This is a genomic window from Dietzia timorensis, assembly GCF_001659785.1.
GTDB lineage: Bacteria > Actinomycetota > Actinomycetes > Mycobacteriales > Mycobacteriaceae > Dietzia > Dietzia timorensis.
The window spans coordinates 461374-517974 of the sequence record NZ_CP015961.1 but is presented as its reverse complement, the minus strand read 5'-3'; the positions used below and the strand labels follow the sequence as shown (position 1 = coordinate 517974).

Sequence of the window (56601 nt, the reverse complement as noted above, 5' to 3'; positions counted from 1 at the left end):
CTCGGTGCCGCTATGTCCGGCACCGTCGGCGCCGGAGTGGCCAATGCCCAGGGCCTGCCGCTGGGCTCCTCTGGCGAGGTTCCGCTCCCCAATCCGGGCCTCGTCGGCGTTGAGGCTCCCGCCGGAAGTGTCGACGCCGCCACCCAGGTCCGCTTCGCACTTCCCGAAGGCTGGTCCGACTGGCTCCCCTTCCCCAAGCCCGATGGCGCCCGCGACGACCAGGGTGACGTACCCGCCTCCGGCGCGGTCCCGTCCCCCGACGGCGCGACGGCCTTCGAGGTGCGCGGCCCGCAGGGCACCAACCCGGTCTACGCCGGCTCCGCGGTCGGCCCGACCGGGTCCTCAGCTGTCGATGATTTCCTCCGTGAGACCGGCCAGCTCCGCACCGATGCCCTCGTCAACTACGCCGGAATGCCGACCATCGACGTGCTCGGCATCCCCGTCGTCCCGCGCTGGGCATGGGGCGCCGACGAGTCCATCACCTGGTGGGATCCGTACTACCGCGAGGCCCAGGTCCTCACCGTGCACCACTCGGTGACCCCTGCCGGTTGGGACACCGCCGCCACGATGCGCGCGTTCCACCGCTACCACACGCTCACCAACGGCTGGGGCGACATCGGCTACCAGCTCGTCATCGACCCCGCGGGCGTCGTGTACCAGGGTCGTCGTTCGGGACCGATCCCGGTCTTCCAGGGCATCCCGATCCCGGGCATCCGCCCGCAGGCCACCGTCGGCGCGCACGTCGGCGGCAATAACTCCGGCAACATCGGCGTCTGCCTCATGGGCGACTTCACCGGCGCGATGCCGTCGCCCGCCCAGTGGGGCTCGCTCATCAACGTGCTCGCCCGCCTCTCGGCCGCGCTCAACCTCAACCCGGCCGGCGGCGTCCGCTACGTCAACCCGGAGAACGGTGCCGCCTCGGATCGCTGGGCCATCAACGGCCACCGCGACTGGATGGGCACCGGCTGCCCCGGCGACATGATGTACAACGCTCTCGGCGCCGTGCGCGGCCAGACCGCCGCGGCCCGCGCAGGCCTCGGCATCTACCCGGGCTCGACTGGCATCCCGATGCCGGCCATGCCGGAGATCCCGAACCTCGGTTCCTAGGTTCCTGGCGGCTGCGCCGCAGCGCAGCCGCCCGCTTTGGCGGCACCAGTGCCCCGCGCCCTTCGGCGCGGGGCACTTCGGCATTTAGGAGGCCGTGTGCGGCCACATCCGGACACAGTCGTAGAGCAGCGGCGCGAGCTCCGGGTTTCGCTGCCCTTCTGCGGACAGGTGCCGTGGATCGATCCAGCGGAGCTCCTCGATCTCGGCCGCGGGCTGCGGGTCCACCGCGCAGGGCGCGAGGAAGACGTCGGCGAGGAGCGTGAAGCCTGGTTCGTTCGCCGCCGCCGTGCGCACGTGGCCCAGCGGCTCGAGCACTTCGGGGTCGAGACGGAGACCGATCTCCTCGCCCACCTCGCGCAGGGCGGCCTCGGCGGCGCTCTCGCCCGGCTCGGGCTTCCCGCCGGGATGCATGAAGCACGACGTGCCGCGCTTGCGCACCGTGAGCCAGCGGCCGGCGCGGTCGCGGAGAATCACCGCGGATACCGAGATGGTCTTGCCGGTGCCGGATAGGTTCGTAGGGGTGCTCACTGTGGGTCCTCCTGGTTAGCGGCGTCCGCCGTCATTCCTGGTGGGTATGAGTAGGCCGATGACCCAGTTGACCAGCGCGATGACTACGCCCGCCCACAGCGCCGGCCAGAAGCCGCCCACGTAGAGCCCCAAGGAGAGTTGGGTGGAGATCCAGCCGGTGAGCATGACCATGAGCGCGTTGACTACCAGCAGGAACAGCCCGAGGGTGAGGATGATCAGCGGCAGCGACAGGAGTTTGACGACGGGCCGCACGAGCATATTGACCAGGGTGAACACGAGGGCGACGACGGCGAGGCTGATCCAGAACTGCGTGTCGTGCGGGGGCGCGACGGTATCGAGGTTGTCGAAGCCGACAAAGTTGAAGTCCATGCGGCCGAGGCCGAAGCCGTCGACGAACGAGGCGGCGAGCCAGAGGGCCAGCGCGTTTGCGGCGATGCGGACGAGGAACGAGAACAGTCCCATGCGGGCGGCTACCTTTCTTCCCCACACTGTTGCGGCGCAGCTGCACTCACGCGCGGCCCGAGCGCATTAGACTCGATGCGCGGGTTCGCCGCGAATGGAAAGAGGGGGCAATCGTGGACCACGATACCGAGGATGCGCGGCGCTGGCTGCACCTGGAACTCGCCGGCGCGGACGAGATCGACTACGACCCCACGATGCTCCAGCCGGAGAACGACCCCGACGGCGCGCGCCGCTCCGCTAACGAACGCGCAGCCCTGGGTGGCGATATCGCCGCGATGTACCGCCTCGCCCTTGCCGCAGACGAACGACTCGAACTGATCGCCGCGGAGGAATGGTGGTCGCGCGCTGCCCGCCAGCATGACGTCGGCGCACTGTTCAATCTCGGCGTCTGCGCGTTCAACGTGCAGGATTTCGAGGCGGCCGGCCGGTGGTGGGGAGAGGCCGCGATGCGCGGCGATGAGCGGGCGGCGCACAACCTCACGGTGCTCGATCGCGCGACCGGCGTGCGCGGGCTGGAGCTACAGATAAAGAAGTACCCGCGGGGCGAAGGGCTCGGCTGAGCTCTCCGCCCCGCGGGCGCTGCGGTCGACCGTGTGCCGGGTGACCCGGGAAAGCGGGGTCAGTCCACGTAGCCGTCGGCGACGTCGAGGGCGCGGTCGAGCACGTCGAGCCCCTCGCGCACCTGCTCCTCGGTGATGACGAGCGGCGGCACAACGTGGAAGCGGTTGTAGTTCATGAACAACAACACGCCCTCGGCCTTGGCCGCACCCATCGCCTTCGCCATCGCCTCGCTCGATCCGCCGTACGGCGCGAGCGGCTCGCGGGTCTCCTGGTTCTTCACCAGTTCGAGCGCCCAGAAGCAACCGAGCCCGCGCACCTCGCCGACCGACGGGTGCTTCTCGGCGATCTCGCGCAGGCGCGGGCCGATGACCTCCTCGCCGAGCTTCTTCGCGTGCTCGACGATGCCCTCGTCGCGCATGAGGTTGATCGTGGCCACCGCCGAACCGCACGCGAGCGGATGCCCGGCATAGGTGAGGCCGCCGGTGTACGGGGTGTCCTTGAACGACTCGGCGATGCGGTCGTGGATGATGACGCCGCCGAGCGGGATGTACCCGGAGTTCGAACCCTTCGCGAAGGTGATGAGATCAGGGGTCCAGTCGTCCGGGCCGTTGCGGAAGTTGTCGAGCGCGAGCCACGTACCGGCGCGTCCGAACCCGGACATGACCTCGTCGCAGATCATGACGATGCCGTACTTGTCGCAGATCTCGCGTACACCGCGCAGGTAGTCGGCCGGCGGGACCATGATGCCGACGGTGCCCGGGATGGACTCGATGATCAGCGCCGCGAAGTGGTCGGGTCCCTCGAGCGCGATGAGATCGTCGAGGTGCTGCAGGGCGCGCTCGCACTCCTGTTCCTCGGTCTCGGCGTAGAACTGCGAGCGGTAGAGGAACGGCGCGTGGAAGTGCACGGCGCCGGTGTTGCCGTAGTCGTTGGCCCAGCGGCGGGTATCGCCCGTGAGGTTCATCGAGGTCGTCGTCGCACCGTGGTACGAACGGAATGCCGACAGGGTCTTCACGCGGCCGGTGTGGCGGCGCGCCATCCGGATCGCGTGCTCCACGGCCTCGGTGCCGGCCATGGTGAAGAACACCCGGTTCATCCCCTCCGGCGCGATGGACGAGATGAGGCGCGCGGCCTCGGCGCGGGCGGCGTTCGCGTGCGCCGGGTTGATGGTGCACATCTCGGCAGCCTGGTCCTGGATCGCCTTGACCACGACCGGATGCTGGTGCCCGATATTGGTGTTGACCAGCTGCGATGTGAAGTCGAGAAGCTTGTTGTCGTCGCCGTCCCACAGGTAGACGCCCTCGGACTTCGTCACGACCATCGGGTCGTGCTTGCCCCAGGCGGTCCACGGGGCGAGAACGTGGGCGCGCTCCTTCTCGTAGACTTCGCGCGCTTCGGCATTCTGTGGTGCGGGCACTTTTCCACTCTCCTTCAGGCAGGGTGCACGGACTCTCTGTGCTGCCAATGATGGCACTGCTCGCCGCCGCGCGCCCTGCACTATTTCCGCTTCGCGGAATACGGGCGTCCTCGCGTGTCGTGCGATACAGCCATTGGCGCACCCTCTTGGTATTTTTGGATCTTCGCCGACTCCACGTACGAGGGGGATTCTGACGTGTCGCGATCTGCCCACACGCCTGCCATGGGGACCTTGCGCCCCTATGGCCGCATCGTCGCAGCAAGTGTGACGGCGGCGCTTCTCATCGGCTCGGCCGCCGCATGCGCCCCGGCCGAGGAAGAGCCCGCCGCGCCCGTCGCCGAGGCGACGGGAGAGACCTCGAACCCGGTCCCGGCCGAGGAGACTCAGGTCAAGGCCTCCTCGCGCGATGCGAAGATCCCGCGCGTGTGGAACGACGACGCCGAGAAGTTCGACGCGCCCTCGTCGGCCGATCTCAAGGAGATCGACGAGCTGCTCTCCGATTCGGTAAACGATGCCGCCGCGCAGGGCGTCACCCTCACCTGGTGCCTGCGGTCGCTCGACACGAAGAAGCCTGTCGACGAGTGCGTGGGCGACGACGAGACCACCTTCGCCGCGTCGATCCCGAAGCTCGCCGCGGCCGTCGCGGCGATCGAGGCCTACGAGGGCAACCTCGATGAGCTCGTCATCGACGAATACACCCCGTGGAGCGCCGGCAACGCCGGGCTGCGCGCGTCCTACGACGAGTCCATGGGGGAAGAGGCCGACGACGCCGTCACCTCGGCCGCCGAAGCCGCGCAGGAGGACGACGAACCCACGACCCTCGGCGATCTCGTCGCCGCGTCCATCGCCTATTCCGACAACGACGCGGTGAACGAGCTCATCGACGTCATCCCCGACGGCCCCGCGTTCGGCGACGTCGAGGCCGACGCATCCTCCGCCTCGGCCGCCTCGGACATGACGGCGTTCGAGTACATCGACGCGATCACCGCGCGACTGGGCATCGAGGAGGATTTCCACGTCGGCGCCTACTTCAACCAACCCGAGTCCGGCGACTGGAACCACATCACGTCGTCCTCGGCCGCCGAATACCTGTCCGCTCTCGTTGCGGCGGCAGATGGCGAGGTGACCGACGAGAATCTCAACGAGGTGGCGCCGGACGCGCTCACCACCCCGAAGACCGCGCGCGCGGTGCTCTCGGCGATGGCTCAACAGTTCCGGTCGACGAAGATTCCCGGTGAACTGCCCACGGGCACCTTCGCGAACAAGACCGGCGAGACAGACACCGAGTCCCACGACCTGGCGGTCGTCGGGACGAAATCCGGTCGCTTCGTTCTGTCCGCCGTGTCGAGTTTCTTCGCCGGCGCCAATCCGCCGGACGAGCAGCTCGCCGAGACCGCGAAAGAGGTTGTCGGCGTGCTCGGCGGCTCGGAGCGCCTGTGATTCGCGACTAGGGACCGGGAGCACGCAGGCGGGCCGGAGGGTGCCGCCTCCGACGTCATACGACATGAAGGGCATAAAATCGCGCACATGAATTCTTCGGCCCCCGATTCGACAGCATCTTCCGGAGCCTCCGGCGCCAGGCGCCCGGCTCGCCCCGGGTTGACGCCGCGCGGGCGCGTTGCCGCGGCGGCCGGTTCGCTGGCCACGTGGGCCTCGCGGGTGAGCGGGCGCGGCTCGGGCGGCATGATCGGCGGGCTCGTCTCGCTCAAGCTCGACCCGGATCTCATGGCGCAGCTGGCGGTGGGGCGGCGCAGCGCGCTCGTCACCGGCACCAACGGCAAGTCGACGACCACTCGGATGCTCGCCGCCGCGATGCGGACGCTCGGGCCGGTCGCCTCGAACGCGAACGGCGACAATATGGACGCCGGAATCGTCTCGGCGCTCGCCGCCGACCGCGAGGCGCCGCTCGCCGCGATCGAGGTGGACGAGCTGCACACACCCCAGGTCGCCGAGAACACCCGGCCCGAGGTCATCGTCATGCTCAACCTCACCCGCGACCAGCTCGACCGAGTGGGCGAGATCAACAGCATCGAGCGGCGCCTACGGGCCGGGGTCGAGGCGAATCCGCAGGCGACGATCGTCGCGAACTGCGATGACGTGATGGTCACCTCCGCCGCATTCGACCACCCGAACGTCGTGTGGGTCGCCGCGGGCAACGCGTGGACCGGCGATTCGGTGAGCTGCCCGCGCACCGGTTCCGCGGTGGTCCGCTCCACCGCGCCCGGTGTCTCCGGCGCCTCCGAGATGCACTGGCACGCGACCGCGCCGATGCCAGACGGGACGCGCTTCGAGCGCCCGGCGCCCGCGTGGTGGGTCGACGACACCCACATCTACGGGCCGGGTGGATTCTCCGCACCGATGGAACTGGCGTTGCCCGGCCGAGCGAATCGCGGGAACGCGGCGCAGGCCGTCGCGGGCGCCGTGGCGATGGGGGCCGACCCGCGGCGCGCGGTCGAGGCGGTCGGGAAGGTGTCTGACGTCGCCGGCCGCTACTCCACGGTCACGCTCGGCGCGCAGGAGGCGCATCTCCTGCTCGCGAAGAATCCCGCGGGCTGGCAGGAGGCGCTGTCGATGATCGATAAGTCCGCCGAGGGCCTCGTCATCGCGGTCAACGGCCAGGTTGCCGACGGCGTGGACCTGTCGTGGCTGTGGGATGTGCAGTTCGAGTCGTTCTCCGAGCTCGAGGTCTTCGCCGCCGGCGAGCGCGGCGCGGACCTGTCGGTGCGGCTCACCTACGCGGGCGTCACGCACACGCTGATCGACGCGCCGCTCGACGCGATCGCCGCGTGCCCGCCGGGCCGGGTCGAGGTTCTCGCCAACTACACGGCGTTCCGCGATCTCGGTCGCGCGATCGCCGAGCGCAAGGGAGGCAAGTAATGAGCACGAACGATTCGACGGTTCGGATCGGGTTGATCCTCCCCGATGTGATGGGCACCTATGGCGATGATGGCAACGCGCTGATCCTGCGGCAGCGACTGCGCTGGCGCGGCTACGACGCGGAGATCGTGCGCATCACCCTCGACGATCCGGTCCCGGATTCCTGCGATATCTACGCCGTCGGCGGCGGCGAGGATGCCGCGCAGGTTCTCGCGACGAAGCATCTGAGCGATTCTCGCGGCGTGCAGGCGGCCGTCGCGAAGGGCACGCCGGTGCTCGCGATCTGCGCGGGCATGCAGATCTTCGGTGAGTGGTTCGCGATCGCCGATGGTTCGCGCGTTCCCGGCCTCGGCCTGCTCGATGTCACGACGCTGCCGCAGAAGACCCGCTCGATCGGCGAGGTCGCGTCCGCTCCCCTGCTGGACGGCCTCACCGAACCGCTCCTCGGCTTCGAGAACCACATGGGCGCCACGGAGCTCGGCCCCGACGCGGCCCCGCTCGGCCGTGTCACCGCCGGGACCGGCAATGGCGTCGCCGGAGGGGAAGGCCCCGCCGATGACGGCGGAGAGGGCGTTGTTCAGGGCAGCATCATCGCGACGTACATGCACGGGCCTGCGCTCTCGCGCAATCCCCAGCTCGCAGACCTGCTGCTTTCCCGGGCTCTCGGTGTCGACACGCTGGACCCGGTCGACGTGCCGGCGCAGGAGCGCCTGCGGTCCGAGCGTCTCGCGGCCGGCCGCCGCTAGCCCGCGCCGCTTCCCGCCGCCGACTTCGACAACACCCGCCGCCCGGACAGGGCGTGCCCGAGGGTGATCTCGTCGGCGAATTCGAGGTCCCCGCCCATGGGCAGGCCCGAGGCGAGCCGGCTGATCGTCAGTCCCGGGAAATCGCGGAGCAGACGCACGAGGTACGAGGCCGTCGCCTCTCCGGTCGTATTCGGGTCGGTGGCGATGATGACCTCGCCGACCTCGATGGGTTCCGGCGCTTCGCCGTCATCCCCCGAGGTGCTTTGCGTTTCCGGGGTGGATCCGGCGACCCGGCGCAGCAACTGCGAGATGCGCAGCTGGTCCGGGCCGATGCCGTTGATCGGATCGAGGCTGCCGCCGAGGACGTGGTAGACGCCGCTGTACTCCTTGGTGCGCTCGATCGCCTGGATGTCGCGCGGTTCTTCGACGACGCACACGAGCGAGAGGTCGCGCCGCGGATCGGAGCAGATCTGGCAGCGCTTCTCGGCGGACACGGTGCCGCAGACCTCGCAGTAGTTGACGCCGCCGAGGATCTCGCCGAGCGAGTTCTGCAGCCGTTCGATGTCTTCCGGCTCGGCCTGCAGTAGGTAGAACGCGATGCGCTGGGCGCTCTTCGGGCCGATGCCCGGAAGCTTGCCTAGCTCATCGATCAGATTCTGGACTGGACCTTCGTACACAGTATTCGCTCGTTATTCGTTCGCCGGGCGCGGCGATGCCAGGTCCGCAAGAACCCGCCGATCGCCGCGCTGAGTGGATGTCGATGCACTCGGCAATTACATGCCGAGGCCACCCATCATGTCCCCGAGGCCGCCCATGCCACCGGCCAGCGGGCCGAGCTTGGTCTCGGCGAGCTGGGCGACATTCTCGTGGGCGTTGTTGTAAGCGCCGACGACGAGGTCCTGCAGCGTTTCGACGTCCTCGGGGTCGACGATCTTCGGGTCGATCGCAACGTTGGAAACCTTGCCCGTGCCCGTCATGGTTACCTTGACCAGGCCGCCACCGGCCTCCCCGGTGACCTCCGAGGCCGCGATCTCCTGCTGTGCGGCGGCGAGCTGCGACTGCATTTGCTGCGCCTGCGCGAGAAGCTGATTCATATCTCCGTTGGGCATTCCACCGGGCTGCATTGGCACTCCTAATTCGAGGTCGTTTCACCCCAGCGTAACGGTGTCTGCCGACATTTCGCCCGCGCCCCACCCGGGGCCGCGCCCACGTACGCGCTCACTCGAGCGGCGTGGCGCCGAGGTGCTCCTTGAGCAGCGCCAGGGCGATCTCCTCCGGCGTGCGGTGGTCGATGTTCTGCGGGCCGCTGCGCGCCTCGTCGACCATGTCCTGCTCGCTGACTTCCGGCCCGCTCGGCTCGCCGGTCGCCGCCTGCCCTGCCGGCGCTTCCGGTTCGGCACGCGCCTGTGCGGCGGCGGCGCGTTCGGCCCAGGTCAGCCTCCTGCCCTGGCGCTCCTCTGCTGCATCACCAGCCGGCTCCGCGGGCGTTGCCTGGGGCGAGCCGGCGGGGCCGTCCCCGCGCTCGTCCGCCACTCGCGGCGCGGATGACGTCGGAGGTGCCTGCTCCCCCGGCCCTTCAGGGCGCGCGGCCTCGCCGGACCAGTCCTCCGGCGGTTCCCAGTCGGCCGGCGGCTCGGGTTCCTCGGGCGGCGGCGGAACATCCTCGACCGGCTGCGGTCGCCGGCGCGGCTGCTCGGCCCTGCCCCGTGGCGCGCTGCTTTGCGGCGCCTGCGGCTCCGGCGGCGCTTGTTCCGGTTGCCGCGGAGCGAAGGCCCGCTGCGGTTCCTGTCGCCCGCCCGCCGGTGCGCCATCGCGTTCGGCGCGCGCGTGCCAGGTCCCGCCGAACACCGCGGACATAGCCTCGGAGATAGTGCTCGCATGGTGCGGTTCATTGATGCGGTTAGCGAGCGCCGCGGTCTTGTGCGAGAGCACGACCTCGTTGCCCTCGACCCGGGTGATCACGGCGTCGGCGAGCATCACCTCGAGCGTGCGGGAGCGCTCGCGGACAGCGCGGCGAACCTCCGGCCACGCGCGACGCAGTTCCTCGGTATCGAGCGAACGCGCCGGCGCCGGAGCTTCGCGAGCTTCCCTGTCGCCGGAGTTCTCGTTCGCGGGCCGGGCCGGCTCCGGCCATCCCTGTGCGCCCGCGCTCTGCGCCTCGGCCGGAGCGACGGGAGCCGTTTCCACCGACTGCGCTGGCTTCGGCTGCGCTGGTCCCGGCTGCGGGGCGCCCGGTTCCGCTTCGCGGGGCGGCGCGGCCTGCTCGTCGCGCGTCCCCGCCGCAGTGCCTGCGGCCACCGCGCCGGCAGCCGCGGCTCCGGAGGCAGCTGCGCCGGTAGCCATCGCTGCCGAGCTGTCTCCGGAGGCATCGTCGTTCTGGTTCCCGGCGGGTGTAGCTTCCGGTGTTTCGGCCGGCTCTTCGGCCGTGTGCTCGGTGGCGGCGCTTTCCGCTGCGGGCTCCGCCGGACCCTCCTGCGCAGTGTCCGCTGCGGTTTGCGGCACTTGCCGCGGAACCGCTTGAGGCGCCTGCTGTTCGGGCTCCGGCTGTGCGGACGCCTGCTGCTCGGGTGTCGACTGTTCGGCGGCGGCCGGGGCGCCGCCTGCTTGCTCGGCCTTCCGGCGCTGCGAGGGGCGCACGTAGCGGGGCGCGGACTCGGAGCCGGTCGCGGCGCCGGCGCCCGCGGGAACGCCGCCGTCCGCTGCCGGGGCAGGCGCCGACGCGTTCTCCGCACCGCCTGCGGAGCCGGCCGACACCGACCCGACTCCGCGCTCGAGCTGCTCGACACGCTGGGAGAGCGCGGCGACTCCGCCGTCAGCCTCGGGGAGGAGAAGACGAGCACACAGAATCTCCAGCAGGAGCCGCGGCGACGTGGCGCCGCGCATCGAGTCGAGGCCACTGTGCACCTCGTCCGCGAGGCGCGCCAACGTCGCCGGACCCATGGAGTCCGCCTGCCGAGCCAGCGATTCGGCCTCCTCTCCCGGGGCATCGACGAGGCCGCGTTCGATGGCCTGCGGCACGGACTGAACCATGATCAGATCCCGCATGCGCTGCAGCAGATCCGACACGAAGCGGCGCGGGTCGTGCCCGGCCTCGATCACCCGGTCGACCGTGCGGAAAAGCGCCGCGCCATCAGCCGCGGCAAGTGACTCCACAGTGGCATCGAGCAGCGAGTTCTCGGTAACCCCCAACAGTGCGGCGGCACCGGAATACTCGACGTGATCGTCCTCCGAACCGGCGACGAGCTGGTCGAGCACCGACAACGTATCTCGCGGCGAACCCCCGCCCTGCCGAATGACGAGGGGGAATACCGGCGGGTCCACCCGCACGTTCTCGGACTCGCAGATGCGCTCGAGGAGCGCGCGCATCGCGGTGGGAGTGAGCAGACGGAACGGATAATGATGCGTGCGCGATTTGATCGTCGGCAGCACCTTCTCCGGCTCGGTCGTCGCGAAAATGAAGATGAGGTGCACCGGCGGCTCCTCGACGATCTTGAGCAGCGCGTTGAAGCCCGCATTGGACACCATGTGTGCCTCGTCGATGATGAACACGCGATAGCGCGAGGACGCCGGCGCGTAGAACGCCTTCTCGCGCAGCTCCCTCGTGTCGTCGACGTTGCCGTGGCTCGCCGCGTCCAGCTCGATGACGTCGAGGTTGCCGGGTCCGCCCGGCGCGAGGGATACGCAGGAATCGCATACCCCGCAGGGCTCCGGGGTCGGCCCCTCCACACAATTGAGCGAACGCGCCATGATCCGCGCCGACGAGGTCTTACCGCAGCCCCGCGGGCCCGAGAACAGAAAGGCGTGGTTGATCCGCCCGGACCGCAGGGCCGCGGACAGCGGATCTGTCACATGCTCTTGCCCGACGACCTCCGCAAACGTGGCCGGGCGATACTTTCGATACAACGCCACGGGCTCTAGGGTACTTGCCCACTCCGACAACGCGGGAGCGCTTCCGGACGCAGACGACGGAGCGACGCGATTGCGTCGCGCGGACGATACGAGCCTGGGGCCGCGGGCACCGAAAACGACGCCACGCGACCCCAGGACATCCCCCTTATGTTGAAGCTCTCGGCCCCCTCAGGCCGAGAGCATGCACTCTCACCATTTCGCGGCCGAGAGCCCTCACTCTCTGCCAGCGCCCCTCGGTGCGAGCCACCATTGAGACAACCAGAACATTTTTGTTTCTACAAGCACCCCAAAGCCCGGAAATCGGGCTAACTGGACAAACGTTCAATACTTTTGCCTGCTAGATCAGCCAAACCTCGCCAATGAAGAATGTAACCGTCGGCACCCCCGGGCGGAGGGAATCAGAACCCATCTGGACTGCATCTTTTCCAGAAGGACACCCCAATGCACGACTCGATGTCCGCGACGCGAAGGGCGCATCGGCCACCCCGTGCAACCGACCAGAAGTTCTCGATCCGGTAAAGCAACTCGCATAAACACGAAGGTGCGGCTCCCGCCAGAGCCGCACCTTCGAATGCGTGATTTTTAATTAGCTAAGCAAAGGTCAACACCCGCTCGCGTCACACCGCCTGCGCCTTGCGCACCGCGCACAGCAACGTGCACAGGCCGACCACGTCGATCGCCTTCTCCACCTCGTCGAGGGGCGGCATGGTCGGCGCCAGGCGAATATGGCGGTCGTTGGGATCCTTGCCGTAGGGATAGGCGGCACCGGCCGGAGTCAAGGCGACGCCTGCCTTCGCGGCCATCTCGACGATCTGCGTCGCCGTACCGTCCCCCACCGACAGGTCGATAAAGTACCCGCCCTCGGGATCGGTCCAGCTCGCCACCTCGTAGCCGCCGAGTCGCGCCTCGAGCGCGGAGCGTGAGGCCTCGAATTTCGGCACGAGAATCTCCCTGTGCAGCTGCATGTGCTGGCGCAGCCCTTCGGCGGTCTCGAAGAAGCGCACGTGTGCGAGCTGGTTGACCTTGTTCGGGCCGATCGTCCGCACCCCGGCATGCTTTCCGTACCAGGCGAGCTCGCTCTCGGTCGCGGACAGAAAGCTCACGCCGGCGCCGGCGAAGGTGATCTTCGACGTCGAGCACACCTGCCAGAAGCGGTTGGGGTGACCCGCGTTGGCGGCAGCCTCGAGGACGTTCGCGGCCTTCGGGAAGTCCGCTGCCAGCGTGTGCACGACGTAGGCGTTGTCCCAGATCACTCGGAAATCGGGTGCGCCGGTCTCCATCTTCGCCAGCCGCTCGATGACATGATCGGAGAGCGTCAATCCGGTCGGGTTCGAATAGATCGGCACCGCCCACAAGCCCTTCACGGCCGGGTCCGCTGCGAGCCGTTCGACCTCGTCCATATCGGGGCCCTCGGGACCCATCTCGACGGGAATCATCTCGAAGCCGAACTTCTCGGTCACGGCGAAGTGCCGGTCGTAGCCGGGCACGAGGCAGAGCCATTTCCGGTCCGTGTCCTCGATCCACGGCCTGGGCGAATCCTCGGTACCGAAGAGCAGCGCGAACGAGATCAAGTCGTACATCACCGACAGGCTCGCGTTATCGCAGGCGTACACCTCGTCCGGGCGCACGCCGAGGATCTCCGCCATCAGCGCGCGTAGCTCCGCGATGCCCGTGATCCCGCCGTAGTTGCGCACGTCGGTCTTCCCCGCGAGATGATCTCCCGGCTCCGGCAGCCCGAGGAGCCGCTCGGACAGGTCGAGCTGCGCGGCCGAAGGCTTGCCACGGGTCAGGTCGAGCCCCAGGCCGATCTGAGAGATCTCCTCGAATTCGGCGGCGAGGTCGCTCTCGAGGCGCGCGAGATCCTCGCCGGACAGCTCGGTCAGCGGCTTACGTTCCGTGGATTCAGGCATCAGTGTCTGCTCCGCTCGTGGGTACGGTTACCCGACCAGATTAGCGCCTTCACCGTCCCCCGCGAGCCGTCTCTTCACCTATGACGCCGGACCTGCTCTTCCTCTCGGAGCACGCCTCCGCGACGGGAGTAAAGGAGGGAGATACAGCGGCGGGAGATACTCGACCGCCGGAGAAAATTAAGGGACCCCGCGCACCCGCCAGAGCCCGTTGACCCTTGCTACCTTCCGGTCCTGGGGGAATTCACAGGGTGGACGCCACGCGAGGTCCGGACCCCACAATAGCGCACAACGCGACCGTGGAGCGAGCCGGCCGGTGGCCGCCGGATTCCTCGCCGCTTAAGGCGCCCGTTGCCCGCAGTTTGAAATCTCGGGCGCCGATTCAGTAGTGTTCTTTCCGGAGGATTCGCCTAGTGGCCTATGGCGCTCGCCTGGAACGCGGGTTGGGTTAACGCCCTCAGGGGTTCAAATCCCCTATCCTCCGCCAACGGGACGAGGTCCCCGGTTTTCACCGGGGACCTCGTCTTTTTCTGTCTCTGCGTCTCCGAGCCTCAGGTCCGGAGATTCCCGCGCATCAGAACGCGGGCAGAACCTCGCCCTCCGGCCAGTTCTCCTCGATGAAGTCGCGTACCTCGTCGGAGTGGAGCAGCTCGTCGAGCTTCTTGAGGTGCTCGTTGTTCTCGTCCCCTGCACGCACGGCGAGGAAGTTGGCGTATGGGTTGTTCTCGCCGTCCTCGATGATCAGCGAGTCATCGACCGGGGACAGCCCGGCCTCGAGGGCATTGTTGCCGTTGATGACGGAGGCATCGACATCCTGCAGGGTACGTGCCAGCGACGCGGCATCCGCCTCGATGAATTCGATGTTCTTGTCGTTCTCCTCGACATCGCTGAGCGTGGCGCTCGAGCCATCGACTCCATCGGCGAGCGTGATGAGCCCCGCCTCCTGCAGCAGCTCCAGGCCGCGGCCCTGGTTCGACGGATCGTTGTTGATGCCGATCTTCGCGCCGTCCGGGATATCGGCGACGTCGTCATACTTGTCCGAGTACAGCGCGAACGGCTCGATGTGGATGCCTGCGAAGTGGGCGAGGTCGTAGCCCTGACCCTCGACCTCCTCGTCGAACCACGGCTCGTGCTGGAAGTAGTTCGCGTCCAGGCCGCCCTCGCCCAGCTCCTGGTTGGGGATGTTGTAGTCGTTGTACTCGATGATCTCGAGGTTGAGTCCCGCGTCCTCGGCGAGCTCGTCATTGACGAAGCGGACGATATCTCCGTGGGGCACCGGCGAGACACCGATCTTGAGCGTCGTGACGCCGTTCGCCTCGGTGCCGACCTCCTTGTCGTTACCCCCGACGAGCCCGCAGCCTGCGAGCGCGAGAGCTGCGGCGGTTGCGGCCGCTGCGATTTTTACGGGACGGAACCCGCTGAAACGTGACATGGTGAGTCCTTTTCTTCTGTCTCTATTTTTGTGGATTCTGAACGATCAACGATGGTCGATCGCGTGGGCGATCTTGTCGCCGGTGTATTGCACGAGCGCCACGATGATCACGAGGAGCACGACACAGGCGAGCATCGTGTCCGCCTGGTAGCGCTGGTAGCCGTAGTTGAAGGCGAGGGTGCCGAGGCCCCCGCCGCCGATCACGCCGGCCATCGCCGAGTAGCTGATGAGCGTGACGACGGTGACGGTGAATCCGCCGACGATGCCAGGCATGCCCTCGCGGACGAGGACGTGGCGGGTTATGTGTCCGTTGGAGGCGCCCATCATCTTCACCGCCTCGACCTTGCCGGCGGACACCTCGCGCAGCGAGTTCTCGACGAGCCGAGCGAAGAAGGGGATCGCGCCCACGGACAGCGGCACCACGGCCGCGCCCCAGCCGAGCGCCGTGCCGACGATGATGCGGGTGAACGGGATGAGCGCGATGAGCAGCACGATGAACGGCACCGAGCGGCCGAGGTCGACAAGCAGGCTGAGCACCCGGTAGACGCCCCTGTTCGGGTACAGACCGCGCGGGCCGAGGTTGTGCAGGAACACCCCGAGCGGCAGGCCGAAGATCGCGACGATGAGCGACGTCGCGATCGTCATGTAAATCGTCTCGAGGGTCGCGGGCAACAGCTGATTCTGGAACACCGGGTTACCGAAGAATTTCTCGTCGGCAGCGAGAACCGAGAGGGTCATGCGGTTTCTCCTTCCGCGTCACCGAGGGGCTGCGCGTAAATGCCCTTGGAACGGAGCAGCTGGAGCGCCGCGGCGATATCGTCCTGCGGGCGCTTCGGCCGGAGGTGCAACCGCCCGATCTGCCGCCCGGAGATCGTTTCGATGGTCCCCGCCTCGATCGTCGCCTCGATGCCCTCCTGGCGCAGGAGCGCGAAGATCTCGGTGACGTCGGGGCGCGATGCGCCTTCCGCCGTCATGATTTCCAGCAGCGTCTCCCCGTCGCGCGAGGTGCCGGAAGAGGGCATGGGGATGAGTTCCTTCGCAAGCGGGGAACCGGCATCGCCGATGACATCGAGGATCGGGCCCGTCCGCTCGACGCGGCCCTCGGCGAGAAGGGTGACCGAGTCGCAGACCTCCCGAACCACGGACATCTCGTGGGTGATGATGAGGACGGTGACGCCGAGCCGGTCGCGGACGCGGCGGATGAGCTCGAGGATCTGGCGCGTGGTGGCCGTGTCGAGCGCGGAGGTCGGCTCGTCGCACAGCAGGACCGGGGCATTCGTCGCCAGAGCGCGGGCGATGCCGACGCGCTGCTGCTGTCCGCCGGAGAGCTGCGCGGGGTAATTTTTGCGGCGCTCGGTGAGTCCGACGAGCTCGAGCAATTCGTCGACGCGCGCAGCGATGTCCGCGGGCTTGGCGCCGGCGATCTTCAGCGGGTGCGCGATGTTCTTCTCGGCGGTGCGCGAATCGAGCAGGTTGACGTTCTGCGAGACCATGCCGATCTGACGCCTTGCCCCCGCGAGCGCGGAGCCTTTGGCGCTGCCCATGTCGACACCGCCCACCTCGATCGAGCCGGACGTGGCGCGGTCGAGCCCCGTGAGACAACGGATGAGCGTCGACTTGCCGGCACCCGAGCGGCCGACGATCCCGTGGATCTGCCCCGCCGGGATCGACAGGTCCACCTCGTCGAGAGCCGTCACCGGGCCGGGGAAAACTTTGCTGACTTTCGTCAGTTCGATCATGTGAACTCCAGAAGTGGTGGCGTGCCTTCCTTAACAGGAGGCATCCCTTGCGCGGTGTAAATCCTAAACCTCTCGTTCAGGAAAGCGCGCATCGTCCGGAGTTCGATCCGGGCTTCGATCCAACGGTAGCCCGGCGTTTGACTATCCGGCGGTCAGTCCTGGCCGTCGTACACCTGCGCGCCGGCCGCCTCGGCGAGTCCGCTGATGGTCTTCGCCAGGCGGGTGTCACGCTGGGTGACCCCGCCGACATCGTGGCTCGACAGGTCCACGGTGATCTCGTTGTACGACCACAGCACGTCGGGGTGATGGTTCGCGTTCTCGGCCGCGGCCGCGATCTTGTCGAACAGGCCGATCGCTGCCTCTGCGGACTCGCACTTCGCCGTGAACGTCAGCGCGCCCTCGGTGTGCGCCCAGCCGGGGAGCTCGGCGAGTGCCTCGGTGATCTGCTCGTCGTCCAGTACGTTCTTGTCTGCTGCATCGCTCATGTCTACTAGTGTCCCACTTTGTGAGTACCCATGCCGCCCGAGAATCCTCGCCCGCCGGCGCCGGCCGCTACGCCCCCTCCCCGAGCGGCGCGCTGCACCTGGGGAATCTGCGCACGGCCGTGCTCGCCTTCGCCTTCGCCAGGCGCTCGGGCCGCGAATTCTTATTGCGCATCGACGACCTCGACCCGCAGCGCTCGCGCGCGGAAGTGGCGCGCGAGCAGATCGCGGACCTCGCGCGTCTCGGCCTGGAGTGGGACCGCGAGCCCGAATGGCAATCCCGCAGCCACGGGCGCTACGCGGAGGCCCTCGAACGACTAAGCGCCGCCGGCCGCACCTTCGAATGCTTCTGTTCGCGCAAGGACGTTCTCGACGCACCCCGCGCGCCCCATGCCCCGCCCGGCGCGTACCCGGGCACCTGCCGCGACCTGACCGCCGCCGAACGCGAACGCCGCCGCGCCGCGATGCCGCCGAACAAGGTGCCTGCCATTCGCGTACGGGCGGACCCGGAAACGCGCGGGGAGAACGGCGACTCCGGCGTCATATGCCATATTCATGACGCCGTGCAGGGCGAATTCACCGGGGTGGTCGACGATTTCGTGCTGCGCCGCGGCGATGGCGCGTGGGCCTACAACCTCGCGGTGGTGGTGGACGATGCGGCGGCCGGGGTCGACCAAGTGGTGCGCGGGCTCGACCTCCTCGATTCGGCGCCGCGGCAGGCGTGGCTTGCGCGGCTGCTCGGGCTTCCGGCCGTGGAATACGCGCACGTCCCGCTCGCCGTGGCGCCCGGTGGTGAGCGGCTGGCCAAGCGCGATGGCGGGCATACGCTCGCCGAACTCGTCGCCGCCGGCGTCGACCCGGGGCAGGTGGTGACGGCGATCGGCGAGTCCCTCGGCGTGCCCGGTGCGCGGTCTGTACGGGACATTTCCGCGCGGTTCTCGCCGGCGCTGCTGGCGCCCAGGGCGGAATTCGGCGGGCCGTGGGTTGCGCCCGGCCAGTGGTAGAGGTGTCATAATCACTGCTCGTGACTAGAAAAACTTCCGCCCCCGGCGGCCACCCAGAGTCTGGGCAGCCGGCTCGCGGCAAAGGTCAGGGCCCCTCGGCCGACTTTCGCCCCGAACCGGCGTTCGCCTCAGTAACGTCCTACACCCTCCTCACCGTCGTCGCGCTGTTCATCGGCGTGATGCTCATCTCCAACGTCGCGGCCACGAAGGCCGTGCTCCTCTTCCCCGACCTGCACCTCGACCTCGGAATCTTCCAGCTCGACGGTCTCGTCACCGACGGCGCCTTCTTCCTCTTCCCCCTCGCCTACGTCCTCGGCGACGTGATCAGCGAGATCTGGGGCTTCCGCACTATGCGCCGCGTCGTGGCGATGGGTTTCGCCGTGCAGCTGCTCGCGTCCGCGTGTTTCACGTTGGCCATGCACATGCCGGCCCCCGACTTCTACGAGAACCAGGACGCCTTCGGCGCCGTGGTCGGAGTCGTGCCGCAATTCCTCGCCGCCGGGCTCGCCGGCTACGTGGTCGGCGAGCTGATCAACTCGTACGTGATGGTGCGCATGAAGCGGCTGACCGGCGAGCGGACTTTGTGGGCGCGCATGCTGACCTCGACTGTTGTCGGACAGCTCTTCGACACGCTGGTGTTCTGCACGATCGCGGCGAGCGCGCTCGGGATGACGATCGGATCTGCGGACTACTGGAACTACACGGTCATCGGGTTCGTGTGGAAGGTCGCCGTCGAGGCGATCATCATGCCGTTCTCGTACGCGATCATCCAGCGGATCAAGAAGGCCGAGCCGACCTACCAGGAATCGCTGCGCCGGTACGAGGCGGAGCGGGCCGCCGGGGCGCCGCAGGAGTAGCCGCGCCAGCCGGGCGCCGCGCCAGCAGGCCCCCGCGCCAGCAGGCCCCCGCGCCAGCAGGCCCCCGCGCCAGCAGGCCCCCGCGCCGTCACCATCTCGAGTACCGCAGACCCCGTCAATTCACGAGGTGCGCGGTACTCGAGATGGTGACGGCGCCCAAACTCCGCACAACCCCCTGGCAGGCGCCCGCCCCGCGCCGAACAACAACCGCTCCGGCCGAATTTACTTCGCCCGTCCCGCGTAATAGCGGCCGAGGAAGTCCTCCTTGAACGCGAGGTACTCGTCGGTCCCACCGGCAATGGCCGAGCGAATATCGGCAACCATCCGGATGATGAACCGCACGTTGTGCAGGGTGCAGATCTGCGCGCCGAGATACTCCTTGGCCTTGAACATGTGGTGCAGGTACGCCCGCGTGTACTGCGCGTCCACGGGGTGGTCGCCCTCCGGGTCGAGCGGGGTGAAGTCCCGCCGGTACATCGCCTTGGTGATGTTGACCTTCCCCGAGCGCGTGTAAATCCCGCCGTGCCGAGCGAGCCGGGTCGGCGCGACGCAGTCGAACGTGTCCGCCCCGTTCTCTACCGCCGTAAAGACATCGTCGGGCTCCGAGATCCCGAGCAGGTGGCGCGGCATGTCCTCCGGCATCTCGGAGGTGCACCAACCGACGATCGTGCCGAGGTTCTCTTTCTCCAGCGCGCCGCCGATGCCGAACCCGCCGAATCCGCGCTGCCCGGACTCGGTGAACCGGTCGCTCATCTCGAGTAGGCCGCGCACTGCCTGCCGCCGCAGGTCCTCGTACTGCGCGCCCTGGATCACGCCCCACAGAGACTGCGGTGGTTTATCCGCACGCTCCGCCGTCAAACGGTTGTGCTCGACGAGGCAGCGCTCGGCCCAGCGCCGCGTGCGTTCCACGGACTGCTCCTGATAACCGCGAGTGTTCATCAACGTGGTGAGCTCATCGAAGGCGAACATGATGTCCGCGCCGAGTCCGTGCTGGATCTGCATGGACACCTCCGGGGTAAACCGGTGCGAGGAGCCATCGAGGTGCGAGCGGAAGGTCACGCCCTCCTCATCGACGCGCGCGAGGCGCTCCTTATTCGCCCTCGTCGCCGAATCGTCCGGGGTTCCGGTCGCGGACATCTCGATGACCTTCTTGAACCCCACACCCAGACTCATTACCTGGAAGCCGCCTGAGTCGGTGTAGGTCGGCCCCGGCCAGTTCATGAACGCACCGACCCCGCCGGCGGCGTCGACGATGTCGTGGCCCGGCTGCAGGTACAGGTGATACGCATTCGCAAGCACCGCCTGCGCACCGGTCGACGCGATCTGCTCCGGCAGCAGGGTCTTCACGGTGGCTTTCGTGCCCACGGGGATAAAGGCCGGCGTCTCGATCGCGCCGTGCGGCGTCATGATGACACCACTGCGGCCTCCGGCGGTTCCCGGTACCGCAAGGCGTGCGGTGGTCTCGAAGTATTCGCTTTTCGCGGATCCGTGCGGTTCCGGTGCGGGATTCGGCATGAAATCCATAGTTCCACAGGCGGGTATCGGTGCAGCCCGGAGCATTCGCACAGCCCTCGCCCAGACACCATTCCAGCGCTTCCGACCGCAAGCTATACAGTAGTTCCTGCCGCAAACTTAGGTAGCGCTACCAAACGGTTATTCGGCGAATATAGTTTTACGCGCGCAATGTGCGCGGAAGTTTTCGGGGGGAAGACATGTCAGGACGATTGAGCCAGAGCGAACGACGCTCGCAGCTGGTGGCGATCGGGGCGAAGTTACTCCACGAGACCTCGTTCTCGGAGTTCTCGATCGACACGGTCGCGCGCGAGGCCGGAATCTCGCGCAGCCTGCTTTTCCACTATTTCAGCTCCAAACACGAATACCTCTCGGCTGTCATCGACCGCTCAGCAGACTTTCTCATCAAGCAGATCGAACTTCCGGACCCGGAGAGCTCGACGGACCCCCTGTACGACATCATCGTCGCCTTCACACGGTTCGTGCGGCGCCGTCGTGACAACTACCTCGCCGTCTTTCGCGCGCCCAGCCAAGATCCCGCCCTCCATGTCGCGGTCGACAACATGTACAGCCAGATCGCCGAACGACTGCTTGCGGCGGCGGGGCTCGATTCGTCGACGCCGGGGCGGCTAATGCTGGGACGCTGCAGCGTCGCCGCGATCGAGATGTCGGCGCTCCAGTCCGAGTCACTCGAACTCGAGGAGGAAGAGATCGCGGACATAAACGCCCGCGTCACCGCCATGCTGTTCGCCCAGGCCGACCAGTTCGAGCCTCGCGGCCGCGCGAACGGCTCGCACACCATCTAGCGAGCCTGGCCCGACCGCGCTGATACTTTCGGGATCATGACCGCTTCGCACCTCTTCATCTACGGTTCGCTGGCGCCCGGCGCCCCCAATGAGCACATCCTCGCGCCGCTCGGCGGCACGTGGCAACGCGGGTCGATCACCGGCAGCCTCGACGAACACGGCTGGGGCGCTGGGATGGGCTTTCCCGGCTTTCGCCCGACCGGCGACGACACCATCGACGGCTGGCTGCTCAGGTCGGAGGCGCTCGACGGTGCGTGGGGCGAACTCGACGAATTTGAGGGCGCCGAATATCGTCGCGTCGAGGTCGATTGCCAGCTCGACGACGGCTCGCGCGTGCGCACCTGGGTCTACTCGCTCGCCTGAACCGCGCCGCGCCCATCCCCCGCCACTCGGCTACCCGGTGACAACGAAAAAGCCCCCCGCGTGCGCTTACGCAGGCGGGGGACTGTGGCGGTGGCGAAGGGATTTGAACCCTTGGTTGGGGGTTACCCAACACTCGCTTTCGAGGCGAGCTCCTTAGGCCGCTCGGACACGCCACCGCCGAATAGGCTACCTGCACGGCGCCGCCGGAAACAAATCAGACCGCGACGAGCGCCCGATCCGCAGCGCACGGCGCCACGGCGCCACGGCGCCTAGCGTCGCTCGGCGAAAAATTCCCGCAACCCCTCGGACGCGCGCTCGGCCAGCACCCCGCCGCGCACCTGCGGCCGCCACAACAAGCGCCTGTCCCGAACCACGTCGAACAGCGATCCGCACGCGCCCGTACGCGGCTCCCACGCCCCGAACACGATCGTCCCGATCCGCGCCGCCACGGCTGCACCCGCGCACATGGTGCACGGCTCGAGGTTCACTACCAGCGTGCACTCGGTGAGCCGCCAACCGTCCCCGAGGCGGCCGGCCGCCTCGCGCAGCGCGAGGATCTCGGCGTGAGCCAACGGATCCGCGTCCGCCTCACGCCGGTTCGTGGCTGCGGCCAGCTCGGTTCCGTCGGGCCCATATATGACGGCGGACACCGGAACATCCCCGGCGGGAGTCTCGCGCGCGAGCGCGATGCAGCGCTCCATGCGGGCCGCGTCCAGGCGTTCGATCTCGGGTTCGGGAAGCGAAGGGCTCATGACGGGGCGTTCACCACCGCGCTCGCGGCGCGCTCAGCGCTCGTCGAGCAGCTGCTCGAAACGCTCGGCGAAACCCATCCGCTCGGCGATCGACTCGAGGTGCTCGTCTGCGAACAGATCCGTCTCGGACACGATGATCTCGAGTACACCCGACGGCAGCCCGAGGTCTTCGAGCAGCGCCCAATCGCCTTCGCCCCACGGATCGGTCTGCTCGAGTTCGTCATCATCGAGGTCCGGGACCTCGATGTTGAGCTCGTCGAGCACATCTGCCGCGAGGTCATAATCGATCGCCGCGGTCGCATCGGAGAGCAGCAGCCGGTGCCCGGCGGGGCCCGGCCGCAGGATCACGAAGAATTCGTCGTCGACGTCGAGGAGCGCGAAAGCCGCTCCGCCGGAGCGCAGCTCCCGGATCCCCTTCGCCGCTGCGTCGAGGCTTCCCAGCGCGTCGTCGTCGAGCCGGCCGAGCTGCCAGCCGGACTCGTCGCGAACCACCCACACGCCGATGCCGCCCAGGTCGTCATCGCTGGAATCGTCCTCGCCGGTGCGCGCACTGTTCATGGCAGCAACCGTAGTCGGCTGTGAGAACCTTGTCAGGTGGATACTTTCCGAAGCGATGCGGACCAGCACGAACACGGCCGAACTCTCGCGGATGCGCGGCGGGCGGCGGGCCCGGTGTGCGTCCTCGGTCTTGGCCTGATCGGCGGTTCGCTGTTGCGCTGCCTCGATGCCCACCCGGCCGCGAACGGCTCCGCCGCAGCAGCCGCGGGCACGCCGCGAGCGTTCGGCTGGAACCGCTCTCCTGCGACCGTCGACGCCGCTCGCGCCGCCGGGCACGACGCGAGCGCGGACCTCTCGGCGACCCTGGAGCGCGCACGCGACGAGGACGCGCTCGTCGTCGTGGGAGTGCCCATGCCCGCCGTCGCGCCCGTTCTCGCCGAGATCGCACGGATCCACCCAGGGGCGCAGCTCACCGACGTCGTCAGCGTGAAGGGCCCGGTGCGCGACGCGGTGCGCGCCGCCGGACTGGACGCGGGCTACGTCGGTTCCCACCCCATGGCCGGCACGAATTCCACCGGCTGGTCCGCGACGGACCCCGAGCTTTTCGCGGGGTCCCGTTGGGTCATCACCTCTGACGGCGGAGGCGCCGAGTCCACCTGGCGGCGCGTCGCCGCGCTCGGTTCTTCGACCGGATCGCGCCTCGTGGCGCTGCCTTCGGACGAGCACGATCGCGCCGTCGCGAGGATCTCCCACCTGCCGCACGTTCTCGCCGAGGCACTTGCGGTCGCCGGCCGGGAGGGCGGGGACGCCGCACTGGCGCTGGGTGCCGGATCGTTTCGCGATGGGACGCGGGTCGCGGGGACTCCGCCGGACCTCGTGCGCGCGATCTGCGAACCGAACGCCGCGGCGCTCGAGGTGGTACTCGCCGAGGCCGTCGAGGAACTGGGCGCCTCTCTAGAACAGCTGCGGCGGACGGGCTCCCTCGGCGACCTGGTCGACCGCGGATCGGCCGGCCGCGCGGCCTTCGAGGCCCGGCAGGGCGAGGCCGGCGGGGCGCCGCTGGATATCACCATCGGCGCGCAGGGGTGGCTCGATGCGGCAGTGGCCGCGGGGCGCCGCGGGCAGGAGATCTCGGTCGCGTTCTAGCGGTGCCGGACCGCCCGGCGCTTCGACTAGCGGCGCTCGATGGAACCGGGCACGTCGAGGACGAAGCCCTCGGCGTCGACGTGGGCGGAGGTCGCCGCCTCGCCGGTGATCCCGTGCACCATCGAATCGTCGCTGCGGAAGGACATCGGGGTGTCGGAGACGGCGAGGTCGTACGCTTCGACGGACAGCGCGGTGCGCGAGACCTCGTCCGGGGCCCGGTGCAGGCCGTTCGCCCGAACGGCCAGGGAGAAGAAGGCCATCGAGCCGGCGATGAGAACCTCGGTGACGCCGGACGTACCGATTCGCTCCGACTCGCCTGCGCCGGTCGTTGCGAGCCAGGCATCTCCGCCGTCATACCGCAGGGTGAGCGAGCGGGAATCCTCCGCACGCTCGGATTCGAGGGCGATCTCGCGCGCCTGGCCTTCGTCGTCGACCACGACGTCGTAGGTGAGGGTGAACGCCGGGCGCTCGGGGGTGCCGGCCTCGACGAGGCGGCCGCGCACGCGGAGCTCGGAACCCGTGGGCGCGATGCGCGCCTGCTCCACGCGCGCCCCATCCGACGAGAACCAGGTGAAGACCTGTGGTCCGGCGGAAGCGGCGTCGTCTACGTCTCCGGTGGTGTCAGCTGGGGAAGTCACGATGCCCACGATAGGTGCTAGCGCAGCGCAGGCGGTAACCGTTTCGGTTAGTTAGGTCGGCAAACGAGACAAATCCCACTTTTTGCCCACATGGCGCCGGAAGTTCACGCGCCCGTAACCAGCCACGTAACCCCTGCTTCCTAACGTGAGCGCCATGACGTTGGAACACGTATCGCTGGCAGATTCTCCACGCACGATCCTGGACTACCTGGCAGTGGTGGTCGCGGTGCGCGCCGCCGTGGGCCTCGGCGCCCCGAGCGCGGACTCGGCGGTGTCCGGGAGCTCGGAGGGGTCCGAGTCGGGCGGCAGCGCGGCGACCTCACATCCGACGTGGTCCGACGAGAACGGCAGCTGGCTAACCCTCGTCCTGCCGGGCGACGGGCGCGCGTTGCTCGCCGGCTGGCATGCCGACGAGTCCGAGACCGAGGCGAGCGGCACGAGCCTCGACGGCGGCACCGACCTGATCGACACGGCGCCCGGGTGGTGGCGACGCGGCATCGACCACGCGCGCGCCCGCCGCGACGTTCTCGGGTTCCTCTACGGCTGGGACGGGGCTGCGTGGTGGCGCGCGCCGTACGATACCGCCGACGGGTTCGACCCCGACTTCTTCCCGGTCACGCGGGATTCGGTCGCCGAACAGATCGGGGAGCTCGCCGCGGACACACTGCTCGACGATCCGGCAGCGGAGGCCGTCGACGCGCTGCTCGCCGCGGGCACCTCGCTCTCGGCCGAGCAACTCGAAGCGGCCTTGCACACCGAGGACGGATGGCCGGAGGTTGACGTCGCCGCCGGCCTCCGCGCGGCCCAAGCATTCGACGGGTACGCCGAACGGCTCCAGCCCGCCCCGCAGAACGTCTCCTAGCGGGCGCCAGAGCTCGGGGGCCCGGGCCCGGGAAGCCCCGGCGAGCGAACACGCCCGAGGGAATACCGCCTGCCGCGCTCACGTTGCACCGGCCGTAAGCCGCGCTCCCGACAGGAGTTCGAGCGGCTGCGCCCCTCCCCTTTCGTGCGGGGCGCGAACCGGTGCCACTTTGTTGATTGGTTGTAGATAGCGATGCGCATTTCCGCCCTCGACCTCGCCCCCGCAGACAAGCAGACGAGCTACGAGTCCGCCCTGTCCGATATCGTCCGGCTCGCCCAGCGCGCGGAGGCCAGGGGGCTCGAACGGGTCTGGTACGCCGAGCACCACAACATGGCGGCCATCGCGTCCTCGGCGACGTCGGTGCTCATCGCCCATGTCGCCGCGAACACGTCGACCATTCGGCTCGGTTCCGGCGGCGTCATGCTTCCCAACCATTCCCCCTTGGTGATCGCGGAACAGTTCGGCACGTTGGCGGCGCTCCACCCGGACCGCATCGATGTCGGGCTCGGGCGCGCGCCCGGAACCGACCAGAAGACGTTCCTCGCGCTGCGGCGCGATCCGCAGGCCTCCGAGCGTTTCCCCTCCGACGTCGTCGAGCTGCAGACGTTCCTTTCGGGCGGGGAACCGATTCCCGGGGTCAAGGCCGCACCGCTCGCGCAGACCCCGCCGCCGCTGTACATTCTGGGCTCCTCGCTGTTCGGCGCGACGCTGGCTGCGCAGCTCGGCCTGCCGTACGCGTTCGCCTCGCATTTCGCGCCCGACCAGATGCTGCACGCGCTGTCGGCCTACCGGGAGAACTTCCAGCCCTCCGAGCAGCTCGCCGAGCCCTATGCGATCGTCGGCGCGAACGTCGTCGCACACGAGGACCGCGAGGTGGCCGCCGAGATCGAACACCAGGTACTCAAGGACCGCGTGTCGATGTTCGTCAAGCGCGCGAACTCCGAGGCCCGCGATTTCACCGACGACGAGCTCGAGCTGATCCTCGATTCACCGCAGGGTCGCCAGATCACCTCGATGATGCGGGTGCGCGCCGTCGGCGACCGGGACGATGTGCGCCGCGCTCTGGATCAGCTGCAACTGCAGACAGGCGCGGACGAGATCATGCTCGCCTTCCACGGGCGCACCCCGGAAGAGCGGCTCGGGGCGCTCGACATCGCAGCCGACGCGGCAGGAATCGGTGTTTCGGTAAGGACCCGGTAACTGCCAATTCGCAGCCGTTCGCAGCGAAGCAGTCGCCGCATGGGGGACGTACACACCCGGCTCCCGGCTCCCGGCTCCTGGCGTCACATCAACTAGACGGCCCCACCTTAGAGAGATCTGGCGATCAGTTCCTTCATGATTTCGTTCGTTCCGCCGTAGATCTTCTGCACTCGGGCCCCGGCATACATCCGGGCGATCGGATACTCGCGCATGTATCCGTAGCCCCCAAACAATTGCAGGCAGCGGTCGGTGACCTCGCACTGTTTCTCAGTGGCATGTGCTTTTGCCATCGACGCCGTCGCCGGGTCGAGTCGGCCCTCGAGGTGCTGTTGTATACACCAATCGACGAAAGTGCGCGTCGATCGCGTCTCCATGAGGCACTCCGCAAGCACGAAGCGGGTGTTCTGGAATTTGATTACCTCGCGGCCGAATGCCTGGCGCTCCTTGGTGTACGCGATGGTTTCGGCGAGCGCCAATTCCGTTGCCGCGGTCGCCGCGACCGCGATGATGAGACGCTCCTGAGGCAGCTGTTCCATCAGTTGGATGAAGCCGGCGCCCACACCGGCCTCGCCGCCGAGAATATTCTCGGCGGGCACGCGCATGTCGTCGAAGAAGAGCTCACGCGTGTCCTGCCCGGGCATGCCAATTTTGTCGAGGACCCGACCCCGCGAGAAACCCTTTAGGTCGTCGGTCTCGACGCCGAGGAGCGAGAGGCCTCCGCCGCCCTCGCCTCCGGTGCGCACGACCACGATGATGAAGTTGGCGTGGCTGCCGTTCGTGATGAACGTCTTCGCCCCATTAACGGCGTAGTGATCCCCGTCGAGTTCAGCCTTCGTCTTCAGCGCCTGCAGATCGGAGCCCGCGCCGGGTTCGGTCATGGCGATTGCGCCGACGAGCTCACCGGAGGCGAGCTTGGGCAGCCACGCGTGCTTTTGCTCCTCCGTGCCGTACTTCAAGACGTAGTGAGCAACGATTCCACTGTGGACGCTATTTCCGAAAGCGTCGTCGCCGGCGGAAGCTTGCTCCTCGAGGACCACGGCCTCATGGGCAAACGTGCCGCCACCGCCGCCGTATTCTTCGGGGATGGACATGCACAGTAGGCCCGAATCGCCCGCCTTCCGCCAGAAATCCCGATCCACCTGATGCTGCTCGGCCCAGCGCTCTTGATTGGGAACCGACTCACGCTTGAAGAACTCACGGGCCATGTCCCGAAGCGAACCGAGTTCGCCGTCCATCCAGGGCGATTCGTACGGAGTCATCTCAAACATTGAATAGGCCTTTCGCTAGAGGTTGGAGCCACAGGGAACAAGAGGGATATCCCTCTCGCGTGCCCAATCGGACCAGTGGCTCGATGTGTTCTCGGCAAAAATGAGTTCGAGATCTTCGGTCGACGAATCGGCGGGAACGCCCAGGCCCTCACAAAGGTAAGCCCAGAAGTGACTTTCAAGAGCCGCTAGGGCGACAAACCCATCTGCCGACGGATACACGTTGTATTGGGCGATCCCGCCGCCCAACAGTCCGCCGGGACTCGTCAGTCCATGTCGGTGCGGGGCGCTGAAGTCCGTGGCGACGTCGCTTAACGCGACCTCCACGTAACTCCCCGCGCCGGTCCGCCCGCGTTCGATCAGACCGGCCATCGCCGCGGCAGCCGCACGTTCCCCTCCAGCCAGATCAGCGACAAGGATGCGCGGTAGAGACCGACCGTCGATCGTGCCATTGGCAGCCTGATAAGTGAGATCGTGTCCGGGAACCTCCGCGTCCGCGCCGGGATAGCCCACGATAGCGACCTGGATCAACTGCGGGTGCCTCTCGTGTATCTCGCTCCACGACATTCCGAGGGCAGTTAGTGCCGATGGGCGCGACGAGGTGATCAACACGTCCGCGTCGTCGAGGCGGGACGCCAGCTGCTCCTGTCCCTCCGTTGTCTTCAGGTCGGCGATCACAATCTCCTGGCCGGCAGCGAGTTCGCCGTAGTACGCCGGTGCCGCCATGCTCATCGCGTCACCTGCGGGCGGCTCGACCTTTATCACGTTGGCGCCCAGCCGGACCAGGCCGGCCGTGGCGGCGGGGCCCGGGAGGTTCGTCGCCAGGCTGACGACGGCGATACCCTCCAGGGGTCGGGACGTCATGAACCGAGCCCCTGCCCGGCCACAGCGCGTTCGCGGAGCCATTCGCTGGGCCGGAATCGCTCGCCGTAGGTATCGGCCAGCACGTCTGCTCGTTTGACGAACTCACCCATGCCCCCCGGGTAATTCTCGACGAACTGGGCGGCACCGCCCCGGTTCGGTGGGAAACCGATGCCGAAGATCGACCCAATATTTGCCGCAGCCGACGAAGTGATCACATTGTTCTCGAAGCAGCGCGCGGTATCGATGGCCATGGCAAAGAGGAAGCGGTCCGCGATATCCTCCGCCGACACTTGTGCGGGGACCTCCGGCGCAAAGATCGTCCGCAGCTCAGGCCACATGCGTGTGCGCGCACCATCCTGGTACTCGTAGAACCCCTTCCCAGCTGCGCGGCCCTCCCGACCGTAATCGTCGACCATTTTGTCGAGCACGCTCAAGCCCGGAGTTTCGGGCGCTACCGTACCTTCACTCTCAGCAGCCTTCCGGGCCTCCTCCGCGACGTGCCGCGGTAGAGAAAGCGTGACCTCATCGAGGAGGGTGAGCGGGCCGCTGGGGAAGCCCGCCTTGGTACCGGCACGGTCTACAACCACCGGATCGAGCCCCTCCTCGACCATCGCGGCGCCTTCGAGAACGTACGTGCCGAACACGCGGCTGGTAAAGAATCCGCGGCTGTCGTTGACGACGATCGGGAGCTTCCCGATCTGCTGCACCACGTCAATGGCGTGGGCCAGCGTGGCGGGGCTGGTCTCCTCACCGACGATGAGCTCCACAAGCTTCATCTTGTCGACCGGTGAGAAGAAGTGCATACCGATAAAATCGGCCGGGCGCTTCGTACGCGACGCGAGGTCGGTGATGGGCAGGGTCGAAGTGTTCGAACACAGCAACGCGTCCGCCCCGACCACCTCTTCGATCTCCGCGAACACCTTCCCCTTGAGTTCGGCATTCTCGAAGACAGCCTCGATAATCACGTCGCAGTCCGCGAGGGAAGACGCATCTTCGGTCGCGTTGATCCGGGCGAGAATCTCGTCGCGCGCTTCCTCCGTCATCCGTCCTTTCGAGACTTTCTTTTCGAGAAGCGTCTGGGTATACGCTTTACCCTGCTCGGCGTTCTCCGCGCTCACGTCCTTGAGAATGACGTCGACTCCCCGAGTCGCACAGGCGTACGCGATACCAGCGCCCATCATTCCCGCGCCGAGAACGCCGACGCGCTTGGCGCTGAATTTGTCGACGCTCGCAGGGCGAAGGTCGTCCGATCCGATCGATTGGAGGTCGAAGAAGAAGGCCTTGGTCATGTCCTTGGCGTTGTGTCCCACCACGAGCTTCGCAAAGTAGCGCGACTCGATGCGCGATGCAGTGTCGAAATCAACCTGGGCACCCTCGACCGCGACCGCCATAATCGCCCGCGGAGCGGGGAAATCGGCGCCTTTGAGCTGCTTACGCAGGTTCGCTGGGAAGGACGGGAGGATCGCGGCGAGCTCGGGGCTCGCGGGTGTTCCTCCCGGGATCTTGTACCCGTCCCTGTCCCATGGCTGAAGGTGGGACTCGGGCCCCTCGGCATTCCCCTTTAGCCACGCGTGCGCCGCCGGGAGGAGCTGGTCCGGGGAATCGACGAGTTTATCGACGAGCCACTTTTTCAAGGCCGCCTCCGGGTTGCGTTGCTGCCCTTGGAGCAACCAATCCATGAGGGCACTTTGGATGCCGAACATGCGGACAAGCCGTGTTATTCCACCGCCGCCAGGAAGGAGCCCGAGACTCACCTCGGGCAGCCCGAGTTTGAGGTTTCGATCGTTGACAGCGATGCGTCGGTGCGCCGCCAGCGCGATCTCCAGGCCGCCCCCGAGGGCGGTCCCATTGATCGCCGCGACGACGGGAACCCCGCAGGTCTCGAGTCGTCTGAGCTGGTTCTTGACTTTTTCGACCATGGAGAAGGCCTCGCCTGCCTGGTCGGGTGTCAGCGTATGGAGCACTTCCAGGTCGCCACCGGCGAAGAAGGTCTTCTTCGCACTGGCTATGACTACACCCTTCGCCTTGTCGTTGCCGCAATCGTTTTCGAGGTCGGAGATTACCGTTTCCATGGACTCGATGTAGTCCGCGTTCATCGTGTTCGCACTCGATATCGGATCATCCAGCCAGATCGTCGCAATCCCCTCGGCATCGATCTCGTAACGTACAGCCTGCTCACTCATTAAAAGCTCCCTAGACCCTCTCGATAACCGAAGCGATGCCCATGCCGCCGCCGACGCACAGTGTGACGACTCCGTAGTTCTTGTCCTGCCGCTCGAGCTCGTCAACCAATGTGCCGACGAGAGCGGCGCCGGTCGCGCCGAGCGGATGCCCCATGGCTATCGCACCGCCGTTGACGTTGACGCGCTCGTGCGGGATTCCCAACTCCTCCATAACGTTCATCGGGACCGCCGCGAAAGCCTCATTGATTTCCCACAGGTCGATGTCCGAGGGCTGGAGACCGGCGATGCGGAGCGCCTTCCGCACCGCAGGTGTCGGGCCCGTGAGCATTATCGTCGGATCGGCGCCGCTCACGGCCGTTGCGATGATGCGGGCTCTCGGCGTCAGACCTTGAGTTTTTCCGGTCTCCTCGCTGCCTACGAGAACGAGCGCGGACCCGTCGACGATGCCCGAGGAATTACCCGCGTGGTGCACGTGTTCGATGGCCTCGACCTCGCTGTACTTCTCCAAAGCCACGGCGTCGAAGCCGCCCATGTCTCCGATGGCAGCGAACGACGGCTTGAGCTTCGCCAGCGTCTCCGTCGAAGCATCGGCTCGGACCGTCTCGTCGTGGTCGAGGATCACCATCCCCGACATGTCCTCTACGGGGACGATCGATCCGGACAAGCGCCCATCAGACTGCGCCGCGGCCGCGCGCCGGTGCGACTCCACAGCGAACGCGTCGACGTCGCTTCGCGACCAGCCGCGCCTCGTCGCGATGAGGTCCGCCCCGATGCCCTGCGGCACGAAGCTGGTGCGGTCGGCGGTGGCCGGGTCCATCGCCCATGCGCCCCCATCGGAGCCCATGGGGCACCGAGACATCGACTCGACGCCGCCAGCGATGATGAGGTTCTCGAAGCCCGATCGCACCCTGGCAGCGGCCTGGTTGACGGATTCGAGACCCGAAGCACAGAAGCGATTGAGCTGAACGCCTGCGACCGTCTCCGGAAGGCCGGCGGCAAGTGCCGCAGTCTTCGCTATGTCCATTCCCTGGTCCCCGAGGGGCGTTACGACGCCCAGGACCACGTCGTCGATGGCTCCCACATCCAGCTGCTCGTTCCGGGACTGCAACGAGTCGACGAGACCCACGACGAGATCGATCGGCTTGACCTCGTGAAGCGATCCGGTTTTCTTTCCGCGCCCTCGGGGCGTACGGACGGCGTCGAAGATGTACGCCTCCGGGATGGCTGACATGGCGATCCTCCGTTCGGTGAGAGAGCTGCGAAAGCTCCTTGCCGACACTTACACTATCACTGATAGTGTAACAACCAATAACGAAAACAGTGATCCACGCCACTCGAACCGCGGAAGTACATGCCCATGCCACGGGAGCTTTCCGTCGAACGCGGAGACCTCACTCCGAGCCTCAGGCTACGACGGAACGCAGTCGGGTCATCGTTAGCTGTTATGATCAATGATCTCTAGCTGGAATAATGGAGTGATCGACAGTCGTTCGAGAAACGAAAAAAGGGGGCGCGGTGAACCTCGCCAGCACGACGGAGTCCGAGGGCGTCGGTGAGGAATACTCTCTGGAAGAACTGGTCCAGCGAACCGGTGTCTCGGCGCGGAACATCCGCTTCTACACCAACCGTGCAATTCTTCCCCCTCCGGGGAAGAAGGGCCGCACCGCCGTCTACAGCCCGCAACACCGCGCCCTGCTCGAGCTCGTCAGGGAATTGCAATCGCACGGATTCACCCTCGCCGCGATTACCAATTACATCGACCGGATTCCCAACGGCAGCAGCACCGAAACCATTCGTCTCCACGGCACTTTACTCGCGCCGTGGCTGAGTGACCGCCCGGAGACCCTCTCTTTCGGCGAGTTGTCGGACCGCGCCGGGCGCGAGCTGACCGGTGACGAAATCGAGGTGCTCGAAACCCTCGGACTGGTAGAGACAGTCGATGGCGCGCACGTCAATGTCACGGCGTCGCTTCTTCCATTGGGTGTTGAGATGCTCAACGCGGGCCTTCCGCTCGTCGCGGCGCAACGTGCCAGGAAGGTGCTCGACCAGCATGCTCTCAGCCTCGCCGAGGAGCTCACGGAAATCTTCCGCGACACCGTGTGGCCCGCCTACAAGAAGGCGGGCACTCCGTCGAGCGCGGTACAGGATGCGATCAACTCGTTCAAGCCGCTCACGATCCACGGCTTCATCTCTGCGTACGAGCGGGCGGTCAACTCCACAAAGCGCGCGACCATCCAGCGTCGAATCGACAAATCTGGGCGCTAGGAGGCGGGGCCGTGGGACAGATCCGCCAGGGAGACGGCGAAGAATATAGGCCATGTAGCTAAATGTCTACGCCAGCGTCGCCAGACAAATCTTCAGCGTTCTCGTCCGCGCCAAAGCGAAGCGCCGCGCATCACTGAGAAATGATGACGCGGCGCTTCTGTTGTGCGCCCGAAGGGATTCGAACCCCTAACAAGCTAATCCCAGGAAATCCGGTGAACAGCGCGCGGCGTAGGCGTCTGTGACGTGCGTAGATAAGTGAGTTCGAACATGTGGGGCATGTACGTTGAAGTAGTTTACGGGTCGTTAACGGGTCGCAAGAGAGCCCGACCCGCTTTCGCGAACCCCTGATTGAATCGCAGTGATGACGGCTTTTAATCACTATTCTCAACTAGAAAGAGGTAGAGGCATGTCATACATGTCATGCATGACATATCGCCTGGTAGAGCGATGACATGCCAGATCGTCCATGACATGTTAGGTCGTCATGAGCAAGCGCGATCTAGAGCGAGAGCACTTCCGCTGCTTCGGAGGTTACGACGCGCCGCCCCATGTAGACATCTGAGGTCATACTTGGCCGCTCGTGTCCTAGTTGGTCTGCGATCTTTCGGGCCGATAGTCCAGCCTCGTCTAGGCGGGTGGCGGCTGTTTTTCGGAATGTGTGGGAGGTTGCCCAGGGGAACCCGGCGTTATCGAGTGCCCGGCGTAGTTGCGTTGTCGTTCGTCCGCGATTTCGGAGCGTGCCGAGAACGGTGGGGAACACTAGGTGCAAGTCGTTGTCCGGGTAGATTCGTCCGCGCCGTTCGGTAAGTATCGCGATCACGTCTGCGGGTACGGCTAAGACTCGATGCCCGGCGCGGGTCTTGGTCGATTCCTGAATGAATGTCCCGCGCCCTTTGGCATCGGTAACGGTGGCGGCGATGGTCACGACTCCGCCGTCTAGGTCTACGTAGTCCCATCGGAGCGCGAGAGCTTCACCGAGTCTCACGCCGGTTGCGAGCATGAATCGTGCTAGGTCTGGCAAATCGTGCTCGCGCGCTTGTTCGTCGTTATCGAGGGCCGCTAGTAGGTCGGTGGTTTCCTCGCGAGTGAGTGCCCGCGCCGCTGCGCGTTTGGTCATTGTCGAACGGGAGACCTCGCGAACGGGATTCGCCGGTATAGCGCCGTGGCGAACAGCGAGACCGAGCACGCCGGATAACACTTGCCGGTAAGTACGCGCGGCCCCGGTGCCGTGGTGTTCTCGGATCGTCTCTATCACTCTTTCGAGCACGGGCACGGTCGTTTCGTACACTCGCAATTGGCCGATACCGGGCGTGAGGTAGTTGTTTACCGTGCGCCGAAACAGTCCTTTCGTGCCGTCTGCGCGGTCGCTTGCTTCGACTTCGGTAAGCCATTCGGCGGCGACTTCGGCTAGTTTCGTTTCGCGGGTGATGCCCGCGCCTACGTTGCCGTGTCGATCTCGCACGGCTTCGAGTAGTGAATTTGTCGCGGCGGTCTTGTTCCGGCCCCATCTGGTGACCACTCGTGTTGTGCCGTCCAGGTCGCGAACCCTGGTCTTTGCCCGTACCTTCGGCGGCTCGCCGTAGTGAGAGATCGCACCGTGTGTACCGAGTGGAAGCGGTGGCCTAGGCATCTGAGCCCAACCCAAGCTCTTTCCGTACGAGCGCGGCGAATTCCGGTCTACCTGGTAATAGCTCGTCAGCATGGTTGAGTAGATCTAGATCGGTCAATTGTTCGTCTCGGCACATCTGCGCGGCTTCGCGAGGATCGCTGGTATTAGCGAGTTTGTCTAACCATTCCTGATATTCACGTTCGAACTTGTCAACGTGCGGAACCAGCCGAAAAAGCGCGGATACGTGGTCGAGTAGTTCGTCCTCGGTGTAATTCGTGTGCCTCGCAGCCCATGACACTGCGCGCGAGAGTCCTGGCACCGACGTGCCCAACCGTAGGACGGTGCGGCTCGATGTGTTCCCCCGCGCCATTCCCGGTGCAAGTAGATCGTTCGGGGTCACGCCTAGCGCGTCCGCTATCGCGCGCAAATCATCGACATCTACTCGCCTTTCCGCGCGTTCGATCTTTTGCACGCTCGAAAGCGTGAACCGTCGCCCTTGATCTGTAAGTCGTTCTGCAAGCTCTCGCGCGGATATACCCAGGTCAGCGCGCCGTTGGGCGACGTTTTCGCCGAGCGTGCGAGCGACCCTTCCCACTTCATTACCGCGCTGTCTATCCGTTGCCATACAACGCACTTTATCCACATTTCGCAACTTTGGCCGTTGACAGGCTCTAGAACCATGCTAGATTGTTCGCTGTACCGCAACAACGCGCTACACGGAATACTTCGGTCAACCGAAAGGCGGGGAGTATGCAACGCACGCTGTCAGAAAAAATTGCCGAGGGCGCATGGCTCACGAGCGACGAAGTAGGCGAATACCTCGGATTGAGCCAGGGAGCACTTCGCGCATGGCGAGCGAATGGACAAGGTCCACGCTTCTCCCGGCTTACGTCGAAAGTCATTCGCTACGCCGCCGCCGATGTTGTCGAGTGGGCGCGCGATCCGCTCAACGGTCCATCTGCGAGTGAACCAACCGACTGCGCCAAGCGCGCATGAGAGGACGAAACCAAATGCCCACGAAACCAACTATCGAAACGCAATGGCTCACCGAGCCTGAGGCGGCGGAGTTCTTGCGCATCAGCGTGAACGCGCTTCGCTTCCAACGCCGCGAGGGGCGCGGCCCGAATTTTTACAAGTTCGGAAAGTTCGTGCGCTACGCCGAGGCCGATCTCGTGGAGTGGGCACGGGCACAGTCCGCGAATCACGCGAGCTAGCACGAGTGAGTGAGGAATCAGAACATGCGAACTATCAGTAATTCGGGGTGGGTGTTGCCCGCCGGGGCGTCAGGCGCGCGCACCGAGTGTGCCGATACGCCTGGTGCTCTTGGTCGGGTGGTGCCGTCTCTCTTCTTCAGTGCGCCCAACGACGACGCCGAGCGATCCGACACCCCGGCGCGGGAGTGGACCGCCGCAACATGGTTCATCGGAACCTTGCTCTATGCGCCGTTCGATCTCGCTAGCGCCGTACTCGCGCTATTGGTTCCGAGCGACTTTCTAGACCCTCGCGCGGGCTTGGTCGTGGAGCTGGCAAAGCGTGCGGTTAGGGATAAGCGCGCTCCCGATCCCGCCGCGATCATGGCCTACGGATTCGAGAGCGGAGCGAGTGCGAGCAAGTCTCGTGCGCGTGGCCTCGTCGCTTATATGCAAGAGCCGTTCGACAAAGGCTTAATGCCGCTCGCGTTGCCGCACTATGCCGCCGACGTGCTGCGCGAACGCGAACGCGAGGCTTACCGCGAACTTGCAGGGATTGCCGAGCTTGCCGCTTCGGCGTCGATGGACGACTTACGGGCGGCGCGGGATGAATGGCTAGAACGATCACGAGACCGAGCGCGCCGCTGCGCCGCGTTGTCTCAACTCTGAGAAAGGAGGTAGCACAATGTCCGACACATTTTACGGCGAAAATAACCCGTTCGATCCGGTGCCCGAGCCTGGGAACGATCCCGGCCCCGCCGCCGAGAGCGACGACACCGAGGGGAAGAACAGCGCCGCGCGCCAGGATTCGCAGACCGCGCGATTACTCGCCCTCGCTGAAGAACGATTCACCCTTATCAAGGATACGGTGGGCGACGTGTACGGCGTGGACCGAGACCGGCCCGGTATCGCTCTCCCGCTGGACGGGAAGAACGGCGTAGCGGGTGAGCTTCGGCGGCTGTATTACGACGAGACCAATCGCGCCGCGCCCGCTACAGCTATTGCCGACACGCTTTCCAATCTCGATGCCAAGGGCACGCGCTGCGAGACTCCCACGCCGATCTATCTTCGGTTCGGGCAAACGGCGGGCGGAAAGCGTGTGATCGACCTAGGAACCGACGACGGCGCAGCGATCGTTCTCGATTCGTCCGGCTGGCAGGTCGCCGCGTCGTCGCCGGTATTCTTCCGGCGGAACAAGGCAACTAACCCGATGCCTCGCCCGATCTCCGGCGGATCGCTGGACCGATTCCGCGCTCTTATCAACACCGACGACGACGGCTTTAGGCTGCTCGTGGCGTGGATGCTCGTGGCGCTGTGTGACGATGTGCAATCCCCGATCTTGTGCCTTATCGGGCAACAGGGTTCGGCTAAGACCTCGTGCCTACGTTCTGTTATCGGGGTCGTTGCCCCTTCCGGCGCGCCGCTCACTTCACCGCCGCGGGACGAAGATTCATGGTCGCTCACAGCGAACGCCTCGCCCGTTATCGGAATCGACAATCTATCGACGGTGCCTCTGTGGTTCTCCGACGTTCTAGCGCGCACGGTGTCTGGTGATGCGGTAATCAAACGGGCGCTCTACAGCAACCAGGACATCACGATCACGTCTTACCGGCGGGCGGTCGCGATTACGTCGATTAGTCCCGAGGGGCTACGTGCCGACGTTGCCGACCGGCTTTGCACCGTTGAGCTTAACGTGATCCCGAAATCCGGGCGTCGTCTTGACCGTGAGCTTGCCGCCGAGTTTCGCGAGATTCACGCCGAAACTCTCGGTGCCCTACTTGATTTGCTCGTGCAAGTCGAACGCGCGCTAGAGACGATCACCCCGCCGACCGAGTTGCCCCGGCTGGCCGATGCCGGGCTGATGCTTCACGCGCTCGATTACGTCACCGGGTGGGACACGCTGGGATCGTTCATCGAGTCGCAGGACAACGCCGCCGAGGACGTTCTAGACGCCGATGTGTTCGCCGCCGCGTTAATCGCTTTCGCTCGCGAGCGAGGCGTTTGGGAGGGAACGGCGTCCGAAGTTCTGCGGGCGATCTCGCCCGAGCGGCCCCCGCGCGCGTGGCCTCGCAACGCCCAAGCTGCCGGGGCGCGTTTGCAACGCCTCGCCCCGCCGCTAGTTCAGGCCGGGGTACACGTCGAACAACGCGAACGCACCATGCACGGGCGCGGGTGGCGGATCACTTACACGCCGCAACCGGGCGAACGACTTTGTGAGGTCTGTAGGCAACCACTGCACGAGTCCCTTCCCGACTCGATCACCGTTCACGCGACCTGCGCCGAGTCCGTCGAAGAACACACCAACGAAAGTGAACCACTGCTATGAAAATCCACGCCGTACCTCCCGTTTCTACCACCAATGTCACTGTGACGTTTTGCGCCGGGGTGTCTGGCCCGGAATTTCGCGCCGCCGTGAACGGATGTCGCGAATACCCGCCGGAATTGCGCCACGCACTCACGAGCATTCCGCTCACCGAAGGGAGCGAAGAATGCCGCGATCACGTTATCGCGAGCCACCTCGCCGCTTTCCAGTCCGGCGAATCGTTCCGCACGCCGCCCGGCGTCGATCCCTTCTCGATGTCATGAGACGCGCCCGACAACCGGCGCGCGCACCGCCGCGCGCGCCGCACAGGAAAACCAAAGATCAAACACCCCGCACGAAAGGACACCATGCCTACTTCGAACGATTCTCGAGAACGCGACACTTCGGCTTCGCGCGCCGCCGCTGACCGCACGCTTGCCTATATCGAGGAATCGCGGCGCAAGTACAACGACGCTTGCGAAGAGCGCGACTCGCGTTCCCGCGCCCGTGGGGAATCTCCCCTTAGGTGACGGCGAACCGCGCCGCTCACACACTTACTGAAAGGATCAGATCATGCCATTGTTTGGCAACCGTAAGAACAGCTCGCAGAGCTTCCCCGATGGATACAAGGACGAAAGTTCGCCGTGGCACGTGCCCGCCGAGCTGCGCGACGACTACGCCGCGCACACGCCGAGTTTCAAAGAACTCAAGCGCCAGGTTCGAGACTTGATCAGCGATCGCGCGTCCGCCGCTGTGAACGATTACCAGTCGGAGCACATGCGTAACAGCCCTTCCGGTAACTCGTATGTTGGGCCGGACATCGAGTCTGTACGCCGTTCGGTGCTCGACGCGGGAGAGCAGGAGGGCGATGCCGAGATTGCCGAGCACCGAGCGCGGCTCGATCACGCGCGGAAAGAGGCCAAGGCTCGCGCCCGCGCCGCCGAGCGCGAACGGCAGCGACAGGCGAACAAGTGCGTGTGCTGCGGCGCTCTGGACGTGACTACTGCGCCGTACTCGATTGACCTTCGCCCCGGCCCACTGTCTGCGGTAGTCGAGATCACGCGCGAGAACGTGTGCGCGCGTTGCGCTGCGGTGATTCGCGACGAGTACCTTTCCAAGCTGGCGGCGCACGATACCGGGCTAGGTGGTACGCGAGGCGAACGGGCGCGAGAGATCATCGACCGCGCCTAGCTGAGCCGGGCACAGATTCGACGGCAGATATGCCGAGGGGCGGGAAGATCACTCTTCCCGCCCCGAGGAACAAAACATGCAAGAACGACGATAGCACCGCGTCACGCCGTGCGGGGTGCGCACGTCAACGACGCAAGGATGAACCATGAACACAGATCAAGCGGCCCGCCGAGAACTACCGGCCCAAGCTGGCGACGAGAATTCGATCTACTTCGTCCCGCCGCCGCTTCGCAGTCACTACCAAACGGTAAGCATTCCCGATATTGCACCCGAGTACATGGACCCCGGCGAACGAGAGATAGCGCTTCACCTTGTTGCCGCCGCTCTCTCGCTCAGGTGGTTTGAATCGGAAATGCCCAAAGGCAGAATACCGGGGGCCGATGATGCTTAACCGTTCGAACGAGTGGATCGACCGCGCCGCGTGCGCAAAGCATCGCGCCGACCCGTGCCCGCCGTCGTGCCACCATTCCAAGGTGGCCGCGTACGCCGCCGAGTATTGCCGAGGCTGCCCCGTGGTCCGAGAGTGCGCCGCCGACGCGCTAGAGCGTGGGGATATAAGCGTGGTCCGCGCCGGGGTCTATCTCGGCACGCGAGGCCGTAGGCAAGCGCCCGGCGCACGCCGCGCGCTCGCTTCAATCGCGAATAGCTGACCACGGACCTACCGCGCGCCGCGTTTGACTCTTCACGAGTCGGGCGCGGCGCTTTGCGTTTGGCGGCACCAGCACACACGCGCGCGCCGTCGCCGCTTTGCTCGTGTCCAGCGGGGCGCGTGGTGTCCGTGAGGTTACGGCGGCGGCGTTGCGCCCGTGGTGTGCGGCGGCGCGTGCGGGCTGTGCAGGTTCGGCGCAAGTCGGGCACTGCGGGCGCGCGAGCGCTGTTATTGCGAGAGTCGTAACTCATTGCGTTTCATTGCAAATTCTTACACCTATTTTTGAGAAATCGACCCCCTGGCTGTCCCGCGCCGCGCCGTCCATTTTTTCGATTGGCCTGCATAAATAGGGGGTAGGTACGCCGGAAATGACGAGGTTTTGACCTGCAAAACTCTGCAAGGATTTGCGCAAAATTGGAAGGATTGCGAGAAATTCAGGCTCGAAAGATCGAGTTCGATTCGTGCCGCTTATCTTTTGTTTTTATCTGGGCACACCAAGTGCGGCCCCCTGCGGGGGCCTTGTTTTTGGAGCTTAGCGCGTTGGGTGGGTGATGTTCAAGCGTGCGCGGGTTCTTCCGCTTTCATGGATTCAAACAGGGTCGGGGTGCGTGCGCGTCGGAGACCGGGCGGCGCGGGCGTCGGTGAGGCGTCGGCGGGGTCCGGCGCTCGCGCCCGCTCGCCGCCGGTGCCCGGTCTGCGCTCCGCTCGTGGACTTCGCCAGGCGCTCGCCGTGTCCCTTTTTCGGCGGCGTACTATACGAACTGCCCGCGTTCGATTCGTGCAGTGGAGGCATATTCCATTGTTTCTCGCCCGGGTGATGGCCTCTTAATTCTTCTCAAGAGCCGACGTTGCGACTTCTCTTCTCTTCTGGATCAACGCGTGATCATTCCTGCATTGTCGGGGTCAAAGCCGTCCGGGAACTTGGTATTCTCGTCATATTGAGCAGAAGTGAGTTCTGCTACAAACGAGCCTGCATCGCTCAAGCGAGCACCGGACAGGTCCGCGCGCTTTAGGCGGGCGTCGGACAGGTCCGCGCCAATCAGGTTTGCGCGCACTAGGCGAGCGCCAACCAGGTCCGCGCGCTTTAGGCGTGCGCCGGATAAGTCCGCGCTCATCAGGCGTGCGCCGGACAAGTCCGCGATCAACAGGCGTGCGCCGGACAAGTCCGCATTCAACAGATTCGCTCCTGACAGGTCCGCGCCAATCAGGTTCGCGCCAGACAGGTTCGCGCCAATCAGGTTCGCGCCAGACAGGTCCGCGCTTGTCAAAGCGGCTCCAGACAAGTCCACTCTCATCAGGCTCGCTTCAGACAAATTCGCGTCGGATAAGTCGAGGCGTGACCATGATTCCTCTGCGAACGAATGGGAGGTTCGCTTCGTAGCAATAGCTGAGGTATCAAGATGGGCGCCGAGAATTCGGCTTCTAGTCTCGCCTACCTTTTCCGCGCCTTCGCCGGTGGGAGAAAGGTCCTGCTTGAAGATGATATCGATTAGTTCCTGGCGACGACGGCGCACCTCGGCTGTAACTAGATCTGGTCCATCAATATTCTGTGCGTCATCGAGCTGTTCCTGACCTAATCCCCACCAGTCATCAACGAGACCGGCAAGCTCGACCAGCCCCGCGCACACGGTAGTCACTTCACCATGAGATATGTGATCAATCGCAGTCGCGAGTCGAGTGCCCAGACCTTCTCGTCGTTTGCCGCGCTCTTGAACACGCATCCGCGTGGACTCGGCCTCGAGTCGGTCGACCTCGCGCTTCGACTCTTCTCTTAGCCGATTGTATTCACGGAGCGAGTCCGCTTCGCGCCGCGCGCTCTCTAAATTTTCTCGTTGTTTGTGATCGCGCTCGCCGCGGAAGAACACCAAACTCGCCGAAGCGAGTACCCCGACACCTGCCAGAAGTGGAGCGCTAAGCGTTCTTACGGTCAACGAGAACCCCTGAATTATCCAGCTCGCCGAAACCAGCGCGATTACGACGATCGCGACAACACAACTTGCCCAAAAGAGCGGCTTCCAAGCGAACGAGCTCGTTTCTTCGCTGCCTTCATTCACGAGTACAACATTACCGGGGGCAGGTTTCGAAACCAGGGGCTGCTGCGCGAGAAGGTCTTGTATAACTTGCAACCGCTAGATCTTGTCCAGATACACACGAGTCGAACTGCCTCGTTGACGATTGGGCAGTCGGTCTCGGCATTCAGTGGGGCGCAAAGCGACAACCAGTGAGACGGTCGCCGGTCTGCGCGGCCCTCGTCCATGACGACCTGACATGTCATGGACAATCTGGCATGTCATCGCTCTACCAGGCGATATGTCATGCATGACATGTATGACATGATTTTGCATCCCACTCACGTATTTAGCTCTCTGCGCTGTTCTCAGTTCTCGGCGTGTGTCGCGTAGCGCTCGTGGTGGATTGACGTCGCGCGAGCCAGTGGGCGGGTACGCGCGATCGCAGCCCTCAGTGGTGCTCCCGGTCGGCAGTGGCCGGTCTGCACAGCGCCCGTGGAGCGTGCTCGCCGGGGTGGCGCGGGCACCCGCTCAAGGCTTTTGTGAGGCAGTCGCCGGTTGGCCTGCTCTCGTGGTCCTCGATCGACGGCGGCCGGGCGTCCTCGCTGCCACCGTCGACGGATCCAGGACGCAAAGGTGGTCGTTAACGGGTCGCAATGGACCCGAACGAAACCTAAACCGCCTGGTCAAACCTATTGTGCGCCCGAAGGGATTCGAACCCCTAACCTTCTGATCCGTAGTCAGATGCTCTATCCGTTGAGCTACGGGCGCTTTCCATTGCCTCGCGGCAACACCGTAAGACGATACACGGCCACCAGCTCGTACCGCAAAACGAGCGAGCGGAGACGAGGAAGGCGGGGCAGGCGATCGATCGCCTGCCCCGCCTTCTCCCGCTGCGGAGGCGAGAGGATTACATCCAATTCTCTTTTGCCCCCAGTTCAAGGCGATAAAACAATGCTTCGCTTCCCCCGTGTGCCACATCTTTGCCACAATTGGGCCGGAATGGCCTCCGTTTCCGCGCCGTTTCAGGCGATTCTGAGACCGTTTTCCGAGAACTTGACCCCAGGTCGGCAACACGATTCACCACCCGTACGGGTGGCTGTCAACAGCTGCCGCGCGCTGGCCCATCTAGAGGAACCACAACAGTGTGCCTCCGGCACACACCTCGTGCAGCACGGCGAGGGGACCAATTCGATCGCCGCCCACCTATCGAGCGAAACCGCGACCATACAGACGATATCGTTGGAGCCATCGACGAGGATGTTCGCGCACGCCTCCCAAACTGAACGGTGGGTTTACGAAGAGGGCAGCACCCTCGACTGTGTTTCGGACTCCAGTCAATGAATACGTAGTTAAGCAAACTCACCGCCAGACGTGGGCACGCAGTACTTAGGCATTCATCGACGTAAGACGTCGTCTGCTGCTTCCGTTTCCATCAGTACTCCACCGACGACGTGCGGTATGCATCATCTGCGTCTCGCGCGTCCAGTACAGCTGCCCTGACATCTGCAAGCTTCAAATCCAAGACGCGCAGCTTGCCGTCGATCCTTGATATCGATTCGATCCGATGGAAGTCTTCACCATGAATTTCGGCGAAACGTGCCATGCCCCTCATCTTCGCCAGAGCATCGGGTAGCCACGCACCGTGAGGATCGACGATGTTAGCCTGCACGCCCTTGCTGTTGTCAATGAAGAACAGGAAGTCGGGTCTGAGAGTGCGCCAATCGCCGTGGCGATCCTGGTAGGCGACGCTCATGGAGTCGCGCCCGCCGGCCGGGTTGCGGTACCAGGCGAGCAGATTTCCGCGGGCCGCCTCGGTGTCGAGTACTTCAATCTCGTCGGGGTTTAGCTTTCCCACGGGGAACATCCCCTCTTCGTCCGCGAGCAGGTGCAATGGACGGCGATCAAGGAGTTGGGCCGATTCGCCCACGAATCGCTTGGTTTCTTCCTGCCGATTCTTCGGTAACGCCATCGAGACCAGTTGCGGATCGGTACTCATTGCGGTGATCTCAGCGAAGAGACTTTGACGCGACTCCGGTAATGCCTTGATGGTGACGCGGTGCTCGCCCAACCACTTGGCTGCAAGTGCATCGGCTGCTTCATCCAACTTGGGCCGTGTCTGTGGGAGCATCGCCAGCGCAGCCACACGAACATGGGCTTCGCGCAATACGTCCTCGTCATCATTGTCTTCGACGACATGATCAATGTACGTTCGCGCAACGTCGGGTGTGATTGTCCGGGCGCCATGACGATAAGCGTCCTGAATCGCCCGGTCGTCTGCTTCCTCGGCCCACACGCTATCGGTGCGCAGTCCGCGATGGCTACGCACAGTTCCTCCAGTCACCGTGAGCACGTCCTCCTGCGCCTTGGCGAGGTCTTTCGAATACTCCGCCGCCAAGCCATTTAAAACCCCGTGTAGCCGCTCGTGGGCGAGGGCTCCCGCGCCCGGCTCCAAGCCGTCGGCCGCCAGCGCATGAGCCAGAGACGTCAAACGCTTGATGGGGTTTGCGTGCTTCCTCGGAAGCGTCTCGGTGGGTAGTTCGGAGAACAGTTCCCACACTTCGTCGGGGACCTCAGGGTTCGGTGTCATCAGGAGCGGATCGATTAAAACCCGCCTGCCAATCTCGAAGTCGTCGTCGAGAACTTCTGTACCCATGATCTTTTCCAACACTAGGTTGGCTGCCTTGCGGTTGAATTTCGGTAGGATGCACTCGACGCTATTCAGAAGGTCATCACCTTCCACGCGGCGAGCCAATGGCGTGCGAATCATCCGACCTAGGAGCTGCGTGATGTGGGTTTCGTCCTTCGCTGGGCGGAATGACACCATGACCTCTGCTCGAGGACAGTCCCACCCTGTGCTGATGGCATCCTTGGCCAGCAGTATGCGGATGTAGGTTGCATCCTGCACCCTCTCCGGAGAAATGTACGGAACGCTGAATGGCCCGAATGACTGTGTCTTATGTTCACCGAACACGTGAGCGATTGCGTCGTATCCGAGATCGGGCCACTCGTCGTAGATCGAGTCGATCGCAGCGGCCAGCTCCGTTGTTGAGGGCTTGTTGGGTACCTGAAGGACAAGCAATGGCTTTACCGACTCCTCCTCACTCTGCGCAGCCGCATATTCGCTCCAAGCGGCCGACATCGACTTGACCTTGCGGACACCTCGGCGAAGCAACACGGTATTGAAATCACCGGTCTCGGCCGGGAAGTCCAGAACGATGTCGTCCTTGAGGAGCCCAGATTCCTGAATGCGTACCGGGTCCACAGCGACCGTTCGAAGATGGACACGACTGTCTTGCACCTGCGCCTCGTCCATCGATTCCTCGAATCGCTGCACGGTCGCCGAGATGCCCCATACGATCGGAATCGGTGGCACCCCATTGTGGCCGTTGATCAGTCGCTTGACGATGGTCGGGGTGTCGGACGTTGACCGTCGACCCATTCCTCGGTGCGCCTCGTCGAGGACCATGTACAGCGTGAGGTTCGGGTCCTCAATCGTGTTGCGTAGCGTGTCCCAGAACGTGAATGGGACCGTATCCGGATGCGGGGCCATGCCTGGAAGCGTCTCCGCGCTCTCGTATCCGCGCACGAGCAAACTGTTACGGGAAAGCTTGGACGTGTTGATGAAGTACACGTTGCCCGGCTGAAGCTTCGCATGGCGAAACGGATGTTCCACGGTAATCAGACGACTGCGCAGCCGATCCGACGCCTGCTGGAGACGATGGCGAGTCTGTTGGTTCAGAGACGGATCATCGCTGAACCACATCACCACAGAGTTAGGATCTGACGGGACATCGAAGTCGTCGCTGCCCCAGAACAGCGCCTCGATCACTGCCGCAGCCATGATTGTCTTGCCTGAGCCGGTCGTCGAGGCAAGAGCAACCGAACTCACTCGTCGACTCGCGCTTCGATAAAAGTCCCGTGCCGAAGCGAGCTCCCGAAGAATGTCTCCGACCGCATCAGCCTGGTAGTCCTTAAGAGTAAAGCGCATCAGAAATCACCAGTAATTTCGCAATTGCGGAGGTAGTCCTCGTAAAGGCGCACCGTCTCAACACCCGGGAGCTCGTTCGCCAACTGTTGGTAGCGGCCCTCATCGTCGGTCACGATGTAGGCGATCCGAACATTTTCTGCTGCTTGAAGAGCCGCGATGAACTCAGAGGACTGGTCAAGGTCATTGATGATGCCGTAGCTGTCAGCAACTTCCCACCCGTTGGAGATCGCGTCGATGCGACGCCCAACTGCTCCAGCTCTGAGCCAAAGCATCGGGGCGATGGCAGCAAAAGCCCGGTCTGTACCCACCCTCCACGGCGACTCGTAGGTCAGCGTGAAGAACGCCGCGTTCTCCTCGAAACCTTCTGACATTGGGAACTCGTCAATGGATTTATAGTCACCCTTAATCGGTTCGCCGTCCGGGGTGTCGCCAGTAATCGCAGCTCGAAGACGAGGCTTCGTCACGTAATTACAAATGCCTAGGCTCTCCCAGTTCGAGTCTCCGGGCCGCAATCCGTCCTTACGAAGCTTCACTTGCTCCTCCGCAGAGACTTCGTTATTTGTCACAGAGATGCACTGTCGGCGTCCACCGTCCTGGTGATTCAGACGCATGACAGCGTGTGCTGTGGTTCCCGAACCAGCGAAGAAATCTAATACGACGGCTTCTGGCTTGTCAGCAACGAAGAAACGCAGGGTATCTTCGACGGCATACAGTGACTTGGGAAACGGGAACTTCCGCCCCGGTAGCAACAACGCGATAAGCCTAGAGCCGTATTGGGTGGAGTCGTGACTTGAAATCCGCCACTGCGTAGCTGGAACAACATTACGTTCTGATGCGTCTAGCGTTGAGGTGACAACTGACCCGTCGTCTGCATGACCGACTACTTCGTAGATGCCGTCATTGATTTTCTTCTGCTCACCACGAGCGAGGTAGTAAACAGGACTATTTTCTCCTTTATTGGAGCCAACTCGAAGGTACCCTGCATTCCATGCTTCTCGCGCTGCGGAAGGTCCAAGACGCCACCGTCCTTCGCTCCCATCTTTGCGTATGGGCCAGATAGCTTCTTGATGTTCAGGAGTCGCCACCGCAGTCCGGTCAGCGTTGAGAGGGATAGGGTCCCCGATATTTGCAATTCGCGTAGTTCCTCGCTCAATGTAAATGGGGTAGAACATGCCGGGCCGATCTGTACGAGCCGCGTTCTCCGCCGAACGCCGGAGCAGGTCCCAGCGAATAGCTCCCTTATGCGTGCGCCCCTTCGTCGTGACCCAATCGCCTCCAAGCGGCAACCGCTGCGGACCAGCTTCGCCAATCATCACAAAGAAAAGGTACTCGTCGCTACGTCCGAACTGCCCGCTTCGGGCAACGGCTGCCGGGTTGATTTGTGAACTGACCATCTGAATAGAGGCTTCAGGAAAGGTCTGCTCCAGCAGGAGCCCGAGGCGCAAGTGTTCCTTTTCATCGATTGTTACAACCAAAACCGAATTGTCGGGCTTCAGAAGGCGCTTAGCCAGCTTCAGTCGCCGCTCCATAAATGCCAGCCACTTTGAGTGGCGATAAAGGTCGTCGCCCTCGACGTAGTCATTGTTGTACTTCCAGTCTCGCGCCCCCGAGTTGTAGGGAGGATCGATGTAAATTGCATCCACTGACTGCTCGTGCGTGAACGTCAGTTGCTCCAAAGCATGAAAGTTCTCACCGTTAATAACGGTATGGAAGGGTTTGTCGTCGCCGCGCTCAACTGAGCCATCTGGACGCAGCCCTGGGTAAATGCGATCTCTAAACTCTGCCACCAGGATGAGATCGTCAATCTGAGCGGAGGCAGTCTCGACCGCTTCACCGTTCGGGACCACAATCTCTGCGGAATCGCCGCGGATTGACTTAACCACCCAGATGCGCTGGTCGCCCCGTTCCGTAGACCCTCTTGGAGGTAGGACTCGCACCTTACTGCCCTTGCGGATCTTGTGGCCGGCCAGCTCCACTGCCTCCGGCGCATGCCGCTCGAAGTTGAGCCCGAACGGAAGGCGCTCCTGCAAGGGGCGAACCTCGGCCTCCAAGTCCTCACCGAGCTGTGGGTCAAGCTGCTTAGCGGTGCGCAGAAGATCCGTTAACCTCGACATTTACATCCTCACGGTCAAAGCACTTCGGGTCTGTGTCCGCACACAGGCGTGTGCTGAACTCCCACTAGTCGATCTTAGAGACGGACGACTGATTGAATGAAACGACGTCGCCCAGAAGCCAATCCATGTGGCAGGTCACGAACGTTTTCGTCGCATGGGGATCGTTTCGATCATGTTGGTCTGGTACTCGATCGAGTCATGTTCTGTTTAGCCCTCTTGGGTACGCCGTCCCCCGGTCACAATTCGGAGCGCATACGAGGTTGTCACAAGCCGGACAGCGGCGAACTGTTTCACCTCGAGTTATCTTGGATTCTGCTCGTTAAGGTCCATCGTCGAGCTCGCCCATCTCGTCAAAGTTCTCCCCGTCGATAATCGGCCCTGATTCGTCGCCCTGTATCAGCGCGAGAATGTTCCGCGCCGTCCCCAAGATGTCCACGGGTGCGACGTCGTGCATCTCCACCTGCTGCGGGGCGTCCAGTCCGAACAGCTTGCGGCGCGACTCCGAGATCGCTCGGATCTCTTTGATCGCGGCGAGATCGCCCGTCCGCGCCTGCGGCCACACAATCGCTTGCAACATGTCGAGGCGTTCGGCCTCCAGGTTGCGGAGCGCTATCCGGTCGGCAACTGGTACTTCTGCCAGCTCTCGGCGCACAAGGTCGTGAGCATGGCCCAGGCTGATGTCGAGTTGGTGGGCGATGTCGCGGTACGAGGTGCCCGCACGGCGTAGCTCTAGCGCCTTCCGAGCGGTCTCGGCAGTCTCAAATGTTCGTTTCACAGTGGTCTCCGTTCATGGTCATGTGTTCATGGACGCCCCCGTTGAGCGTGTCCTCTCGGCGGTGCTCCTGGATGGCGCTGAAGTAGGCCAACTTGGTGGCGGTGATGGGGTCGTCGAGGGCAACGAGGCGGGTGCTAGCGCCTTCATCTACCCTCGCTCCTTCCGGTAACCCTCTTATATGCGTCACAAGCGTCACAAGCGTTACGCTGCAGGTCAAAGCGTTTCGGATTGATTTCTTGTGACGGATAAAACGTCACACGATTTTGAAGCAAAACAGCTCTACCAGCCATGTGACGGCTGTGACGGCTGTGTCGCTTCCGAGCGGGTTTACTTGGGGTCATGTGGAATTACCCCCGTCAGGAAGCGGTTGAAAGCGTCTTGAAGCCCCACGGATTCGGCAGTCGGGTCGAGTGTGTAGCCCTTCCGGTTAGTGCCGTCCGGGAGCCGAACCGAACCCGACCTGACGCCATACCGTTTGAGTTCTGAGGCGAGGCGGCGAGGCGTTAGCGGCTTGCCGTAGAGATCGCCCCAGGGGGCTTCGTCAAGGTTTCGGAGGGCGTTTAACAGAACATCCGTGGCAATGCGATCGCGTCCGTCGAGGATGTCGTGAATATCCGCGAGTAGCCGTATCCCTAGTGAGGTGTCGCGGGGGTCGGCAGTGTCGAGAACGAAATGCTGGCACGCGGCGCGGGCGGTGTCGGGCCAATGTCCACCTGCCGCGTCAGCGATCGCGAGAAGGGCCTCCCACACCTCGGCGGGCCGGTCCTCCACTCCCTTAGGCATTGCCGGTCGGGCCGTGTCGAGTCCGTCGATAGTGCCCATCCACGCGGCGAGATCATCGCGGAGGGGCGCGGCTTCGGCTTCGGCGTCCCGTTCCCGGAAAGGGGCTACTTTCTCGCCAAGACCTCGGCGTCTCATTTCGATCGTGACGGCGCGTGTGGTGATCGTGGCGGGCATGTTCCCGGCCAGACCGGCCAGCGCGACGGGCGCGTATACGGGGAACTCGACGACGGCCATTTCCTTGGCGTCACCCTTGCAGCGATCGACCGTGGACCCTCGCTTGTATCCCGAGTTGAGCAAGGCGCGCAGGTCCTCATGGTTCGGGCTACCTCCCTTGGAAAAGATCGCGTCCACCTCGTCGAACAAGATCGTGGGCGGGAGCTTCCCCGCGTCGTCTGAGGCGGCGATACGGCGATACAGGGCTGGGGCGGTCGCGGAGATCGTCAGGCGCGGGAAGTGGCAAACGAGGTTGAGCAGTTCGAGGACGCGGGTCTTACCGCTTCCCGGTTCGGCGCTAGAGAGGATTAGGCGCGGGGAGACGTAGAAGTCTGTGACCCGCCATGTGTGCGCCGCCCAGAGCGCCACGGTCGGCGCGGCGTGGTCGTTTGGTAGGGCGAGGTAGTGGTTGAACCATGCGGCGATGTCGTCCAGAATTTCGGCACCCGTGATGGTAGGCGTCCCCGTTGACGGGCGAGTTGATTCGGCAATCACGCGGCCCACCTCCGTGCCGTTTGCAAGCTTTCCCAGGTCTTGCGGAGCCGCGCCCCGCCCGTGGTGATCGTGCCCCACAGGTCGCCCTCGGCCTCGGTCTCGGCGGCCTCGGCGATCGCCCTCCCGTAGGCTTCCGCCCGTTCACGGAATGTGTCAGCGAGGACGGCGGCGGCGAGCTGCGGGAGGGCGTGCCCGGTTCCGCCCGCAACGACGAGCGCGTCCAGGTGGCGGCGCACCGCGTCAGAGAAGGTACCCTCCCTCCTCATGTAGTCGAGCACAAGTTCTGGCCCGGAATACCCTTCAGCGGCCAACGCGAAACACGCGGCCACTATCGGGCGGAGAAGTTCTGTGAACGCCTCCTTGTCAATCGTGCGGCAAGCGGCGAGCGCCTGCTCGGGACTGGCCCATAACAGCCCAGACACGAACAGTTCAGCGGTCGAGGGTCGCGGCCCTGCCGGTGGGAGTTGCGAGGCGCGCGAAACGTCCGAACCGGAGTCTATACTGGGGAGGCTCTTACCGGTGGTTTCCTGGCCTTCGGCGTCGCTCGCGCCGGGGGTCATTTTTTGTTCGCTCATGCAGACACGTCCCCATTCGCCGCGTGGGCAGCTTCCCGCGCTTCAGTATCCAACTGGTCGGCCCGGTGCTGCGCGCGCCGCTGCGCCGCGTCCAGTGCTTCCCTTCGGGCCACGCGCTCGTTCGGTGCTTCGGGCCATACGAAGCCCCACCGCTGGGCGAGGGCGAGGCGGGTATCGGTTTCCAGAAGGTGCTTACCGTCCACGATTTCGGCGCGCCCGGTCGTCGGTATCTGTGGATGGGCAAGCGGCACGATGACATCGACGTACTTCGATTCCCAATCGAGGTGACGGTTCTCCCGCCCAAGATCGTCGTCCGTCGCAAGACGAACGATGTAGCCTGCCGTCTCGGCGGCCTGGTCGAATGCTGCCCGCTTCAGCGCCTCTTTCTCGCGAACCTGCACCACCTGCTCGGCTTCCGCTTCGATCGCCGGGGCGGTCATACGGCAGTTGCCCAGCCACAGGCTGCCGTCCGCAACCGTGATCTCGAAACCGTTGTTGCCGATGCGTTTGCGGAGAGCGGCAGCCTCGTTCTCCAGGCATTCGCGAAGACGGGCGCGGCCCTCGTTCGACGTGTTGGCATCCCTGCCCAGCTCGGCCAGTTCGGCCTTGGAGCGGTGGGCGCGCTTCCACGTTGAGACGGCGAGACGCTGCGCATCGCGCTCGTCACCATTCACGCGGAACGGGCCGTACGGGGTGCGCAGATAAAACGTGCCGGGTTCGTCCCCAACCGGGTCAAGGTCGGCTGCTACGCTGAAACCCTCCCGCTCGGCCTTCAGGTATTCGGAGAAAGTCATCGGGCACCGCCCCGGTGGGTAGCGGTCGAGTTGCGCTCAGCCAGCGCGTCGAGCGATGCCCTTGAAACGCGCAATGCGCGGGGCGTGAACTTAGTTGCTTCCAATTCGCCGCGCTCAATGAGACGGCGGACGGTGATGGGAGAGGTGCCGCTGTACTCGGCGGCCTGGGACACGGTGAACCAGCGCGCCCTCACGTCGGCTGCGATTCGTCTACTGGACATGCTTAGGAAACCCCTTCAGGGCCTTGACCCGGTGACGAAACCGGATTGTTTCCAAGCGTCCTGCGCTAACCGTCGGGAGCTAGTGTACTCCAGCGTTAGCGGTCGATGCTAGGAGTCCACCGGGAGCATTGTGGTCTTTCCATCACCTAAGAGCCGTTCCGATACGAAAGCCGCGCCAAGGTGCCGCGTGAGGCAGTCGCACGTCAACGGAAACGGGAACGGGCCGTCAAGACCCGCGAACCACTCCAGAGGCACAACGGTCGGAAGGTCGGGCCGGTGGCGGTGGCGGTTAAACCATCGCGCCGCCTCCACGAACTCGGCGGCCCGGTCCCTGTCGCCGGTAGCGGGCGGAAGACTGGAACCGGTCTCCGAGATCACGAACGCCGATTCCGTTAGCTTCACGAGTCTCAGGACGGGTCGCCCGCACCGCTCGCAGTTGAACGTGTGCTGCGTCAACGCGCGCTGCAATTTGTCAGTAAGTCCCCGGAATTGTTCGTAGTCGTCGTGCAACTGGTCGAGCCGTTCGGAGGCGGCATTGAGGTCGATGCCGTGACGCCTAGCGAACCACCGATCGAGCGCGGCGTTAAGTTCCTGCCCCTGCTCGGAGCTGAACGGGTTCATTACGCCGCCCCCAGGGTCGCGCCTACGGCAGCCATACGGGCGGCGGACGATTCAGGACGCGCCTTCATGTAGATTTCCGTGATCGTCCTTAAGTCCTCTTGCCCCAGTAGCGCGCCGATCTCGGCAGGGGTCGCACCGTTCTCCGCAAGCGCCGTAATAAGCCAGTTCCGCCCGTGATGCGGCGTGATGTTCGCCTCCACCCCGGCCCGCTGGCGAGCACGAGCAACAGAACCCCGAAATGACGTGTCGAGGACCGCCTTGCCCGTGGTCGTCGTTGTCACGAGCGCGTCCCCCTCGGGGCCGCAATACCTGTTCAGGTGCTCGTCCACGAGGTCGGAGAACTGTGCGAACAGTGGCACGTCGCGCCGCCCTGCCTTGGTCTTGGGGGGCTGCCACGTCATACGCGCACGCCCGTCCACGTCGAGGCGCTGGAGGTTCCCGCGCACCTGAACTGTCCAGCCTTCCCCACGCTTCACGAGGTGGTGGCGCTCCACCGCAAGCATTTCGCCTATGCGTAGCCCGTGGAATAGGCAGAGGACCGCGCCTAGCTGATAGCGGGGAGGCAGTTCCGCGATGATCGCGTGAAGGTCCGCCGTCGCCGGTAGCTCCTTGCTCTTCGGCTTCGCTTTACCGCGCGCCGCCTTCACAGCTACCGGGTTCGCTGGCACCTTGCCCAGCTCCACCGCGTCAGCGAACGCTGCCTTGAGCCGCGCATACGCCTCCTTATTGGTTCGTTCGGTGTCTGGGAAGTGGCACGAGATTGCCTCCCACCAGGCGAGAACATCGTCTTTGGTCACCGCGTTAAGCGGCAACGCGGCCAGCGCGGCAGCATCGCCGTCCACCCGCGTCAACCGGTTTTCCACCGTCCGTGCGAGGGTCTGAAACGAGGAGACGCGCAGAGCGGGGCGCTTTAGCTCCAGCCAGCGGTCCATCCACTCGGAGACGGTCTCGGAGACGGCGGCCTTATCCCGGTCGGCGGGCGGCGTCCAGGTGCCCAGGTCGATCAATTTCCGCTCCTCGGCGAGCCAACCACGGGCGCGGCCCAACGTGTCGAACGTGCGGGGCGCCTTGTGCTTGGCACCGTCCGGGCCGGTGTATCGGGCTTGGAAACGTCCCGACGGAAGCTGACGGGGGGAGCCGAACTCCTCGCGCCGTGATCTCTTTCCCGCCATGCCGTGCCCTTCCGTACCGTTTCCCGTGCCCCCTCGTGCCTCTAATATGCCACAAGTGGGAGTACATGAGGATACGTCGGAACACGTATGCGGTAGCTTCAGAATTGCCTGGGCCTGCAAAAACAACTATCCCCCCAGGTAATTCGCTACCTGGGGGGATAGATAGTGCGGAGGCGAGAGGATTTGAACCTCCGGTCCCCGTAAGAGGACAACTCATTAGCAGTGAGTCCCATTCGGCCGCTCTGGCACGCCTCCACGTGGCCATAAGCCACGGATATAAACGGTACACAATCGCCGAAGTCTTAGGCAAAGACGCTCCCGGCGGGTGCCGGTGCACCCCTCCCGCACGGGGCGCTACGGTGAAGTGCATGCCGCAGATTCGCACCGACCTCGACGCCATCCCCGCCTACGTGCCGGGACGTTCGGCTCCGGGCGCGATCAAGCTCGCCAGCAACGAGGTCACCCAGGGGCCGCTCCCGGCGGCGCAGCAGGCGATCGTCGAGGCCGCCGCCGCGGGTAACCGCTACCCCGACATCTCTGCGTACGCGCTGCGCACCGAGCTCGCCGAGCAGTTCGACACCACGCCGGAGAACATCGCCGTCGGCTGCGGCTCGTCGGCGCTGTGCCAGCAGATCATCCAGGCCACGTGCACGTCCGGCGACGAGGTTCTCTTCGGCTGGCGCAGCTTCGAGGCCTACCCGATCCTCACGCGCGTCGCGCTCGCGACGCCCGTGCAGGTGCCGCTGGCGGCGGACGGCTCGCTCGACCTCGACGCGATGGCGGCCGCGATCACCGACCGCACGCGCATCATTTTCCTGTGCACCCCGAATAACCCGACGGGCCCGGCGCTGGCGGCGTCCGACGTCATACGGTTTCTGGAGCAGGTCCCCGAGCGGGTGACGGTCGCGCTCGACGAGGCGTACTACGAGTACTGCCGCCGCGACGACAAGGTCGAGGGCTTCGAGTTGGCGCTGCGCGGCGCGCACCCGAACGTTGTCGCGATGCGGACGATGTCGAAGGCCTACGGCCTGGCCGGGCTGCGCGTGGGCTACATGGCCGGGTCCGCCGAGATCATAGCCGCGGTGAACAAGATGAGCGTGCCGTTCTCGGTCTCGGCCGTGGCGCAGGCCGCTGCGATCGCCTCGCTGCGCTCCGGCGCCGAGCTGCTCGCCCGCACGGACGCGGTCATCGCCGAGCGCGAACGGTGCCGCGCGGCCCTTCTCGAGCTGGGATTCTCCGTGCCGGTCTCGGAGGCGAACTTCCTGTGGCTACCGCTGGATGACGCCGCCCTTCCCTTCAACGAGTGGTGCGCCGAGCGCGGGGTCCTCGTGCGCGCGTTCGCCGGCACCGGCGTCCGCGTGAGCATCGGAGCCCCCGAGGAAATGGCCGCGTTCCTCGACGCCGCCACCGCCTGGACGCACCGCGAGAACCAGTAGTTAGCAAGGGCAACGCAAACTCACTCGCCTACCTCCAGGTCAATAACGTCGCACGAATATTAATTTGTCACATAATCGTGATCTTATGGGCGCTATAACAGTGATCCGAATGGGGCAATATAGTCGTTCGGTGGAACCGCGCGTCGCCGCGCGGACCAACCAGGTCCGCGCGGCGTGATGCGCACGGCCGGGACCCGTTCCGATGAGTCGAGTTCCAGGGCGAGGGGGCACAGGTGGGCACAGGGCGCCGCAGCACGCGCACGTCGACCCTCACGGGCCTCGCCGTACCCGCAGCTGCGACCGCGCTCGTCGCCACGCTCGCGGCCACGTCCGCCCCGGCCTCCGCGCAATCGTCGATGACGCCGGACGGCGGAGCCGGAGACGCGGTGCTGGTCCGCATCCTCGGTATCGATGGAATCGCCGGCGCGCTCTCGCACCCGTCCGGCTACCAGGGCACGATCCTCGACGGCCCCGACCGCACGATCCCTGCGGGCGGCGCCGATTATCTGTCGGCGACCGTGTCGCACCTGCGCGCCGGCGCGGAGAATTCGGTGCTGCTCAGCACCGGGGACAACCTCGGCGGCGTGCAGCCGGAGGCGGTGCTCAACCGGGACGAACCCACTCTCCAGGTGCTACGTCACATGGGCGTGGCCGCGTCCGCGATCGGCGAGCTCGACCTCGTCGCCCCGTCCTCGGCGTCGATGCCGGGGCACGGCTTCCCGTACATAGCGAGCAACCTCACCCCTGGCGAAGACGCGCCGATAACGCCGTTCCCGTACCTCGTGATCGACGTCGGCGGCATCAAAATCGGTGTTATCGCGGCGACGACCGGCAGCGAGGACATGGACGCTCCCCCGCCGCTCTTCGGCCCGCCGACACCAGCGCCGCCGCCGTGGAACCCGGAGCGCCGCCCGCTGCAGGAGTCGTTCGACGCTGCGACCCGCGCCCTCGAGGCGATGAACGTCCACTCGGTCGTCGGCCTGCTCCACATCGACGCGGTGCACCGCCAGAACGATCCGGCTGCGTGTCCGGAGGAGATCGCCCAGATGCCGGAGTTGCGCGAGGTGTCCTCGTCCGTC

The 56601-nt window shown here is 65.1% G+C and carries 54 protein-coding genes, 4 tRNA genes and 1 other RNA gene (2 of these 59 cut by a window edge); 24 read left to right on the top strand and 35 right to left on the bottom strand.

Features of this window, described 5'->3' with window-relative positions; translation table 11 throughout:
- On the top strand, positions 1-1107 hold the 3' portion of the coding sequence (locus tag BJL86_RS02440; RefSeq protein WP_075844791.1) for a peptidoglycan recognition protein family protein. 63 nt of this gene lie to the left of the window's left edge; only the last 1107 of its 1170 coding nucleotides appear in the window; the start codon falls outside the window, past its left edge; the stop codon is at positions 1105-1107.
- Positions 1108-1191: 84 nt separating this feature from the next.
- Here the strand turns inward: BJL86_RS02440 and BJL86_RS02435 are convergent, their stop codons facing one another.
- Positions 1192-1635, bottom strand: a complete 444-nt coding sequence (locus BJL86_RS02435; protein ID WP_067476755.1) for an NUDIX hydrolase — start codon at positions 1633-1635, stop codon at positions 1192-1194.
- Between the two features lie 15 nt (positions 1636-1650).
- Positions 1651-2097 carry a phage holin family protein gene (locus tag BJL86_RS02430; protein ID WP_067476758.1) on the bottom strand — a complete coding sequence of 149 codons (447 nt, stop codon included), beginning with the start codon at positions 2095-2097 and terminating at the stop codon, positions 1651-1653.
- Between the two features lie 113 nt (positions 2098-2210).
- On the opposite strand from BJL86_RS02430, the gene BJL86_RS02425 reads away from it, so the two are divergent.
- Positions 2211-2657, top strand: a complete 447-nt coding sequence (locus tag BJL86_RS02425) for an SEL1-like repeat protein (protein ID WP_067476761.1) — start codon at positions 2211-2213, stop codon at positions 2655-2657.
- 59 nt (positions 2658-2716) lie between these two features.
- Here BJL86_RS02425 and BJL86_RS02420 read toward each other — a convergent pair whose 3' ends face one another.
- Complete coding sequence (locus BJL86_RS02420) at positions 2717-4075, bottom strand: aspartate aminotransferase family protein (RefSeq protein ID WP_067476764.1); 1359 nt, start codon at positions 4073-4075, stop codon at positions 2717-2719.
- A gap of 195 nt (positions 4076-4270) precedes the next feature.
- On the opposite strand from BJL86_RS02420, the gene BJL86_RS02415 reads away from it, so the two are divergent.
- The 3 genes from BJL86_RS02415 to BJL86_RS02405 all read left to right on the top strand — a co-directional run bounded on the left by BJL86_RS02415 (position 4271) and on the right by BJL86_RS02405 (position 7698).
- Positions 4271-5515 carry a serine hydrolase gene (locus BJL86_RS02415; RefSeq protein ID WP_156896119.1) on the top strand — a complete coding sequence of 415 codons (1245 nt, stop codon included), beginning with the start codon at positions 4271-4273 and terminating at the stop codon, positions 5513-5515.
- 87 nt (positions 5516-5602) lie between these two features.
- Entirely contained in the window at positions 5603-6952 is a 1350-nt protein-coding gene (locus tag BJL86_RS02410; RefSeq protein ID WP_083657609.1) for a Mur ligase family protein, read from the top strand.
- On the top strand, positions 6952-7698 hold the full coding sequence (locus tag BJL86_RS02405; RefSeq protein WP_067478710.1) for a type 1 glutamine amidotransferase: 747 nt from the start codon (positions 6952-6954) through the stop codon (positions 7696-7698). Before BJL86_RS02410 ends, BJL86_RS02405 begins: the two co-directional genes overlap by 1 nt.
- On the opposite strand, the gene recR is transcribed toward BJL86_RS02405, so the two are convergent.
- From recR to ffs, 5 genes are all read right to left on the bottom strand, one after another.
- On the bottom strand, positions 7695-8375 hold the full coding sequence (gene recR / locus BJL86_RS02400; RefSeq protein WP_067478713.1) for a recombination mediator RecR: 681 nt from the start codon (positions 8373-8375) through the stop codon (positions 7695-7697). The genes BJL86_RS02405 and recR overlap by 4 nt on opposite strands.
- 96 nt (positions 8376-8471) lie before the next feature.
- Positions 8472-8822, bottom strand: coding sequence for a YbaB/EbfC family nucleoid-associated protein (locus BJL86_RS02395; protein WP_067478716.1), 351 nt, complete (start codon positions 8820-8822; stop codon positions 8472-8474).
- A gap of 94 nt (positions 8823-8916) precedes the next feature.
- Complete coding sequence (locus BJL86_RS02390) at positions 8917-11607, bottom strand: DNA polymerase III subunit gamma and tau (protein WP_075844790.1); 2691 nt, start codon at positions 11605-11607, stop codon at positions 8917-8919.
- A gap of 617 nt (positions 11608-12224) precedes the next feature.
- On the bottom strand, positions 12225-13517 hold the full coding sequence (locus tag BJL86_RS02385) for an aspartate aminotransferase type Ic (RefSeq protein WP_067477198.1): 1293 nt from the start codon (positions 13515-13517) through the stop codon (positions 12225-12227).
- Positions 13518-13692: 175 nt separating this feature from the next.
- Positions 13693-13789: signal recognition particle sRNA small type (gene ffs / locus BJL86_RS02380), an RNA gene on the bottom strand.
- Between the two features lie 124 nt (positions 13790-13913).
- Here ffs and BJL86_RS02375 point away from each other — a divergent pair.
- Positions 13914-14001: transfer RNA gene (locus BJL86_RS02375), tRNA-Ser, on the top strand.
- Positions 14002-14088: 87 nt separating this feature from the next.
- Here BJL86_RS02375 and BJL86_RS02370 read toward each other — a convergent pair.
- From BJL86_RS02370 to BJL86_RS02355, 4 genes are all read right to left on the bottom strand, one after another.
- The gene (locus tag BJL86_RS02370; RefSeq protein ID WP_067477195.1) at positions 14089-14946 is read right to left on the bottom strand and encodes a MetQ/NlpA family ABC transporter substrate-binding protein; all 858 of its coding nucleotides are present in this window, start codon (positions 14944-14946) and stop codon (positions 14089-14091) included.
- Positions 14947-14991: 45 nt separating this feature from the next.
- A complete protein-coding gene (locus BJL86_RS02365; protein ID WP_067477192.1) occupies positions 14992-15684 on the bottom strand; it encodes a methionine ABC transporter permease in 693 nt (230 codons plus the stop codon).
- Positions 15681-16685: a methionine ABC transporter ATP-binding protein gene (locus BJL86_RS02360; protein WP_067477189.1), complete on the bottom strand. Its 1005-nt coding sequence runs from the start codon at positions 16683-16685 to the stop codon at positions 15681-15683. The genes BJL86_RS02365 and BJL86_RS02360 overlap by 4 nt, the downstream gene beginning before the upstream one ends.
- Before the next feature lie 152 nt (positions 16686-16837).
- The gene (locus BJL86_RS02355; RefSeq protein WP_067477185.1) at positions 16838-17170 is read right to left on the bottom strand and encodes a 4a-hydroxytetrahydrobiopterin dehydratase; all 333 of its coding nucleotides are present in this window, start codon (positions 17168-17170) and stop codon (positions 16838-16840) included.
- Positions 17171-17190: 20 nt separating this feature from the next.
- On the opposite strand from BJL86_RS02355, the gene gluQRS reads away from it, so the two are divergent.
- Both gluQRS and BJL86_RS02345 read left to right on the top strand, forming a co-directional pair.
- Positions 17191-18171 (top strand): tRNA glutamyl-Q(34) synthetase GluQRS, encoded by a 981-nt coding sequence (gene gluQRS, locus BJL86_RS02350; RefSeq protein WP_075844789.1) that lies wholly within the window; start codon positions 17191-17193, stop codon positions 18169-18171.
- A gap of 20 nt (positions 18172-18191) precedes the next feature.
- Positions 18192-19028 (top strand): queuosine precursor transporter, encoded by an 837-nt coding sequence (locus BJL86_RS02345; RefSeq protein WP_418235952.1) that lies wholly within the window; start codon positions 18192-18194, stop codon positions 19026-19028.
- A gap of 222 nt (positions 19029-19250) precedes the next feature.
- On the opposite strand, the gene tgt is transcribed toward BJL86_RS02345, so the two are convergent.
- Complete coding sequence (gene tgt, locus BJL86_RS02340) at positions 19251-20543, bottom strand: tRNA guanosine(34) transglycosylase Tgt (RefSeq protein WP_082908434.1); 1293 nt, start codon at positions 20541-20543, stop codon at positions 19251-19253.
- Positions 20544-20740: 197 nt separating this feature from the next.
- Between tgt and BJL86_RS02335 the strand changes: the two genes are divergently transcribed.
- Positions 20741-21346, top strand: a complete 606-nt coding sequence (locus BJL86_RS02335) for a TetR/AcrR family transcriptional regulator (RefSeq protein ID WP_082908432.1) — start codon at positions 20741-20743, stop codon at positions 21344-21346.
- 36 nt (positions 21347-21382) lie between these two features.
- Positions 21383-21709: a gamma-glutamylcyclotransferase family protein gene (locus BJL86_RS02330; protein WP_067473426.1), complete on the top strand. Its 327-nt coding sequence runs from the start codon at positions 21383-21385 to the stop codon at positions 21707-21709.
- Positions 21710-21794: 85 nt separating this feature from the next.
- Here the strand turns inward: BJL86_RS02330 and BJL86_RS02325 are convergent.
- The 3 genes from BJL86_RS02325 to BJL86_RS02315 all read right to left on the bottom strand — a co-directional run bounded on the left by BJL86_RS02325 (position 21795) and on the right by BJL86_RS02315 (position 23019).
- Positions 21795-21885 (bottom strand) — tRNA-Ser (locus BJL86_RS02325).
- Positions 21886-21978: 93 nt separating this feature from the next.
- Positions 21979-22461 (bottom strand): nucleoside deaminase, encoded by a 483-nt coding sequence (locus BJL86_RS02320; protein ID WP_067473419.1) that lies wholly within the window; start codon positions 22459-22461, stop codon positions 21979-21981.
- A 33-nt stretch (positions 22462-22494) separates the two neighbouring features.
- The gene (locus tag BJL86_RS02315; protein WP_067473431.1) at positions 22495-23019 is read right to left on the bottom strand and encodes a tRNA adenosine deaminase-associated protein; all 525 of its coding nucleotides are present in this window, start codon (positions 23017-23019) and stop codon (positions 22495-22497) included.
- A gap of 36 nt (positions 23020-23055) precedes the next feature.
- Between BJL86_RS02315 and BJL86_RS02310 the strand changes: the two genes are divergently transcribed.
- Positions 23056-24105 (top strand): prephenate dehydrogenase, encoded by a 1050-nt coding sequence (locus BJL86_RS02310; RefSeq protein WP_232229007.1) that lies wholly within the window; start codon positions 23056-23058, stop codon positions 24103-24105.
- Positions 24106-24131: 26 nt separating this feature from the next.
- Here the strand turns inward: BJL86_RS02310 and BJL86_RS02305 are convergent, their stop codons facing one another.
- Positions 24132-24743 (bottom strand): putative glycolipid-binding domain-containing protein, encoded by a 612-nt coding sequence (locus BJL86_RS02305; RefSeq protein WP_198034340.1) that lies wholly within the window; start codon positions 24741-24743, stop codon positions 24132-24134.
- A gap of 154 nt (positions 24744-24897) precedes the next feature.
- Here BJL86_RS02305 and BJL86_RS02300 point away from each other — a divergent pair, with 154 nt between their 5' ends.
- Together BJL86_RS02300 and BJL86_RS02295 are read left to right on the top strand one after the other, a co-directional pair.
- Positions 24898-25605, top strand: coding sequence for a hypothetical protein (locus BJL86_RS02300; RefSeq protein WP_067478291.1), 708 nt, complete (start codon positions 24898-24900; stop codon positions 25603-25605).
- A gap of 192 nt (positions 25606-25797) precedes the next feature.
- Entirely contained in the window at positions 25798-26805 is a 1008-nt protein-coding gene (locus BJL86_RS02295; protein WP_067478294.1) for an LLM class flavin-dependent oxidoreductase, read from the top strand.
- A gap of 107 nt (positions 26806-26912) precedes the next feature.
- Here BJL86_RS02295 and BJL86_RS02290 read toward each other — a convergent pair whose 3' ends face one another.
- The 4 genes from BJL86_RS02290 to BJL86_RS02275 are packed head-to-tail and all read right to left on the bottom strand — an operon-like array spanning position 26913 to position 32348.
- Positions 26913-28073 (bottom strand): acyl-CoA dehydrogenase family protein, encoded by a 1161-nt coding sequence (locus tag BJL86_RS02290; RefSeq protein WP_075844786.1) that lies wholly within the window; start codon positions 28071-28073, stop codon positions 26913-26915.
- A gap of 15 nt (positions 28074-28088) precedes the next feature.
- Positions 28089-28934, bottom strand: a complete 846-nt coding sequence (locus tag BJL86_RS02285; protein WP_067478296.1) for a CoA transferase — start codon at positions 28932-28934, stop codon at positions 28089-28091.
- Positions 28931-31117, bottom strand: a complete 2187-nt coding sequence (locus BJL86_RS02280) for a 3-hydroxyacyl-CoA dehydrogenase NAD-binding domain-containing protein (RefSeq protein ID WP_067478299.1) — start codon at positions 31115-31117, stop codon at positions 28931-28933. The genes BJL86_RS02285 and BJL86_RS02280 overlap by 4 nt, the downstream gene beginning before the upstream one ends.
- Positions 31118-31127: 10 nt before the next feature.
- On the bottom strand, positions 31128-32348 hold the full coding sequence (locus BJL86_RS02275; protein WP_197487664.1) for an acetyl-CoA C-acetyltransferase: 1221 nt from the start codon (positions 32346-32348) through the stop codon (positions 31128-31130).
- A gap of 284 nt (positions 32349-32632) precedes the next feature.
- On the opposite strand from BJL86_RS02275, the gene BJL86_RS02270 reads away from it, so the two are divergent.
- A complete protein-coding gene (locus BJL86_RS02270) occupies positions 32633-33382 on the top strand; it encodes a MerR family transcriptional regulator (RefSeq protein WP_067478302.1) in 750 nt (249 codons plus the stop codon).
- Between the two features lie 499 nt (positions 33383-33881).
- On the opposite strand, the gene BJL86_RS02265 is transcribed toward BJL86_RS02270, so the two are convergent.
- Together BJL86_RS02265 and BJL86_RS02260 are read right to left on the bottom strand one after the other, a co-directional pair.
- Positions 33882-35012 carry a tyrosine-type recombinase/integrase gene (locus tag BJL86_RS02265; RefSeq protein WP_067478395.1) on the bottom strand — a complete coding sequence of 377 codons (1131 nt, stop codon included), beginning with the start codon at positions 35010-35012 and terminating at the stop codon, positions 33882-33884.
- Positions 35005-35616 carry a helix-turn-helix domain-containing protein gene (locus tag BJL86_RS02260; protein ID WP_075844785.1) on the bottom strand — a complete coding sequence of 204 codons (612 nt, stop codon included), beginning with the start codon at positions 35614-35616 and terminating at the stop codon, positions 35005-35007. The genes BJL86_RS02265 and BJL86_RS02260 overlap by 8 nt, the downstream gene beginning before the upstream one ends.
- Positions 35617-35741: 125 nt before the next feature.
- On the opposite strand from BJL86_RS02260, the gene BJL86_RS17815 reads away from it, so the two are divergent.
- The 8 genes from BJL86_RS17815 (at position 35742) to BJL86_RS17810 (ending at position 40324) form a co-directional block, all read left to right on the top strand.
- Positions 35742-35987 (top strand): helix-turn-helix transcriptional regulator, encoded by a 246-nt coding sequence (locus BJL86_RS17815; protein WP_075844784.1) that lies wholly within the window; start codon positions 35742-35744, stop codon positions 35985-35987.
- A 14-nt stretch (positions 35988-36001) separates the two neighbouring features.
- Entirely contained in the window at positions 36002-36205 is a 204-nt protein-coding gene (locus tag BJL86_RS02250) for a helix-turn-helix domain-containing protein (RefSeq protein ID WP_197487665.1), read from the top strand.
- 24 nt (positions 36206-36229) lie between these two features.
- Positions 36230-36850, top strand: coding sequence for a hypothetical protein (locus BJL86_RS02245; RefSeq protein WP_156515467.1), 621 nt, complete (start codon positions 36230-36232; stop codon positions 36848-36850).
- Between the two features lie 16 nt (positions 36851-36866).
- Positions 36867-38507 carry a hypothetical protein gene (locus BJL86_RS02240; protein WP_067478310.1) on the top strand — a complete coding sequence of 547 codons (1641 nt, stop codon included), beginning with the start codon at positions 36867-36869 and terminating at the stop codon, positions 38505-38507.
- The gene (locus BJL86_RS02235; protein ID WP_067478313.1) at positions 38504-38767 is read left to right on the top strand and encodes a hypothetical protein; all 264 of its coding nucleotides are present in this window, start codon (positions 38504-38506) and stop codon (positions 38765-38767) included. Before BJL86_RS02240 ends, BJL86_RS02235 begins: the two co-directional genes overlap by 4 nt.
- A 289-nt stretch (positions 38768-39056) precedes the next feature.
- Positions 39057-39674: a hypothetical protein gene (locus BJL86_RS02230; protein WP_067478316.1), complete on the top strand. Its 618-nt coding sequence runs from the start codon at positions 39057-39059 to the stop codon at positions 39672-39674.
- A 145-nt stretch (positions 39675-39819) separates the two neighbouring features.
- Positions 39820-40065 (top strand): hypothetical protein, encoded by a 246-nt coding sequence (locus BJL86_RS16975; RefSeq protein ID WP_067478319.1) that lies wholly within the window; start codon positions 39820-39822, stop codon positions 40063-40065.
- Positions 40055-40324 carry a WhiB family transcriptional regulator gene (locus BJL86_RS17810; RefSeq protein WP_075844783.1) on the top strand — a complete coding sequence of 90 codons (270 nt, stop codon included), beginning with the start codon at positions 40055-40057 and terminating at the stop codon, positions 40322-40324. The genes BJL86_RS16975 and BJL86_RS17810 overlap by 11 nt, the downstream gene beginning before the upstream one ends.
- Positions 40325-41195: 871 nt before the next feature.
- Here the strand turns inward: BJL86_RS17810 and BJL86_RS16705 are convergent.
- From BJL86_RS16705 to BJL86_RS02160, 12 genes are all read right to left on the bottom strand, one after another.
- A complete protein-coding gene (locus tag BJL86_RS16705) occupies positions 41196-42377 on the bottom strand; it encodes a pentapeptide repeat-containing protein (RefSeq protein ID WP_067478322.1) in 1182 nt (393 codons plus the stop codon).
- Between the two features lie 653 nt (positions 42378-43030).
- Positions 43031-43103, bottom strand: a tRNA-Arg gene (locus tag BJL86_RS02215).
- A 664-nt stretch (positions 43104-43767) separates the two neighbouring features.
- A complete protein-coding gene (locus tag BJL86_RS02210) occupies positions 43768-46323 on the bottom strand; it encodes a DEAD/DEAH box helicase (RefSeq protein WP_067478325.1) in 2556 nt (851 codons plus the stop codon).
- Positions 46323-48437 (bottom strand): site-specific DNA-methyltransferase, encoded by a 2115-nt coding sequence (locus BJL86_RS02205; RefSeq protein ID WP_067478327.1) that lies wholly within the window; start codon positions 48435-48437, stop codon positions 46323-46325. Before BJL86_RS02205 ends, BJL86_RS02210 begins: the two co-directional genes overlap by 1 nt.
- A gap of 319 nt (positions 48438-48756) precedes the next feature.
- The gene (locus BJL86_RS16970; RefSeq protein ID WP_067478330.1) at positions 48757-49212 is read right to left on the bottom strand and encodes a hypothetical protein; all 456 of its coding nucleotides are present in this window, start codon (positions 49210-49212) and stop codon (positions 48757-48759) included.
- A 327-nt stretch (positions 49213-49539) separates the two neighbouring features.
- Positions 49540-50703 carry a DUF3631 domain-containing protein gene (locus tag BJL86_RS02190; protein WP_156515468.1) on the bottom strand — a complete coding sequence of 388 codons (1164 nt, stop codon included), beginning with the start codon at positions 50701-50703 and terminating at the stop codon, positions 49540-49542.
- On the bottom strand, positions 50700-51278 hold the full coding sequence (locus BJL86_RS02185; RefSeq protein WP_075844779.1) for a hypothetical protein: 579 nt from the start codon (positions 51276-51278) through the stop codon (positions 50700-50702). Before BJL86_RS02185 ends, BJL86_RS02190 begins: the two co-directional genes overlap by 4 nt.
- Positions 51275-52072 carry a hypothetical protein gene (locus BJL86_RS02180; RefSeq protein ID WP_067478339.1) on the bottom strand — a complete coding sequence of 266 codons (798 nt, stop codon included), beginning with the start codon at positions 52070-52072 and terminating at the stop codon, positions 51275-51277. The genes BJL86_RS02185 and BJL86_RS02180 overlap by 4 nt, the downstream gene beginning before the upstream one ends.
- Positions 52069-52293, bottom strand: coding sequence for a helix-turn-helix domain-containing protein (locus BJL86_RS02175; protein ID WP_067478342.1), 225 nt, complete (start codon positions 52291-52293; stop codon positions 52069-52071). Before BJL86_RS02175 ends, BJL86_RS02180 begins: the two co-directional genes overlap by 4 nt.
- A 108-nt stretch (positions 52294-52401) precedes the next feature.
- Positions 52402-52914, bottom strand: a complete 513-nt coding sequence (locus tag BJL86_RS02170) for a hypothetical protein (RefSeq protein WP_067478345.1) — start codon at positions 52912-52914, stop codon at positions 52402-52404.
- Positions 52914-54086 (bottom strand): tyrosine-type recombinase/integrase, encoded by a 1173-nt coding sequence (locus BJL86_RS02165; RefSeq protein WP_067478348.1) that lies wholly within the window; start codon positions 54084-54086, stop codon positions 52914-52916. Before BJL86_RS02165 ends, BJL86_RS02170 begins: the two co-directional genes overlap by 1 nt.
- A gap of 168 nt (positions 54087-54254) precedes the next feature.
- Positions 54255-54341: transfer RNA gene (locus BJL86_RS02160), tRNA-Ser, on the bottom strand.
- A gap of 113 nt (positions 54342-54454) precedes the next feature.
- On the opposite strand from BJL86_RS02160, the gene hisC reads away from it, so the two are divergent.
- Positions 54455-55522: a histidinol-phosphate transaminase gene (gene hisC, locus BJL86_RS02155; RefSeq protein ID WP_067478351.1), complete on the top strand. Its 1068-nt coding sequence runs from the start codon at positions 54455-54457 to the stop codon at positions 55520-55522.
- 233 nt (positions 55523-55755) lie between these two features.
- Positions 55756-56601: the beginning of a bifunctional metallophosphatase/5'-nucleotidase gene (locus tag BJL86_RS02150; RefSeq protein WP_067478354.1), read on the top strand. Its footprint extends 858 nt past the window's final position; the window shows 846 of its 1704 coding nt (coding positions 1-846); the start codon lies at positions 55756-55758; its stop codon lies beyond the right edge, outside the window.

Bases quoted from the DNA above. Each gene is read 5' to 3' on its own strand.
- BJL86_RS02165 (WP_067478348.1), bottom strand. From the start codon at position 54,086: ATGGCGGGAAAGAGATCACGGCGCGAGGAGTTCGGCTCCCCCCGTCAG.
- BJL86_RS02285 (WP_067478296.1), bottom strand. From the start codon at position 28,934: ATGACGTCCCGACCCCTGGAGGGTATCGCCGTCGTCAGCCTGGCGACG.
- BJL86_RS02210 (WP_067478325.1), bottom strand. From the start codon at position 46,323: ATGCGCTTTACTCTTAAGGACTACCAGGCTGATGCGGTCGGAGACATT.
- BJL86_RS16975 (WP_067478319.1), top strand. From the start codon at position 39,820: ATGAACACAGATCAAGCGGCCCGCCGAGAACTACCGGCCCAAGCTGGC.
- BJL86_RS02300 (WP_067478291.1), top strand. From the start codon at position 24,898: ATGACGTTGGAACACGTATCGCTGGCAGATTCTCCACGCACGATCCTG.
- BJL86_RS02335 (WP_082908432.1), top strand. From the start codon at position 20,741: ATGTCAGGACGATTGAGCCAGAGCGAACGACGCTCGCAGCTGGTGGCG.
- BJL86_RS02170 (WP_067478345.1), bottom strand. From the start codon at position 52,914: ATGAACCCGTTCAGCTCCGAGCAGGGGCAGGAACTTAACGCCGCGCTC.
- BJL86_RS02230 (WP_067478316.1), top strand. From the start codon at position 39,057: ATGCCATTGTTTGGCAACCGTAAGAACAGCTCGCAGAGCTTCCCCGAT.
- BJL86_RS02395 (WP_067478716.1), bottom strand. From the start codon at position 8,822: ATGCAGCCCGGTGGAATGCCCAACGGAGATATGAATCAGCTTCTCGCG.
- BJL86_RS02295 (WP_067478294.1), top strand. From the start codon at position 25,798: ATGCGCATTTCCGCCCTCGACCTCGCCCCCGCAGACAAGCAGACGAGC.
- BJL86_RS02315 (WP_067473431.1), bottom strand. From the start codon at position 23,019: ATGAACAGTGCGCGCACCGGCGAGGACGATTCCAGCGATGACGACCTG.
- BJL86_RS02180 (WP_067478339.1), bottom strand. From the start codon at position 52,072: ATGACTTTCTCCGAATACCTGAAGGCCGAGCGGGAGGGTTTCAGCGTA.
- BJL86_RS02430 (WP_067476758.1), bottom strand. From the start codon at position 2,097: ATGGGACTGTTCTCGTTCCTCGTCCGCATCGCCGCAAACGCGCTGGCC.
- BJL86_RS17815 (WP_075844784.1), top strand. From the start codon at position 35,742: ATGCAACGCACGCTGTCAGAAAAAATTGCCGAGGGCGCATGGCTCACG.
- BJL86_RS02240 (WP_067478310.1), top strand. From the start codon at position 36,867: ATGTCCGACACATTTTACGGCGAAAATAACCCGTTCGATCCGGTGCCC.
- BJL86_RS02365 (WP_067477192.1), bottom strand. From the start codon at position 15,684: ATGACCCTCTCGGTTCTCGCTGCCGACGAGAAATTCTTCGGTAACCCG.
- BJL86_RS02330 (WP_067473426.1), top strand. From the start codon at position 21,383: ATGACCGCTTCGCACCTCTTCATCTACGGTTCGCTGGCGCCCGGCGCC.
- BJL86_RS17810 (WP_075844783.1), top strand. From the start codon at position 40,055: ATGATGCTTAACCGTTCGAACGAGTGGATCGACCGCGCCGCGTGCGCA.
- BJL86_RS02175 (WP_067478342.1), bottom strand. From the start codon at position 52,293: ATGTCCAGTAGACGAATCGCAGCCGACGTGAGGGCGCGCTGGTTCACC.
- BJL86_RS02355 (WP_067477185.1), bottom strand. From the start codon at position 17,170: ATGAGCGATGCAGCAGACAAGAACGTACTGGACGACGAGCAGATCACC.
- BJL86_RS02205 (WP_067478327.1), bottom strand. From the start codon at position 48,437: ATGTCGAGGTTAACGGATCTTCTGCGCACCGCTAAGCAGCTTGACCCA.
- BJL86_RS02370 (WP_067477195.1), bottom strand. From the start codon at position 14,946: ATGTCACGTTTCAGCGGGTTCCGTCCCGTAAAAATCGCAGCGGCCGCA.
- BJL86_RS02245 (WP_156515467.1), top strand. From the start codon at position 36,230: ATGCGAACTATCAGTAATTCGGGGTGGGTGTTGCCCGCCGGGGCGTCA.
- BJL86_RS02405 (WP_067478710.1), top strand. From the start codon at position 6,952: ATGAGCACGAACGATTCGACGGTTCGGATCGGGTTGATCCTCCCCGAT.
- BJL86_RS02235 (WP_067478313.1), top strand. From the start codon at position 38,504: ATGAAAATCCACGCCGTACCTCCCGTTTCTACCACCAATGTCACTGTG.
- tgt (WP_082908434.1), bottom strand. From the start codon at position 20,543: ATGCCGAATCCCGCACCGGAACCGCACGGATCCGCGAAAAGCGAATAC.
- hisC (WP_067478351.1), top strand. From the start codon at position 54,455: ATGCCGCAGATTCGCACCGACCTCGACGCCATCCCCGCCTACGTGCCG.
- BJL86_RS02250 (WP_197487665.1), top strand. From the start codon at position 36,002: ATGCCCACGAAACCAACTATCGAAACGCAATGGCTCACCGAGCCTGAG.
- BJL86_RS02360 (WP_067477189.1), bottom strand. From the start codon at position 16,685: ATGATCGAACTGACGAAAGTCAGCAAAGTTTTCCCCGGCCCGGTGACG.
- BJL86_RS02260 (WP_075844785.1), bottom strand. From the start codon at position 35,616: ATGGCAACGGATAGACAGCGCGGTAATGAAGTGGGAAGGGTCGCTCGC.
- BJL86_RS02290 (WP_075844786.1), bottom strand. From the start codon at position 28,073: ATGTTTGAGATGACTCCGTACGAATCGCCCTGGATGGACGGCGAACTC.
- BJL86_RS02265 (WP_067478395.1), bottom strand. From the start codon at position 35,012: ATGCCTAGGCCACCGCTTCCACTCGGTACACACGGTGCGATCTCTCAC.
- BJL86_RS02275 (WP_197487664.1), bottom strand. From the start codon at position 32,348: ATGTCAGCCATCCCGGAGGCGTACATCTTCGACGCCGTCCGTACGCCC.
- BJL86_RS02410 (WP_083657609.1), top strand. From the start codon at position 5,603: ATGAATTCTTCGGCCCCCGATTCGACAGCATCTTCCGGAGCCTCCGGC.
- BJL86_RS02385 (WP_067477198.1), bottom strand. From the start codon at position 13,517: ATGCCTGAATCCACGGAACGTAAGCCGCTGACCGAGCTGTCCGGCGAG.
- BJL86_RS02280 (WP_067478299.1), bottom strand. From the start codon at position 31,117: ATGAGTGAGCAGGCTGTACGTTACGAGATCGATGCCGAGGGGATTGCG.
- BJL86_RS02185 (WP_075844779.1), bottom strand. From the start codon at position 51,278: ATGAGCGAACAAAAAATGACCCCCGGCGCGAGCGACGCCGAAGGCCAG.
- BJL86_RS02320 (WP_067473419.1), bottom strand. From the start codon at position 22,461: ATGAGCCCTTCGCTTCCCGAACCCGAGATCGAACGCCTGGACGCGGCC.